Below are 57,671 nucleotides of genomic sequence, written 5' to 3'. Positions count from 1 at the left end.
TATTTGGACATCGTTTTATTTGAACCGCTGGGCTTGCCTTGAAGGCATAATGGTTAGTTCCGGAATGCTGACATGCTCAGGCTGCTCCAATGCATAAAGTGCTGCCTCTGCAACATCATCGGGATGTAACGGCAGAACTTTCGAAGCAAACGCCCTTATTTCATCCTCGGAATACCCGGCCACCTGAGAAAATTCCGTTGCCACCGCCCCGGGCAGAATCGTCGTAACGCGAATCCCCTGATCGATTGTCTCCAAACGTAATGCAGACGCTATGGCGTTAACGCCGTATTTGGTAGCGCTGTATGGACCTCCTCCGGCAATCACTTCCTTGCCTGCAATGGAGGAGATGATGATGACATCTCCCTTACCCTGACCCAGCATTGGCGGAAGCCCGCAGTGCAGCGTCAACATTAGACCGTGTACATTCGTCTTGTACAGCTCCTCCCATCTTTCCAGATCCACTTCTACCAATGGACTTCGATACCCGAATCCGGCATTGGCAACTATAATATCGAGACGGCCCCAGCGGTTAATCGTTTCATTGACCACATGCTGTACTTCTTCAGCCTTTTGAATATCAGCAGGTACCGCCATAACCTCGTATAATCCCTCTTTATGCAATTCCTGAACCAGCTCATCCAATCGATCCTGCCGGCGTGCCACTACAGTCACATGGGCGCCACGTTTTACCAGTTTCCTGGCGATCGATGCCCCGATTCCGCTGCTGGCGCCTGTCACCAAGGCCACTTTACCGGTCAGACTCTCCTTCTCATTCCAAGATAGCTCCAAATCATCCAGATTCATTTTGCACCCTCCCAGATTCCAATCTTATTTTGTTAAAAGCACACGATGAACACCCTTGCTGCCTCCAGGTGCCGTTCCAATATATAAATAACCATTATGGCTTGCAGCCGTAGTTACACCATACAGTTTGCCTTCCGGATCATGCCAGCTTCCGATTAGCTCTCCCTGCGGACTGAACTCCGCAGCAAGCCCATGCTTCGCCGGTGCACTTGCGCCGTTAAGCAGCGACTGCGGCACTTTAGCCATGGTACTGGCCAGCCAAGGGTTGCTATGCATCTGATCTACAAAAGAAAGGCGAGTCGTGAAGATACCGACCCAGAAATGACCTTGGTCATCACGCGTAATGTTGTCTGGAAAGCCTGCGAGATTGTCTGCGAAAATATCCGATGTACCCTTCTTCGGTCCTTTGATCCAGTATCTGGTCAACTGATAATGATACGATTCTGCCACAAGCACAAAATCTTCATCCGCAGACAAGGCAACCCCGTTTGCAAAATAGAGACCTTCTAACAGAACGGTCGTCTTCTTGGTCATTGGATCGTACTTCAGCAAACGTCCATGCGGCTTGTTCTCGGCCATTTCTTTGAAGGTCACTCTACCATAATTAGAAGTATCGGAGAAATAAATGGAGCCGTCCTTGGCAATATCAAGCTCATTAGCTAAATAGATCGGCTTGCCGTCCACTTGATCGGCCAATACCTCTATGCTCCCGGATGGGTTTATAGACAGCAGTCCCCTCTGGACATCCGTAACGATCAAATCGCCTTTGGCATCGAATATAAGTCCATTAGGCGTTCCTTGGGTGTCTGCAAACAGTTGTGCTTTTTGCGGATTGCCCTCTGCATCGAAAGGAACCCTGTAAATTTTCCCGTCTGAATCTCCTGTATATAGCTGGCCTTCTTTATCGAATGTAATGAATTCCGGGAATTGAGGGGCATCAGTAACTAGCTGAGCCGAACTGAGTTTGTTGTTCTGTTGCCACGGACCCGCTTCCTCAAAAGAGGGAGCCGTCGGTGCGGACCATTTTAACGGTTTGACCGGTGAAGGATAAAGTAAGAAAACGAGTAATCCTACAACGAGCACCGCGAGCAGTGATAGAACCCATCTGGATATCCTAGCACGCAGTGAGCGTTTAGGACGATTCACACCTTCAGTAAGTTTAACGGAGTTAACTGGTTTATTGGGCATTAGAGTGCCTCCTGTATCATTTTTGAGTGATTTTAGATTTGGACTACGATTTTACCAAAATATTGCTTTCCTTCAGCCAAGAGCGCGAATGCTTCTGCAATTCGCTCTAGAGGGAATACACGGTCGATGACGGGATGTAAACGATGATGGGCAATCGCCCGATTCATCTTTTCAAAGTGATCCCGGTTGCCGACTTGACTGCCGCGAACTGTTGCGGCTTTGTGCAAGATGCTGGAGACATCGTATTCCGGAATGGTCAAGCCTGATAAGAACCCGACCATACTCACCGTCCCTCCAGTACGAAGTGCATTTATGGATTTCCCCATCGTTGCCGCACCTCCAACATCCAGAACATGGTCGACGCCGCCAGTCAGCTCTAATACTGCCTTATCCCAATCAGGAACCTCCGAATAGTTGATTGTTTGCCATGCGCCAAGAGTTTTTGCCCGTTCCAGCTTATCGTTGCTGCTCGACGTGATGATGACTCGTGCTCCGGTCATAAGCGAGAATTGAAGCCCGAAGATGGAGACACCGCCTGTTCCTTGCAGCAGCACAGTATCACCCGCCTGCAAACCACCGTATTCGATTAGCATGCTCCATGCGGTTAATGCCGCGATCGGCAAAGTGGAGGCCTCCTCATAAGTGAGGTGATCGGGAATAGCGACGACTCCGTCTTCATGAAGAACAACATACTCGGCCGCTACTCCATTCAACGGACCTCCCAGACTTTCTTCTAACACCCCTGGTCTTGGGCTGCCGCTAATGAAGCGCTGTTGAAAATTACCTGCTACTCGTTGTCCGGCCTGAAATCTAGTTACTCCTGGGCCAATGGCTACAATTTCTCCCGCTCCGTCTGATAATGGAATGAAGGGGAATTTGACTTGGATCGGCATTAATCCGCCGAGGACCACTAAATCCCGATAATTGAGAGAAGCTGCCCTCATGCGGATTAGCACCTCCTTAGGGCCTGGCACTGGTTTGCCAAGTTCCGCCATGGTTAATTCCTCAAAGCCGAAGCCGTTTGTCAGTTGTATAGCTTTCATTGTATTGTCCTCCCTGTAAGATCAGATTGATTACCCGGATTCTTATTATTGCTGCTGTATCCTTCACGCAGACGAAGCATGCTTCCAACAAGCCGAAGACTTTGCTTTGGTGTAATAAAACGTGATAACTGCGCCCCCAGATAATTCTGTACACGCGAATTGCTCTCGAATACCGGAAGAAGTTCCCGTGACGAGCGCCTATTCCCCCTTATTTGTCATAGTGGTGCTCTCCTTTTTGATACTATGTTATAATATAGAAACACCGTTACCATTACTCGAAAGTAATTCTTGTTTTTTCAATGTTAAGTACCGTGTATTCACGGTAACAGTGTTTCCTTTAGGTATCATTGTATCCACTCCATTTCAGAAAGTCAATATGATCTTTGAGCTCCATCGTTTATTGACAAGTGAAGGAAGGACAACTGTATACAATTCCTGGTGACGAAAGTTGAAAACCTACCGAGAAGGTCGCATGCAAAATACTGAAAATCTCCACAAGCTCGACGAGGAAGCATGCGCCGTACTGTAAACGCCATGAGGCAATGATTAACCATGATCAGCAACGCGCAAGAACAAGGACTAATTCACACCGAATCCGATGTCCCTATATTCTGGAATTCGCTCCACGGCGTCATTTTGAAAGATGGAGGCTGTTTTTAAGCCAAGCTGTTGTAATGTTCATGGTACTACTACTGTGAATTTCCGGTTGCGTAAACGGTACGAAGTTATTTTTTACAGTACAGTGATTACAGACTACTGCTTGAGGAGCATCCCGATGTTTTCGACTATCAGCAGACGCTAAATGATGAAATGCTGATTGTAGTCACTAACTTCTCTGCACAAGAGCAGACCGTCGTCTTGGATGCCGCCTTCAAAGCCGATCCTTCTGGTGACTAATTATCCTTCCTCAGAGCGAACCCGAAACAATCTGAAGACAGGACAAAGACCGCCTTATGGATTACATGCTTTCCATCACAAGGCGGTCTGTAGGTTCCCAGAACCCGTTGCAGTATCTTCTAATTATCTACAATTGCGTTTGACAGTCTCGTTCATGTCAGCGATTGGAACACCGTCCCGTTCGCGGAATGTCCACACCAAGCGCTCACGTCGACCTGTGTAAAAAACGAGGGCATCCCAACCAGCCATTCATGGCTTTAGGAACTCCCCCCATTACTTTTAATAATCGGTGCTAATTGTTATATCATGGTAGGTCGAAAATAACTTTTGCATACCCGTTAACTTTTCCATTGCCCGCTGATAGGCATCACTCCCTAAAAGAATTCGCAAAGGAACATCACCACGATTCACCAGATCATATATTACCTTGGCAGCTTTGTTAGGGTCTCCCGGCTGGTGTCCAGATAATTCTCTAAGGTTTTTGATATTTTCACCTGCCGTTGCTTGATATGCTTCAATAATATTTTCATTTTCAGTTGCAGATCTGCTTGCAAAATCCGTGTTAAAATCCCCTGGTTCTACCAAGGAAATATTAATTCCTAGAGGCTTAACTTCTTGACTTAAACTTTCGGAAAAGCCTTCTAAAGCGAACTTAGTGGCATGATAGTATCCGAAACCTGCAAATGCACGTAAACCGCCTAGAGAAGATATATTTAAAATAGTTCCGCTCTTTTGCTCTCTCATAATTGGTAGCACATGATCTATCATGTGCTTGACTCCCCAGAAATTAACAGCAAACATATTTTCAATTTGCTCATCATCAGCATTTTCAACAGGTGAGAAGTAGGCATAACCTGCGTTATTAACAAGAACATCAATTCCGCCAAACTTTTGCTTGGTTGCTTCAACAACACTTTTAATGTGCTGACTGTTTGTGACGTCTAAGGGTAAAACCAAAAGATTGTCATTCTCCTGAGCGCCAGGCAGGTAAAGTTCTATGTCTAGCGGATTACGCGATGTTGCTACTACTTTGCACTTTTTAGCTATTAGCTCTAAAACTATGGCTTTCCCTAGTCCAGTCGAAGCTCCCGTAACAAACCATACCTTATTTTCCACCAATCATTATCCTTTCTCTATCAAGCATTTATAAGTTATGATAAATATACAACCTGAGAGTTACTCTCAGTCAAGAGAAAGGAAGCATATCATGTACACCATTAATGAGGTAGCAAATTTCACAGGGTTATCTCCCCATACTGTAAGGTTCTATGCTAAAAAAGAGCTATTTCCAAATATAATCAGAAATCATCAGAATGTACGTCTTTTTTCCTCAAAGGACGTGGAATATGTTGAAATCGTCAAAGCACTGCGCATGACAGGTATGTCGCTTGAGAATATCAAACAATACATCGATTTATGCGAACAGGGTTCAGATACCGTGGAAGAACGCTATAACATCATAAGAGATCAACAATTATTGGCAGAAGATTACCTTCAAGAAGTCACACAACAAATTATGTTGCTACGAAAAAAAGTTAATTATTATCAACAAGCTATTAAAGAGGGTGAAGAAAATATAATTTGGAATCCTCACATATGAAAGTTGAAAGACACAAGTGGTATGAAAAATGGATTGTCCCAACTGTTCATTAAACAAACGTTTTGTGAAATAATGAACGTTCTATTCTAAGAAGAAATGAACCAGTGGTTTTAAACAGATCTGTGTTCCCCGCTTCTGCTTCATCCTCCCGCTTCCCGAAACAGCAAAGAAACGGCATTTCTGCCGTTTCTTTAGGATGGACTCTCAGGGGCTCGAACCCTGGACAAATAGATTAAGAGTCTACTGCTCTACCAACTGAGCTAAGAGTCCATATGAAATTTGGTGGAGCCAAGGGGGATCGAACCCCTGACCTCATCGCTGCCAGCGATGCGCTCTCCCAGCTGAGCTATGGCCCCATGTGGCTGATTTAGAACTACAACTATGTATTCTAAAATCCGGACTGAGCTGTTAGCTCCCATCGCTTCGTCATGTTTAAGTTCCGTAGGCGACTTCTATATAATATAAAAAATCGCCTTCGGTGTCAACACTTTTTCAAAAAAAGTTTTTGGGGGTGCAAATTGCTTCTACAACCCCTCAAACTCCTCGGTGTTTTTAGAGAGCAGTCCCTTCAGTTCCTTCATGAACATGTTGATATCCTTGAACTGGCGGTACACGGAGGCGAAGCGGACGTAAGCGACCTCATCGACAGGGTAGAGCTGCTCCATGACCAGCTCGCCAATCTGGCGGCTCTCCACTTCGGCTAAGGCGATGCCACGCAATGACTTCTCCACCTCGGAGACAATAGACTCCAGACGCTCTACGGAGACGGGACGTTTCTCGCAGGCACGGATAAGGCCGCGCAGGATTTTGTCGCGGCTGAATTCTTCGCGGCTGCCGTCTTTTTTGATCACGATCAGCGGAGTTTCTTCAATCATCTCAAAGGTTGTAAACCGCTTGCTGCAGCGCTCACATTCCCGCCTGCGCCGGATGGACTTATTCTCGTTGGCCGGACGCGAGTCAAGCACTTTCGTATTCGTGTGATCGCAGTAAGGGCATTTCATAAGCCTCAAGTCACTTCCTTTTGTATTAATGGTCGCTTTCCGGTCCGGCAATACGCCGGCTACCAGTAGCTCTTTTTTCCAGAAAACACCGTTTATTTGTTGTTATGAATATGCCATGTCCAGCACATAATACTGTTACCAACCGATAGGAGGTGAACAGCAATGAGCCAAAACAACAGCTCCAATAACCTGGTAGCTCCAAATTCACGCGGTGCCTTGGAACAACTGAAATATGAAGTTGCCCAAGAACTAGGTATCACGCTCTCCCCAGATGGATACCAAGGCAATAAAACTTCTTACGAAAACGGTTCGATCGGTGGTTACATCACTAAACGTCTTGTAACCCTGGCTGAGCAATCACTGGCAGGTCAATACAAATAACCTGTCCCCATAAGCTTGCCTAAAGAAGTATTAAACGGCCCTCAAGGCTGTTTAATGCTTCTTTTTCGTACAAATACAGTCTCAGTCTTCTCCCTTAGAACTCGCTGTAAATCTCCGTGTACTGGTCGTAGTAATAAATGACTCGCTGCACATAATGCCGGGTCTCGCCAAACGGGATATCCTTCACGGAAGCCGCTGTACCGTCCCAATTGCCTTTTTCCAGCCAGCTCTTCACTTTCCCGGGGCCTGCGTTATAGGCTGCGATCACAGCGGTACGGTTGCCATCAAACTGGCGGGAAAGTGATGACAAATACCAGGTTCCAAGCTCAATGTTGGCCGATGGCTCCCTCTTCAATTGTTGAAGCGAGACATCCGGAAGCTTGGCCTTTTCAAGCGCCCACTTCGCCGTATCCGGCATCAGCTGCATGAGTCCCAATGCGCCTTTTTTGGACTCCCGGCCGGTCTTATAGTTCGTTTCCACCCGGATGATGGCTGCCACAAGGAACGGGTCCATATCGTAGGTACTACTGTGCTCACGAATTTCTGCTTTATAATAAATCGGATAAAACCAGGACATCCAGTTGGTACTTAAGAACAGGATTGCAGTGAATCCAACGAATAACAGGAGCAGCACTCTTTTTTTACGCAGCCATTTCATCATAGGCCCAGCCTGTCCCACAATACGGCAACCTGCTGCTCAGTTTGGGCAAGAGTACCGCTGTTGTCGATGATGTAGTCCGCTCTGCGGCGCTTCAGTTCAATATCCAGCTGGGCATCCAGTCTTCCTTGGGCCTGCTCCAGAGACAGCCCGTTGCGCTCCATCAGCCGGTCCAACTGGACCTCCCGGGGAACATAGACGACCACAATTTGCGCGAAAAGGTTGTCTAGCTCCGATTCATACAGCAGAGGGATATCTACAATAGTTAATCGCTGCGGGTCTTCTTGTTCCATTGTGTTCATACGTTTTTTGATTTCCTGGCGAATCGCCGGATGCGTCAACTGATTCAGTACCTGCAGGGCTTTCGGATCATGAAAAACGATCTCCCCCAGCTTGGTGCGGTTCAGTGTTCCATCCGGCAGCAAGATTCCTTCCCCAAAATGCAGCACAGCTGCAGCCAGCACCGGATGTCCCGGGAGCATGACTTCTCTGGCGATGGCATCAGCGTCCACGAGTCTTGCTCCCTTTTCCACAAACAGTGCGGACACGGTGCTTTTTCCGGAAGCAATGCCTCCGGTTAAGCCCATAATCATGTACTCACCTCATAATAGCTTCATTATTCCCATTGCAATTAACATTAACGCAGGCAGTACAGCAGCATGCTTCATCCAGTAACGACCAGACAGCTTAAGGCCTGTTCTCATGCCCAGCAGCAGAAAGGTTCCGCTGAACAGGGCGATCATAAGCGAGGTGGATACCGGACTGAATCCCAGCAGTGCAGCCCCGAGACCCGCTCCGAAAGCATCCAGCGACAGTGCTATTCCGAGCAGCATCGCTTCCATGGAGGAAATGCTCCCGGAGGCATCCATATCGGCCGAAGACGGCGTACGGAGAATCTGGATGACCACCCCGAGATGGCGGAGCTCCAGTGAAAAGACTGCCAACTTCTGCGCATCTTTTTCGATCTCACTCACACAATCCGCAGTTGTATCTGCAAGGTCAGCAGTTGCAGCCTTCCCCATGGAAGCCACACCCGGCAGCAGTACCGCTCCTGTCTCCCGCCCTCCCGGACTGTGCTCCTTCTCCTTCTGGATCAACATCTGGACGAGGGACCAGCAGCCCATCAGGACCAGAATAATTGCGCCGATGCTTGAAGCGGCCTGCGGTGAAATCACCTTCGCCAGCAGCACACCGACCTGCATAGAGACACAAATGACTACCCCCGAGCAAAGCGAGATAATCATAATGGAGAGCAGCGGTATTTTCATTTTGCGGAGTCCATATGTAATGCCTACACCAAAACCGTCCAAGCTCAGGGCAAAAGCCAGCAGCAGCAATGAAAACAAGGGGCTGAGCACCCGCAATCCCTCCCGTGAAGAACCGGCAGCCCGTGCGGAACGTTCCGCGGGCTCCGTTCGCTTTATTGAGCATTCTTCACACAGTATATGGGCGGGACAGACAGTCGGTGCCTTACTTTTGCAGCAGCATGAACAGCAGAGGTGTATAATGCCTGTAAATCATCTCTTGCTCTAGTGCAATGCCCTACTTAACTGCCGCAGCCAAAAGGCTGGCAGCTTGGGCAAATATGAGTGCCCCGGCCGCCTACAACACTCTTCTCGATAAGAGTGCCGCAGGTCGCGCAGGGCTGGTCCTTACGTCCGTAAATGAGCAATTGCTGCTGGTAGCTGCCGCTTTCTCCCTGGCCGTTGACATACGACTTCACAGAGGAGCCTCCGGCATTCACCGCCTCAGTCAGCGTTGCCACAATCGCATGATGCAGCTTGTTCAACTGCTCTTCCGTAAGCGCCTTCGCGCTCACCTCAGGGTGAATTCCGGCGCGGTGCAGCGCCTCATCTACATAAATATTACCGATGCCGACCACATATTCCTGATTCAGCAGCAGCGGCTTGATTTTGGTGTTTCTGCCGGAGACAATTTCCTTGAACCTCTCCACTGTAAAGGAAGGATCAAGCGGCTCCTGCCCCAGCTTACTCAGCGGCTTAAGGAGAAGATCCTCACCCGGCTGGAACAAATGCATGGTACCAAATTGACGCACATCCGTGTAACGCAGCTCGGTGCCGTCGGTGAAATGGAAGATGACATGTGTATGCTTGTCCAGCGGCTCATCACCCCGGAAAAGACCGTACCGGCCCTCCATCCGCAGATGGGAGACCATTACCAAACCGTCAAATACAAAACGCAGAAACTTGCCTCTGCGCTCCACATGAACCACGCTATGGCCTGCCAGCATATGGGCAAAAGCCTGAGTATCGTCCGGACGCTGGATAATCCGCGGCAACCGGACGGTGACATTCTGTATCTGCTTGCCTTTAATTAATTCATTAAGTGTTCTCTTGACTGTTTCTACTTCCGGCAATTCCGGCATAATAGCTCACCTCTCCTCCATTATACCGGAATTGCCGGGGCTGCGGGGAGTCTATTTCGCCTCATACCAGTTACTTCCATAACTTACCTCTGCCTTCAGCGGCACAGAGAGCGTGAGCGCGCCGGCCATAACCTCGGGCAGCAGTTCCTTCATCAGCTCAAGCTCATCTTCCGGCACCTCGAAGACAAGTTCATCGTGCACCTGCAGCAGCATGCGGCTCTTCAGCCCGCGCTCATACAGCGCCTTATCCATATGGACCATGGCCAGCTTGATAATGTCCGCAGCCGTCCCTTGAATTGGGGTATTCATCGCCGTACGTTCGGCAAAGGAGCGCAGATTAAAGTTCTTCGCATTGATCTCCGGCAGATAGCGGCGGCGTTCCAGCAGCGTGGTTACATAACCCTGCTTGCGGGCATCAAGCACGATATCGTCCATGTAGCGGCGTACACCCTCATATACTTCAAAGTACTGCTCAATAAAATGTGATGCTTCCTTGCGGGAAATCCCCAGGTTCTGCGACAGTCCGTAGTCACTGATGCCGTACACAATGCCGAAGTTAACCGCCTTGGCGGACCGGCGCATGTTGCTGTCGACCTGGTCGGCCGTGACTCCGAACACATCCATCGCTGTCTTGGTGTGAATATCCATATCATGCAGAAAAGCTTCCTTCATCCGCTCGTCACCGGAAATATGTGCCAGCACGCGGAGTTCGATCTGCGAGTAATCTGCCGCCAGAATGGACCAGCCCGGTTCGGACGGTACAAAGACCTTGCGGATCTTGCGGCCTTCCTCCAGCCGGATCGGAATGTTCTGCAGGTTCGGAAATTGGCTGCTAAGCCTTCCAGTTGCGGCAATGGTCTGCCGGTAAAAGGTATGCACCTTGCCGGTCACCTCGGAGACTTCCTTGAGCAGCCCCTCAACATAGGTGGACTGGAGCTTGGCGATCGAGCGGTATTGCAGGATCAGACGCACCACATCATGATATGGGGCCAGTTTCTCCAGCACCTCGGCATCGGTGGAATATCCTGTTTTGGTCTTCTTGACGACAGGCAGGCCCAGCTTCACAAACAGAATTTCCCCGAGCTGCTTAGGCGAATTGAGGTTGAACTCGGTTCCGCATATCTCGTAGATTTCAGCAACCAGCTTGGAAATCTGGGCTTCGAATTCTTTCCCCAGCTCTTTAAGATCTTCTTTATTGACGGCAATTCCCTGTTTTTCCATATCGGCAAGAATGCGCGACAGCGGCATCTCGAGATCTTCGAACAGTCCGGTCATTGCTGTCTCGGTCAGCTCCTGCTGCTGCTTCTCGACGATACCAAGCACGGTAGCGCTTTTGCGCGCCACATGATTGCCGAGGATTTCAAGCTCCGGTATTTTATATTTGGCGCCTTTGCCGAACACCTCTTCATCTGGTGATAAGCGGGGCAGGCCGTATTTGGCGGTAAGATCATTCAAGTTCTGATTCGCTTCTGTCGGGTCCAGCAGATAAGCAGCAAGCTGCACATCATTGGCTGCTCCTGCAAAAGGAATCCCCTGCCAATGCAGCGCCAGATCGGCGCGGTGCAGATCGTAACCGCTCTTCGGTGCCTTGCTGTCTCCCAGCCAGGCCCGCAGCGGAGCTGCGGCATGGCTCTGCAGCAGTGCAAACGGCACGAAGTAATGCCGCTCCGGCGAAGACAACCCAAGGCCAATCACTTCTGCACGGTGCGGGTTCTCACCGTTTGATTCCACATGCAGCGCGGAAATACCCGGGAGAGCGGAGATCAAGTCCTCCAGTTCACTTTCACCGACGATGGTAATATCCAGGACGGCAGCTTCAACCGCTTCTACAGCTCCATCACTGCTGGACGAATAAGCGCTCAGCGACAGACGCTCAAGCAGGGATTTGAATTCCAGCTTGGCGAGTGCCGGGCCGGCAGTATCCCCTTTAATTCCGGCGAACTCCATATCCTCCCAGGCATGCTCCAGCGGAACCTCGCGGTAAATCGTCGCCAGCTTCTTGCTCATCACGGCACTGTCCGCATGTTCCTCCAGCTTCTCTTTCATCTTGCCCTTCAGCTCGCCGGTTCCGGCCAACACACCTTCGACCGAACCGAACTGGTGCAGCAGCTTAAGTGCAGTCTTCTCGCCTACGCCAGGCACTCCGGGGATGTTATCACTGGCATCGCCCATCAGCCCCTTAAGGTCAATGATCTGCTCCGGCGTCAGATCGTATTTCTCGCGGATTTGCTGCGGTCCGTACAGCTCGACTTCTGTAACTCCCTTACGGACCAGTGCCACCGTCGTATACTCCGAGGCCAGCTGCAGCATGTCCTTGTCCCCGGACACGATCATTACCTGGCGTCCGGCTTCATCAGCCTCACGCGAGATGCTGCCGATAATATCGTCAGCTTCGTAACCGGAAATCTCAAACTGCGGCACCCCCATATCACGCAGCAGGTCCTTCAGCATCGGAAACTGCTCGGAGAGCTCCGGCGGTGTCTTTTGACGGCCGCCCTTATAATCTTCATACCCTTCATGCCGGAATGTAATCTTCCCGGCATCGAATGCAACGATCAGATGACTAGGCTTATGCTCCTCTATTAGACGCAGCAGCATCGTCGTAAATCCGTATACCGCATTTGTCTGCTGCCCCGCCGTATTCGTCAGCGGCGGCATGGCGAAAAATGCGCGATAAATGATGTTATTTCCATCGATTAGTATCAACTTGTCCACTATAGCACCTCGCCTTTATCTTGCTTACTCCCTACATAGTAACATATGCCCCGCTCAAAAAAGAACCAGGACATCTGAAATGAACTGCGGATTCTAACGGTAAAGCAAGTTCCTGCCCGCTAATTAGCGGAAGCGCCGTATTAATGTATTTAATGTAGGATTTCCATTCTTCCCCTTGCTAAAACCGCTTAGCTTCTAAATAAAAATGAAAAAAAGCAGCAAGCCTCCAGTACAGGAGCTTGCTGCTTAGTAGGTACACGCGAATTTCATCCGGGGCTGATGTACAAGGTCAGCCAGCACCGGATATATCGTGCCATCGTTATTGATTCAGATCCGGGCGCTTGCCTGTTACGAGATATACCACGCTTTCGCCGATGTTGGTGGCGTGATCGGCAATCCGCTCGATATAGCGGCCAACCAGCGTCAACAGCATCGCCTGATTCAGCGATTCCGGCTTTTCGACCATATAAGTGTACAGCTCATTAATCGTTGCGCTGTACAAATGATCGACCTGGTCATCATCCTGAGCCATCTTGTATGCCAGATCGGTGTTCTCATCCAGATAGGATTGAATCGCCTCGTCGATCATGACGGCCACAATTTCAGCCATCCGCGGGATATCCACCAGCGGTTTGATCAATTGCTGGCCCTGAATGCGCAGCGTAACCTTCGCTACATCCAGTGCCAAATCGCCCATACGCTCCAGATCGCTGGATATTTTGAACGCAACAATAATTCGGCGCAGGTCCTTGGCTACGGGCTGCTGGGTGATAATCAGCCGCGAACCGATTTCCATTATTCTGTCTTCCATGGCATTCAGCCGTAAATCGGCTTTGACGATTTCTTGTGCACGTACGATGTCAAGAGTCTGCAAAGCTACAATTGCACCTTCCAGAGCATCCGTTACATGCTCGCCCATCTGCTGCAGCAGACTGCGCAGCTCTTCCAGATCTTTATCGAATTCTTTTCTGCGAATCATAATAAAAGCGTTCCTCCTCAAAACGTATGGTCTGCTAGTCAGTTCCAAGAAACGGGTCCCTGCGGGGGATTAGCCGAAGCGGCCGGATATATAGTCTTCTGTGCGGGAGTCCTTTGGATTGGAGAACAACAGTTCCGTATCTGCAGCTTCTACAATTACACCATTCAGGAAAAACACGGTTTTGCCCGAAACCCGGGCCGCCTGATGCATATTATGTGTGACCATAACAATGGTGTACTTATCGCGCAGCTCCTGCACCAGTTCCTCAATCTTCAGTGTGGATACCGGGTCAAGCGCGGAGGTTGCCTCATCCATCAGCAGAATATCCGGTTGTACCGCAAGCGCTCTGGCAATGCAAAGACGCTGCTGCTGTCCACCGGACAGGCTAAGTGCAGATTTCTTCAGAAAATCCTTAACTTCCTCCCAAAGCGCGGATTGCCGCAGACTTTGTTCTACGAGTTCGTCCAGCTCCGCTTTGGCGCGGACACCATGGAGACGGGGGCCGTAGGCCACATTGTCGTAGATCGACTTGGGAAATGGATTAGGCTGCTGGAATACCATGCCGACCTGCTTTCGCAGGCTCTCCACCTCAACCTCGTCGCTGTAAATATTTTTGCCGCTGATGTTCACTTTACCTTCAATACGTGTTCCGGGAATCATGTCGTTCATACGGTTTAGTGTGCGCAGTAGTGTAGATTTACCACAGCCGGAGGGACCGATAAAAGCTGTCACCTGTTTCTCCGGAATCTGCAGATCCACAGCCTTCAGTGCATGAAAAGACTCATAGTAGAGATCAAGTTTCTCTATGTCAATGATGGATTTCATTAGTTTTTGCGTCTCCTTCTCATCATCTTCGTTCCCCATGATAAGCTTTCAGTGTAAATACAGTTGAAGAGAATTGTTAACGCAGTGTAAAATCGGTGGCGATCGTCCCATGTTCACGAAATGCCGATGAGCTTATTATTTCAATTCTTTGTGTATTTTAAAAAAAGAACACCGTCATTTCAAATGACAGGCGCTCTTTTCTTGCTAACTACCAGTTTGTAACCTACACCGCGAATCGAATCAATATGGACCGATTCCGGATCAAGCTCCAGTTTCTTGCGCAGTGAGCTGACGTGGACATCCACCGTCCGCTGTCCGCCGATATAATCAAAGCCCCATACGGCATTCATCAAATCGTCGCGCGTCAGCACCACACCCGGCTTGCGAGCTAGATACAGCAGCACTTCAAATTCCTTCGGCCGCAGATTAATACTGACTCCGCCCAGAGAAACCTCATACCGTTCAGGGTAAATTTCCAGCTGTCCCAGAATAATCGTCGATGCCGATACAACAGCTTCCGGCTGGACTTCTTCGGCAAGTCCGGAGATCCGCCGGAGTACTGCGCTGACCCGGGCAAGCAATTCCGATACACCAAAAGGTTTGGTTATATAATCATCAGCACCGGATTTCAGGCCGCGGACTACATCCTCTTCGGCATTTTTGGCAGTCAGCACGATAACAGGCGTACGGATGCCTTGTCCGCGCAGTTTATCAAGAATATCAATCCCGTTCATTCCCGGAAGCATGAGGTCCAGTACGATCAGGTCAAAAGGTTCTCTAGTCGCACGGTCATATCCTGCCGTTCCATGATCCTCCACCGTCACTTCATAACCTTCCTGCGTCAAATTATAGGACAGCAGCCGTGCCAGCGTCGGTTCGTCTTCAATGACAAGCAATCGTTGTGCCATAGGTTCCCCCGTCTTCATATGTTTTTAAATTTACAAATCAGTTCGCAAGCCCATCATATCACCGGAATGTTAACTCGGTGTAAAATCTCAAAGACTTCTGAATTATTAAAAAGAATTCAATTCCATAGTAAACCTTGAAGGCCTCACTAGCAAATTTGAAAACGCACTTCCGGGAGTGTGTCCAGCTGTAAACGGGGCCTCATCCTATTCTGCCTGCTCCTGCAGCAACGGCAATTCCAGAATAAACGAGCTGCCGATGCCGAGATCACTCTCCACCGTAATCGACCCGCGATGCAGCTCCACCAGATGCTTCACGATTGACAATCCGAGGCCGGTTCCGCCGGAGCTTCTCGATCTTGCCTTATCCACCCGGTAAAAGCGTTCAAAAATCCGCGGCAAATCCTTGCGGGGAATGCCCATGCCGGTATCGCTGACGGTAAAGACAACCGTTTCCGTGCCGTCTGCCTTATGGCCGTTGACGACGGTTACTTTCACACTTCCCCCATCATGCGTGTAATTGATTGCATTGGAGAGCAGATTCATAAAGATCTGGCGCAGCTTGTCTTCGTCACCCTCCACGAACAGCTCATTCGGCACATTTGCACTGAGGCTGATTTTTTTCTTCTCTGCCACTTTGCTGAGCGTCCCCAGTACGGAATCAAAAAATTCAATTAAATGGACAGGAGAGCATTCGAGCTGCACGCGCTTTGATTCGATTTTGGACAATTCCAGAATATCTCCGATTAACCGGTTCAACCGTTCATTCTCATCATAAATAATCTGCAGGAAAGAACGTGCCGTCTTCTCATCCGTAACGCCGCCTCCAAGCAGGGTCTCGGCAAACCCTTTTACCGCAGCAACAGGTGTCTTCAGCTCATGTGAGACGTTGGCCACGAACTCACTGCGCATCTTCTCCAGACGGCGGATTTCCGTCACCTCCTGCAGCAGGAACAGCATGCCCCGGTAAGAGCCATCCTGCATCATCGGCACACCGTCAAGCCGGACGATCCGCTCAGCCGGGTTATAAATGCTCCGCTCCTCGTGGATCGCCTCCTTACGGGTAACTCCCTCGTCAATCAATCGGGTAAGCTCATAATGATGCTTAATTTCCTTGTAGGAATAACCGGCCATTTCACTGTTCTTCACATCCAGCAGATGTTCCGATGCCCGGTTCAGCAGCGCGATCTCGCCCTCCGCATTGATCATCACAATGCCGCCGGTCATATTATCCAGCACGCTCTGCAGCAAATCCTCGTTATCACGGATCGTCTTCAGCTGGGTCTGCAGGCTGTCAGCCATCGCATTGATTGCTGTAGCAAGCTGACCGATCTCATCCTTGCGCTTCATCGGCACCCGGGCATCATAATCCAGGTCGGTAATACGCCGGGCCACCCGCGTAATCTGCTCCAGCGGAGAGGTCATGCTTGAAGCCACCTTATAGCTCACCAGGGTTGCTGCAATAAACAGCAGAACCAGCCCCCCTGCCATAATCAGCCAAGCCCGGCTGAGTCCTTCCGTCACAGCGTTCAGCTCCATGGAGAGCCGGATATAACCGTCGAACCCCTGATCAGAGACCACAGCTCCGGCTACATACAGCATTTGCCGGTCGAGTGTATCACTGTAACGGATCGCCCGTCCGATTCCTTCCTTGGCGGCCAGCACTTCCTCCTCGCGGGTGGAGTGATTATCCATTTGCAGCGGATCCTTCTCCGAATCGCCGATAACCTTGCCGTCCTTGGTAATGAAGGTGATCCGGGAATTGGTCAGCTTAGAGATATGCTTGGCCTGGTCCGTATAGAAATTCAATGCGCCGGAGCTGTTCATATCGGTAAACTGAAGTGTTCCGGAGAGCAGTTTTATTTCCCGGGACATGTTTTCCTCCAGGGCCGCAATATGGGAATCCTTAAACAATTGGGCCATGGTAAGTCCGGCACCGATCATGGAAATCCCGATCATAGTCATCAGTATAAAGGTAAGCCGGATACGAAACGGTTTCATGTAAAAATCCTCTTCCTTATCATTATGTCATTGAGAACATCCTACCTCCATTTTCGCTAAAACACCAGTTCTCCAGGCAATTATCAACGCAGTGTAAAAATAGGACAGCATGTGCTGCCAGCAGAGACGTAAAACATTAAGGCTCCACCCGATTTATGGTATTATCATTACAAAACCTGTTAAATTCGAAAGGGAAATCTAATGAAAGTAACGATTTCGGATGTTGCAAAAGCCGCCAATGTTGCCAAGTCCACTGTCTCCAAGGTACTGAACGATTCTCCCAAAATTTCGCAGGACACCAAACGCAGAGTCCGTGAAATTATGAAGCAAATGAACTATACCCCGAGCAGTATCGCCACCGGACTTGCCAGACAAAGCAGTAATACCGTGGGGCTGCTGGTTGACATGTCCAAAGGAAGTGAATTTCTGAATCAATTCTTCTATAACATTATAGGTGGAATAGAGAGCGTGATCGGTCCGCTGAAATATGAGCTGACTCTCTGCAATGTGCAGCATAATGATGAAGAGGGAGATTTCCTGAACAGACTGGTTTACAATCAGCGCGTCGACGGAATTATCGCCAACAATTCAGTGCTGACGGAAGAACTGTCCGCGCAGCTCGATCAGCTTGAATTTCCCTACATCTCCATAGGCGAAAGCAACGATCCGGCCAGCTGGGTCGATTTCGATAATGAAGCCGGCGGCAGAATACTGACACGCCACCTGCTGGAGCAGGGTTACTCCCAGCCCGCTTTCATTGGCGGAGAGCCGCATGAGCGAATCTTCACTTCCCGCTTAAACGGCTATCTTAAGGCTTTGAACCAGGCAGGCGGGTCCGCCCCGGAAAGATTAATTGTGAATGGGCAAGCCGACGAGTATGAAGGCTACCGCGCCGCCATGCAGCTTCTGCAGGGTAGTGACCGGCCCGACTGCATCGTATGTATGACCAATTATGTTGCCTTCGGCGTGCTAAGAGCCGCCCGCGAGCTGGACATCGAAATCCCCGCACAGCTCGGTGTGGCCGCTTTTGATGAATATCCTTTCTCCCGATACACTACACCTCCCCTGACCTCATTGAATATAGATACCTTCAAGCTTGGGGTAACCTCCGGCCAATGGCTGATGGATCTTATCCAGGGCAAAAATACGGGATCACGGCAGCTGCTGCTGGAGCCGGAGCTTATTGCCCGGGAATCCACGTTAAGACATGTTGTCCGGAATTAGCCTAGCCATGAACTGTTCTGAGCTTAAGTTTGCGGAACTTAAAACAAGGAGCGGCCTCCCGGGGAGCCGCTCCTTGTTTATAAACATCCATTTGGAAACCAATTAGTGTGGCACAGATTTAATGGCTGCTATTGATCCTTCCAGCGCTGCACAGTCAGCGTGACTGTCTGCGCTCCGCCTGCCGGTGTCAGTGTCCGGTTGGCGATGTCCGTACCGCCTGAGGCGGTTTCTACGGCCGCCCAGCTTCCGCGGGTCAGCTTATACTGCACAGCAGTTCCTGCAGGCAGGCTGAGCGTAATCGAATATACTCCGTCGCTTCCTTTGGTCAGCTGGTAAGCAGGGTCCGCCGCGTTCCAGCTGTTAAAGGAGCCGGTCAGATACACCGGTCCGCTTGCAGGCGTAGTACCCGGCACACTGACCCGGAACGTCACGCTGTCGGCCTGCGGTTCTCCGGCCGTCAGGCTGCCGTTCACCAGACTCGAGCTACCCGCACCAAAGTGATAATTGTTGCCGCCGTTGCTGTCCCATGTGCCGCTGCCATTATTAAAAGCAGCGGTCAGACCCGCCGCATTGCCCAGCGGAACCTCTAGTACTTTATAACCCGCAAAGGAGGATGACTCCATCTGCACGCCTGGCGTGGTCGTCCAGGTCGTTGAACCGTCCAGCTTGTAATGGATATAGGAATTGCTGAAAGCTGCATTCTTGTAATAGATCGTTGCCGTATTGCCCACAGGTGTCGCTGTTGGTGTCACCGTTGCTGTTGGCGTTGCTGTTGCTGTTGCAGTCGGCGTTGGTGTTGGCGTCACCGTCGGTGTGGCTGTTGGTGTTGCTGTTGGTGTGGCTGTTGGTGTTGCTGTTGGCGTTCCTGTTGGTGTTGCTGTTGGCGTCACTGGTCCGCCGGATTGGATATTTCCGGTCGGCGTATAGGTCCAGGTGCCGGTGCCGAAGAAATAATTGCTGCCACCGTTGCTGTCCCATGTGCCGCTTCCGTTGTTGAAGACAGCCTCAAGCTGGGTGGCAGCGCCGATATTGACCGTTATTTTGTTGTAGCCTGCCACCTCGGCTGCTGGTATGGCTACACCAGGTGCCGTCGTCCAGGTCCCTCCGACCGGACGGTAATGGATATACGGTGTGGCATAGCCCTGCTTATAGTAGATCGTCACATTGTTCCCCGCAGGTGTAACAACAAGAGCGGCTAAGCTGAATCCCGAAAGGTTGGATGCGGCATCAAAAGCTTTTATTGTATAAGAATAGCTGGTATTACCCGCTAACCCGTTATCCGTATAAGAAAGGGTAGTAGTAGTCCCAACCTTGACCCCATTGCGGTAAACCTCATATCCGGCTACCCCAACATTGTCCGTGGACGCTGTCCAGCTTACCAGTACACTGGAAGCATTTTGCACAGTCGCTGTCACATTGGTTGGCACAGACGGAGGTTCGTTTTCTGAAACAGGCTGTGTTTTGGAGTAGACTTTGGCTGTATTTGCGCCCACAGTTACTGTGATTTGCTTGCCCGTTACTCCTCCCGCTTGCACTGTCACTTTGTCAGCCGTATTGAACTGGTTCAGCAGAACCGTTCCAGCAGTCAATGTGCTTTCAGCGCGCAGCGGGATAGTGATGGTCTGCGAACCGTTCGAGGCATTGCTGAATACAGAGATGACCTCCTGGCCGACATTGGCTCCGGTGTCAATGCGGCGCGAGAACGCGTACAGGTTCTGGGCAGACCACATTTCACGCTGGGTGCCGGTGCGCAGGGCCGGGTTATTTTTGCGGATTTCATTCAGCTTGGCGATATGCTTGAAGGTACTCGCGTCTTCATTAAAATAGTTCTGAATCACATTGCCGCCTGCATCCCGCTTCACCATCGACCAGCGGTTCCAGGTATCGGCGATTCCCCCGGTCATAATCTGGCCGTTGCCGTTGCCCTTATTCTGCTCTGTGCCCTGGAAGACCACCGGGGTTCCGCGAACAGTGAAAATAAAGGACAATGCATTTTGCAGCTTCTCGACGTTTCCTCCGGCTTCCGTCAGGAAACGGTTGCGGTCATGATTATCTATAAAGGTGACCATATGGTTGGCATTTCCATTGTAAAGGGAATCGAGCGCCAGCGTGCTTTTGATGTTGGACTCGAAAGACTGACCGTAGGCGAAGCTGTTCAGCACGGAGAAAAATAACGGGAAGTCGAGCATCCCCCATTCTTTGCTGCTGCCTACCCAGCGGGAGACAAATTCGGCATTGCCGTCAAAGTTCTCGCCGAAGGTATTGACGCCAAGCAAATCCTCCAGCTCTCCAATGTCCGTAGGCTTTATCAGCTTGGCTGCATCGACACGGGCGCCATCCGCTCCGGTATAATCAAACCAGCCCTTGATAGAATTGAACACAGCCTGCTTGGCCGCCGGAACATCGAAATCGATATCATCCAGCCCGCCGAGATCATGATTCTCCAGGTAGTCCTGAGCCCACTGATCATATCTTCCGTCGGCCAGCGACCAGTTGATATCCCCGTTATGATGATACCAGGATGTATTATTAAAAGGGGCGGCCGGCTGCAAGGCCGGTATATCATAATACGCCTGACTGCCAAGCATGTAGTCCCCAATATGGTTCGGCACAACATCAATAATCACTTTTATTCCCAGAGCATGGGCACTGTCCACCAGCTCCTTAAGTTTTTCTTTAGTCCCGAAATACGGGTTGGCAGCATTCGGGTTTTTCACGTTGTATCCATGGTAGGCCGTGTTTTTCCCGGTGCCGTTGTTCTCGCGGTTCGTCATTTGTGGTTCAGCGACCGGAGAAATCCAGATTGCCGTATATCCCATGTTATGAATATAGGGAAGCTTGTCGATAACCCCCTGCCAGTCGCCGCCCTTCATGTATCGGAAATCTTCATCCGAGTTCTCCCCGTAACGGATTGCTGCACCGGTGGCATTATTGGATGTATCCCCATCATTAAAGCGGTCAACCATAATCTGATAAATCGTATCATTCTCGGTGACGGTGCCTATGCTTGCTGCTTCAACCTTCGACGGCGGGACCACAAATAAATTCATCGTGATCGAAAGAACAATGGACGTGATTAGAACGGGAATAAGCCATGGTTTACGTTTCATTCTCATCTCCCTCTCATAAAAGCGTTTACATACCTGTGTTAGACTGTAATTGCATTTCCATCACTTGCCTCACTGCAATGCAGTTTGGGAAACCGGTTTCCTCCTAGAAGAAATTACCATGCAAACGCATGCGTTGTCAAGAACTTTAAATTTCTTCGTTTTTTCTCCTTAATTCTTCTGAACATCGGCAAAAAAAGAAGCCTCGCTCCAGAGTGAAAATGAAGGTCGGCTTCTGTTATTGTGGCCTTTATCTCCTGATGACTTATTTGAACACAGGTTCGCAGAACTGGGCCAGCTTGGCTGCAGAATCCTTCTCCACATCAGCATGCAGGCTGTTGCCGTGCGAATCCATCGTTACGATTGCCGCAAAGCCGTCTACCTGCAAATGCCACATCGCCTCAGGGATTCCGAATTCCATAAAGTCAACTGCACTTACCTTCTTGATACATTCGGCATAATATTGCGCGGCTCCGCCGATAGCGTTGAGATATACGCCGCCATGCTCCTGCAGAGCCTTCAGCGTTTTGGGGCCCATTCCGCCTTTGCCGATCACGGCGCGGATGCCGAATTTCTTAATAATATCCCCTTGGTACGGTTCTTCGCGAATGCTTGTAGTCGGCCCTGCCGCTTTTACATGCCAACCTTCCTCATCCTTCAGCATGACCGGACCGCAGTGATAAATGACTGCACCGTTCAGATCAACCGGCGTTTCGTGGTCCATCAGGTATTTATGCAGCGCATCGCGGCCGGTGTGCATTTCCCCGGACAGGATTACCACATCGCCAACCCGCAGGCTGCGGATATCCTCCTCGCTGATCGGCGTCGTCAGCCGGACCTCGCGCGATCCGCCGGCCGTTGCAGGTTGCCCTGCTCCTTCAGCAGCTTCAGCGGCCGGCAAAACAGCCGGAGCCCCTGGAATCGTGGCATCCTCGGGAACGACACCGGACCCGGCAGCTCCTGCGGCATGTACACTTACCGGCTCGGGCGAAGATACTCCAGCATCATCAACGGAAATCCCCGTGCCGCTCTCATACAGCCATTCCCTGATCTTGCCGGTCGCAGGATCAACCAACACGCCCTGGCGGCGAAAGGCCCAGCAATTATAGGCCACCGAGACAAAGAAGCTGGCCGGAAGCCGGTTCATTACTCCCACCTTGCAGCCCAGCAGCGTGACTTCGCCGCCGAAACCCATCGTGCCGATGCCCAGCTTGTTGGCATTCTCCATAATATAATTTTCCAGCTTGCCCAGATCCTCTACCGGGTTGATATCCTCCACCTTACGGAACAGCTGCTTCTTGGCCAGCTCATAGCCTGTCGTGCGGTCTCCTCCGATGCCCACACCGATGAAGCCCGCGCTGCAGCCCTGTCCCTGTGCCTGATAGACGGCATGGAGAATACATTTGCGGATGCCGTCGAGGTCACGGCCAGCTTTGCCCAGTCCTTCCAGCTCTGCCGGAAGGCTGTATTGGATATTCTTGTTCTCGCAGCCGCCGCCCTTCAGGATGAGCCGGACATCTACGCCCTCTTCTTCCCATTGTTCGAAATGGATTACCGGTGTCCCGGCGCCGAGATTGTCTCCGCTGTTTTCACCGGTAAGCGAATCTACCGAATTGGGACGCAGCTTGCCGTTTTGGGTCGCCCGGACAATGGCGCTGTGTATATCTTTTTTCATTTCTATCTGGTTAACGCCTACAGGTGTATGAATAATAAACGTCGGCATCCCCGTATCCTGACAGATCGGTGATACCTGAAGCTCAGCCATTCCGATATTCTGTGCAATCGTGGTCAAAGCAAGTCCCGAGCGGGTCGCCCTGTCTTCCAGCGCGCGCCCCTTCGCTACTGCCCTGCGCACATCGCCCGGCAAATTTGTGGAGGTCTCTACGATCAGATTATAAATGCTGTCTTCAAAATGCTGCATCTTCATTCAGGACTCCTCTCCATCAGTTCCAGGTTGTCTAAACTCTGTTACAATTAGTTATTATAATATCATATTAATCGGCTCATGAAAGGGGTTACTTAAAAATTGAACTACCATTTTTCAGCCTATTTGTATCGTCTTCAATATATTCAGCGCTGGAGCCTGATGCGCAGCACCGCCCCGGAGAACGTGGCGCAGCATTCATTCCAGGTAGCTTTGCTGGCCCATATGCTGTGCTCGATCGGCAACGCTCATTTCGGGCGGTCGCTAAATGCCGACCGTGCTGCCGTGATGGCGCTGTTCCACGACGCCTCCGAGGTATTCACCGGCGATATCGCTACGCCGGTGAAACATAACAACCCGCGGCTGCTGTCCAGCTTCCGCGACATGGAGCGGGTCGCCGCCGAACGTCTGGCGGCGATGATTCCGCCGGAGCTAAGTGCGGTCTACGCGCCGCTCCTGCAGCCGCAGGACAGCCCGCCCGGCTCAGAGGATGCCGGGCTGCTGCGCTATGTCAAAGCAGCGGACGTGCTGGACGCCTACCTGAAATGCGTCTGGGAGGTCGCTGCAGGCAACCGCGAGTTCGCTGCTGCCAAAGAGCAGACCGCGACGAAGCTGCGCGTACTGGAACTGCCGGAGATGGATTATTTCCTGGCCCATATGGCTCCAGGGTTTGAAATGTCGCTGGACGAGCTGTCCGCTGGCATGAGCAGTGAGACCGGGGCGGATTCGGCAGATTGAATGCAGCAATTTGATCGCTTTTTATTAACGCAGCGAGTCCACCTGATGGGGCGGTGTAATCTTTGGTGAATGGAGCGGATCTGTCAGGATATCCCAGTCTTTGAAAACCGGCTGCAGTCCCTTGGCATACAACATTTCTGTAATTTCATGCACTTTGCGGCCATCCGAGATTTCAAACTGCGGGGTTCCGCCTTCAAGGGTATGCCCGCCTACCTCGGTGGATACTCCTGCGGACATTTTAGTGATGCCGAGATGGACCAGATGGTCGCGCAAAGCTGCCGGTTCCCGCGTGGACAATGAAATGCCCGCACGGGGCAAAAACAGTCGGTAAGCCAGTATGATCTGCACCAGCGCACGGTCGGTTACATCACTTGCCGGATTGAATTCTCCGAGATACGGGCGAAAGCGGGGAATCGACAAGCCGATTTCGCACTCCGGGTACTTATCCTGCAAGTATCTCGCATGCAGGGCAGTGGCCAGAGCTTCCTGGCGCCAATCGTACATCCCCAGCAGGGCACCAATATTCACAGATCGAAACCCGGCGCGGCAGCCGCGTTCGGGTGCATCCAGACGGTTGCGGTAGACTCTCTTCGGACCCTTCACATGCAGCTTCCCATAGGTCTCCTGATGGTAGACCTCCTGATACAAGGTAAGACCGTCTACCCCTGCCAGCCTCAGTTCATTGTATTCTTCCGTAGAGAGCGGATTAACCTCAATGCTGACAGAAGAAAAATAGTCACGGAGCACCTTCACGCACTCCCTCACATAAGCGGCCGGACTTTCACTCCGGGATTCGCCAGTCAAAATAAGAATGTGGCGCAGGCCTGTAGCGGCGATGGTTTCTGCTTCCTGCCTGACCTCCTCCAGTGTCAATTTTTTGCGCGGAAAGTCATAAATCGAGCTAAAGCTGCAATAAGTGCAATGATTCACGCAAAAATCGGCCAAATACATCGGCGTAAACAGCTGCATCACATGCCCGAAGTGCGTACGTGTCAATCTTTGCGCTTTCTGCGCCATTTCCTCCAGGTAAGGCTCCGCCGCCGGAGACAGCAGTGCCATCAGCCCGTCTTCGTCCAGATGCTCCAAACGAAGCGCCCGCTTCACATCCACGGCAGTATACTGCTTCCATAATGTCTCGTAAGGAAGCTGCTCCAGCCGGGTCAGCGTATCATAAAAGCTCATGCTCTTTCCTCCCTCCTTCTCTCCATTGGCTAGAACAAAAAGCCGGTCAGCGGCGAAGAGGCCGTTGCCGCCTCCTCCACCGGCCCCAGTCCGGCCAGATAAGCCTTGCGCCCTGCCGATACCGCCTCACGGAATGCCTCCGCCATTAGAAGCGGATCACGCGCAGTAGCAATTGCCGTATTCAGCAGCACGGCGGATGCTCCCATTTCCATCGCCTCAGCAGCCTCGGAAGGTCTGCCAATACCGGCGTCAACAATCACCGGAAGATCCACTTCTGCGATCAGAATCCGCAGCAGCTCCTTGGTCTGCAGGCCGCGGTTCGAGCCGATGGGCGCACCCAGCGGCATAACAGCGGCAGCTCCGGCTGCCTTGAGCCGGATAGCTGCCGAAAGATCGGGGCTCATATACGGCAGTACAACGAAACCCTCTGCAGCCAATATTTCCGTGGCTTTAACCGTCTCCATATTGTCAGGCAGCAAATATTTCTGATCATTAATCACCTCGATCTTCACCCAATTGCCCAGCCCTGCCGCCCTGGCCAGTCTGGCAATACGCACCGCTTCTTCGGCTGTGCGCGCACCAGAGGTATTGGGCAGCAGCGTCATATGGGAGGGAATATGAGTAACAATGTTGTCGTTGCTCTCCGTATCAACCCGGCGCAGAGCCACAGTAATGACCTGTGAACCCGAGCGTGCAATCACTTCGGGAATAAGGGTATTGCGGCTGTATTTTCCGGTTCCGATAAACAGCCTGCTGGATAAAGGAATTCCGCCGATAACGAAAGAATCTTGCATACAATCGCCTCCTGAGATAGTGGCTCCGCTTAAATGCGGTGCTTCTGTTGCTGATACGCTGAGTTTTGATCTTACCTCTTATGTCTTACCTTTAACTCTTGTTTCTTACGTCTTATGTCTTATGTCTTATGTCTTATGTCTTACGTCTTGCGTCTTGCGTCTTGCGTCTTGCGTCTTGCGTCTTACCCCTTACTTCCTACGTCTTACCTCTTACTTCCTACGTCTTACCTCTTACTTCCTACGTCTTACGTCTTACCTCTTGCTTCTTGCCTCTTACTGCTTTCATCCGGCAACACACACCGGCTTCAGCCCCCGCCGACAAAATGGACCAGCTCTACGCGGTCACCTTCGCTCAGCAGCGTATCTTCGTAAACGTCCTTGCCGACGATCTCACCATTCAGCTCCACGATAACCAGTCTCCCGGCCCACTCTGACCGGCTTAGCAGATCAGCTACAGTCCGGCAGCTCTCTTCATAGGCCCCGCCTTTTCCATTCACGATCAAATTCATGCTTGCTCACCTCCTTTAACTGGTGCAGGAGCATTATTCATGGCTTCAGGCTTAGGGTACGGCCTGAACTGCTGATCTGTAGGCTGTAGCGGCGGCCACAGGATCTCCCGCACTGCATATTCCGGACATTACGGCAATTCCGGCAGCACCCGTTGCCAGAACCTTACCGGCATTACCCGGCTCAATTCCGCCTATGGCGATCAGCGGAATGCTGCTGCAGCGGACAGCCGCAGCCAGCTGCTGCAATCCGCGTTCCCGCTGCCCCGGCTTGCAGGCCGAGGGAAACACATGCCCGAACAGGCAGAAGTCCGCTCCCTGCCGGCCGGATTCGGCCGCCTCCTCCGGGGAATGCACCGACCTTCCCAATCGCAGGCCCGGTGCTATGCCGCGTGCTGCGGCAGGCGGCAGGCTGTGCCAAGCCAATTGGACCCCGCCCGTCCCTGCGGCCAGCGCAACGTCTACCCGGTCGTTGATCACCAGCTTGGAAGGCGGAACCCCTGCTATGATCAGCTGCTCCGTCAGAGACATGAGCTCCCGTACAGACATTGCCTTTTCCCGGAGATGGATATAATCCACTATGAAATGCACAGCCGCAGCCAGTTGAACAAACTGCGCCGGATTTTGCTTTCCATCCGAGATCAAATGTATCTCTTTCAACATGTTCACCTTCTCCTGTTCTTTTGCATTACCGGCAAACACAAAAAAGACCACCCCCGTAAAGGAGGCAGTCTGGAATATATACAGGAATACCGGGCCATTCAGCCCCGCTGCAGTTATTCGTTCTCCACTTCCCTACGCTGGTATAAACCAGATCAGGTTCAAAGGGTCCGAACGGGTATGTTCGTCTCAGCCTTGCGGCACCCCTAGTGACAAATCCATATTCAATTACGCTTAACGTTTCATATACTAACATATTATTCCTTGAAGAGCCATCCTTTAAAAGAGGCCTGCATCAAAAAGAGCGGAACCCAAGATTCCGCTCCAGACTCTAATTATGCATAGCAATGGAATCAGCAACCGCATTTAGCCGTTTACGACCTCGCCGCCGTTCACATGCATTACCTGTCCGCTTACATAAGATGAATCGTCGGAAGCCAGATATACATAGGCTGGAGCCAGCTCCTCCGGTTGTCCCGGGCGTTTCATTGGCTGCGTGCCGCCGAATTCACTGACTTTCTTCGCGTCAAAGGTCGACGGAATAAGCGGTGTCCAGATTGGACCCGGCGCTACGGCATTAACCCGGATGCCTTTGTCCGCCAGGTTCATCGACAGAGAACGGGTAAAGCTGAGAATCGCCCCTTTGGTGGACGAATAGTCCAGCAGCTGCGGGCTGCCCCGGTAGGCTGTGATCGAAGTCGTGTTGATGATCGTGGACCCTTTTTTCAGGTGGGGCATGGCTGCCTTGGTCAAATAGAACATCGAAAAAATATTCGTGCGGAATGTCCGCTCTAACTGCTCAGAGGTAATATCCTCAATTTTCTCCTGCGGATGCTGCTCTGCCGCATTATTAATCAGGATGTCCAGCTTGCCGAGTCCTTCCACTGTCTTATTGATCAGATCCTGGCAGAACGCCTCCACGCCGATATCGCCGGCGATCAGAATGCACTTCCTTCCCTCTTGCTCTACCTGGCGTTTAGTCTCTTCGGCATCGGAATGCTCATTGAGGTAGGAAATAACGACATCCGCACCCTCCTTCGCAAAATGAACGGCAACCGCCCGGCCAATACCGCTGTCTCCTCCTGTAATCAGAGCCGCCTTGCCCAGCAGCTTGCCCGCCGCCTTATAGGCTGAGGTCTCGAATTCCGGCAGCGGATTCATTTCACTTTCAATTCCGGGCTGGCGGTCCTGCACCTGCGGAGGTAATGTTTTTTTGGTTTGCGTGTTGTCTGGCATGATCCATTCTCCTTTCGCTGTGTACCTGTTGGTTACTCATCGTTTTAGGGTTGGCTCAGGGTGTCTGGTTTATGCACCTGCAGATCATCTCTTTATTTGCTTTACGTTATGTTACTTACCACACCTTGGGCGCGGTCAAACTAAAATGTCAGTTGTTTTTGCCGGGGAAGGCGATATACTTTACAGAGAAAGCACTAATCCAGCAATGGAGTTGCAGATATATGCAGACTGTGACTGCGGCATGGCTGGGTGGTACCCGATAGACTTGTCCTGAAGTAATGTCTGCACCCAAAAGCCCGCTCTCCATGTCAATCCGGAGGCGGGCTTTCTGTAGTCTTTCTATGAAGGAAGTCTTAAATAATGCTGTTGTACACCATAAAAAACACCATCAGCACCAGCGCCACCATGAGCAGCAGGCTCAAGGTACGGATTTTGCCTGTCTCTGCGGATACGTCACGGTTCTCGCGCATGCCGGCTGCGGCAAGACGCAATGGTTTGCTGATGATGCCGCCGAGTGCAAACATAGCAAGCAGCAGAACAACCACCACGATCATCCACGGTACCGAATATTCACCCTTCGTCATCATATAGCCGCCAGTCAGCAGTTGGATGACCAGACCGTACTGGGCGAAGCGGTTGAAGCCGCCGATAGCGCTAAGCGTTCCTTCTCTCGCAGGGACGCTCAGCTTCTGGACACGCCCGAGAACAAACGGCAGCACCAGATAAAAGCCCAGCGCCAATGTACCGATCATATGTAGAAAAAACAAAAAGTGACCCATAACATACCTCCTCTAATGTTTTCAGTGATTTTAGTTACACTTCAATTATACCTAACCAACAAATAGAAGAAAAGAAAACCCCCATTATAATTTCTAAAATGGGGGCTCCCGCAGGTTACTGCTTAAATCCTAACTACCGAAGTAACGGCACGTACCGAATCTGCCGACTTATCCAAAGCCGCTTTCTCCTCTGCCGTAAGCTCCAGTTCATATACCTTCTCAATGCCGTCCGCACCCAGCAGCGCCGGAATGCCCATGAACAGCCCATCATAACCGTATTCACCTTCAAGCAGGGCGATTACCGGGATAATCCGCTTCTTGTCCTTCAGGATCGCTTCAGTCATCTGGACCAAGGAAGCCGCTGGCGCGTAATAAGCGCTGCCGTTGCCGAGCAGGCTGACAATCTCGCCGCCGCCGGCTCGTGTACGCTGTACAATCTCCGCAATTCGCTCTGCGGAAATCAGCGTATCAATCGGAATGCCGCCTACGCTGGAATAGCGTACGAGCGGTACCATATCATCGCCATGTCCACCCAGCACAAAGCCGCGTACATCTTCAACCGAAACGTTAAGCTCTTGGGCGATAAAAGTACAGTAGCGGGCCGTATCCAGCACACCGGATTGTCCGATTACCCGGTTTTTGGGGAAGCCTAGTGCATTGTAAGCCACATAAGTCATCGCATCTACCGGATTGCTCAATATAATTACGATGGATTCCGGAGCGACACGTTTCACATTTTCGCAGACCGATTTCACAATTCCCGCATTGGTATTCACCAGATCATCGCGGCTCATGCCAGGCTTGCGGGCGATGCCTGCCGTAATAATCACGATATCCGAATCCGCAGCATCCTCATAGCTTGAGGTTCCCGTAATCTGGCTGTCGAACTTCTGCACAGGACCGGCTTCCAGCATGTCAAGCGCCTTGCCTTTGGTCGGGTTCTCGAGCTGCGGAATATCCAGCAGCACCACGTTGCCGAGTTCCTTCTGGGCAAGCATAAGCGCCGTGGTAGCGCCAGTGAAGCCGGCACCCACGACTGTAATTTTATAACGTTTGATGGCCAAGAGATACCCTCCTACAAGACTACAGATTATTGATAATTTCGTCGGCAAACGCGGAGCATTTCAGCTCTGTTGCGCCTTCCATTTGACGGGCAAAATCATAAGTCACTGTTTTGTTGTTAATGGCGGTACTCATTCCTTTGTAGATAAGGTCAGCCGCTTCCTGCCAGCCCAAATGCTCCAGCAGCATTACTCCGGAAAGAATGACCGAACCCGGGTTCACAACGTCCTTATCGGCATATTTCGGAGCCGTACCATGTGTTGCTTCAAAGATAGCATGCCCTGTTAAATAGTTAATGTTCGCTCCCGGAGCGATGCCGATGCCGCCGATTTGAGCAGCAAGCGCGTCGGACAAGTAGTCACCGTTCAAGTTCAGCGTAGCAATCACGTCGAAATCGGTCGGACGGGTCAATACCTGCTGCAGAGCGATGTCGGCAATTGCATCCTTGATGATGATTTTTCCGGCAGCTTCCGCTTCCTTCTGGGCAGCATTGGCCGCAGCTTCACCATCACGTTCCTTGATGACATCATATTGGTTCCAGGTGAATACTTGGTCGCCGAACTCCTGCTCAGCCACTTCGTAACCCCAGTTCTTAAACGCACCTTCGGTAAATTTCATGATATTGCCCTTATGCACAAGCGTTACGCTCTTCCGTCCATGCTTGATCGCATATTCAACTGCAGCGCGCACCAGGCGCTTCGAGCCTTCGGAAGATACTGGCTTGATGCCGATTCCGGAGGTTTCCGGGAAGCGGATTTTGTTCACACCCATTTCCTTCTGCAGGAATTCAATTACTTTCTTGACAGCCTCGGAGCCTTCCTGGTACTCGATACCCGCATAAATGTCTTCTGTATTCTCACGGAAGATAACCATGTCCACCAGCTCCGGATGTTTCACCGGTGAAGGCACTCCATCGAAATAACGCACTGGACGCAAACATACATACAGGTCCAGTTCCTGGCGCAACGCCACATTCAAAGAACGGATTCCGCCGCCGATTGGAGTAGTAAGCGGGCCTTTAATAGCTACAATATATTCACGAATGGCTTCCAGCGTATCATTAGGCAGCCATTCACCATATGTATTGAAGGCCTTTTCGCCGGCAAATACTTCATACCAGGCAATTTTTTTTGCACCGCCGTAAGCTTTGGCTACAGCTTCATCAAGCACCCGTTTAGAGGCTTTCCAAATGTCGCGGCCAGTGCCGTCACCCTCAATAAAAGGAATAATCGGATGATTCGGAACCACCAGTTTGCCGTCTTCAATCGTGATTTGTTCGCCTTCTGTCGGCAGATCGTATTTTTCTAGTTTCAACATTTGTGGGGAATCCTCCTAAAAAGTTTAGTTTGGTTTGGTTAGCACATGCGTACATTCATTCTACTAGAGGGGTGGAGCGGCCCGCAAGGGCCGCCTTTATCTCTCGTCAACGGGAACGTATTTCTGTTCGGACATCCCAGTGTATTCTGCACGCGGGCGGATGATGCGGTTGTCTACATATTGCTCCAGAATATGCGCTGTCCATCCCGAAGCGCGGCTGATGGCAAAAATAGGCGTGAACAGCTCCCGCTCAATACCAAGCTGCGTGTATACCGAAGCCGAGTAGAAATCCACGTTTGGCTTCAGTCCCTTCTGCCCGGTGATCAGCTCCTCAATCTTGACGGACATCTCGTAGAGTGTGGTGTCATTCTTCATGGTGCCCAACTCACGGGACATCTTCATCAGATGTTTGGCACGCGGATCCCCATTCTTATAGACACGGTGTCCGAAGCCCATAATTTTCTCACGGCGCTCCAGCTTCCCGCGTATATAGGGCTCCACTGCATCCAGACTGCCGATCTCCTCCAGCATCTTCATTACGGCCTCATTCGCTCCGCCATGCAGCGGACCCTTAAGGGCACCAATCGCAGACGTCACACCGGAATACATATCGGAGAGCGTAGCCACAGTCACGCGGCTGGCAAATGTGGAGGCATTCAGCTCATGGTCCGCATGCAGCACCAGTGCAGCATCCAGCGCCTTGACGGATACGACATCCGGCTGTTTGCCCCATAGCATATAGAGAAAATTTTCCGCGATGGACAAGCCTTCTTTGGGTGCAATGGGCTCCAGACCTTTGCGGATACGCGCCAGCGCAGCGACTATGGTCGGAATCTGCGCCTGAAGCTTTACTGCCTTGATTTCATTAGCTTCACGGCTCATATCATCCGCCGCTTCATCATAGAGCGCGAGACTTGATACGGCGGAGCGCAGGGCAGCCATCGTGTTCGCTTCTTTGGGATACAGCTTCATTTGTGCAATGACCTGCTCCGGAATCGGTGCAAATGCGCTGAGATCACGTCGCAGAGCTTGCAGCTCAGGCGTAGTAGGCAGATTGCCAAACCACAGCAAATAAGCGGTTTCTTCAAAGGTGGCATTCTCCGCAAGATCGTCAATATCAAATCCGCGGTAAGTGAGGACGCCATCCACAATCGAGCTGATTGAGGAAGTCGTGGCGACGATGCCTTCCAGGCCTTTAGTAGCTGTCATAGTATCTCTCTCCTTTGCGAACAAGGGTTTAAAAGCCATTTCTAACATCGTGAAAACATTTACATTTTAAAGGTTTAAAAACATAAAAAGAAGGGCGATAAGACATCCTTAAAGATTGCAACCAACTTTCAGGGTAGAACCTTTAATAATCATACCGGATTTTGACGGTTATGTGAACAACGTGGAAGCTTTGACACGCATCAAATGATTTTATCGGAGAGATAGAAAAAAACTTCCGATCTTCCTGTTTCATGATTGCGCTTTCAGGTTATAGAGTCTGCCATGTTTTATGCTTTATGACTTTTGATAGTCTGTAAAATCAATCTATGAATATACATAAGACGAGCAGTTATTTTCTTGCGGGAGCAGCAATAGTGGGGGGATGAACGATGGACACGCTAGTGTTAAAAAGAGTGCTGCGCGGCCTTTGGGTTGTTCTCGCCGCTGCGGGGCTGATGTTCGCCATCTATGTATTGCTTCCGCTGCTCTATCCGCTCCTCCTGGCCTGGCTGCTCGCCTATATCATTCATCCGCTGGTGGTGATCCTGAAAGGCTTTAAGCTTCCGGGCTGGCTCGCCGTCTCGCTCTCGCTGCTGTTCTATATCGGAGGTACGGCCCTTGTACTGACTGCGCTGATTACCCGGCTGGTGAAAGAGCTGATTGTGCTGCTGCAGACCTTAGATCTCCATACCGACCAATGGCGCGAGCTGCTGCTGTCACTGGGCCGCAATGCCAGCATTCAGAATATTATTAACCAAATCAACCAGTTTTACCACGACAACCCGGACTATCATGCCACTATCGACAGCAACATCAGCCGGACTACCGAAACCGTGGGCCACGCCATGACCCAACTCATCACCGGTTTTTTTAATATGATTCTGAAGCTGATTTCCGCGCTGCCAAGCATGGGAACCATCCTTATTGTGATCGTGCTGGCCGCCTTTTTCCTCAGCACCGGCTGGGATCACCATAATGCAAAATTAACTTCATTGCTGCCGGCGCCTCTGCTTAGACCGGTCTCCGAGATTTGGAGTGATTTGCGCAAAGCGCTGTCCGGCTATTTGCGGGCCCAGTTAGTGCTGATTTCTGTTACCGGGGTTATCGTCATTATCGGTCTCCTGCTGCTGGGCGTAGACTCCGCCTTTGCCATCGGTCTGACGGTCGGCATCGTTGATTTGGTCCCTTACCTTGGCGTCGGTGTTATATTGCTCCCTTGGGCGCTGTATTCCTATATGACCGGCAACCTGGCTTTGGCCATCGGATTGCTGGTGCTCTATGGGATCATTCTCGTGACCCGCCAGGTGCTTGAGCCCAAGGTGCTCGCCAGCAGCATCGGGCTGGACCCGCTTACCCTGCTGGTTGGCATGTTCGCCGGCCTGCAGCTGTTCGGCATGCTCGGTCTTCTACTGGGTCCTGTTATTCTGGTCATCCTTGACGCCTTCCACCGTGCCGGCGTGTTCCGGGCGCTGCACAGCTATATTGTGAGCGGACGCCTGCATTAGTCCAACTAGGTGTATGAAATACAGCGGGAAATGTAAAGCAGCCCCTTATAACGAAACAGAGCGGAATCCGTCTAAGTAGACAGCTTCCGCTCTGTTTTCGTTTCCTAGGTTCATGCTATTCGTCTGGTACACATAGCAGCGCATAGACAGGTTTCTGTTACCTCCGGTAAAAGGTGAAGGTGCCATTTTTCATTTTCTTCTCAATCCATCTAAGCAGAAAAACCCGGTACAGCGGCCGGGTCAGCGGAAACACCAAAGAAAAGCCGATTAAATCCGTTACAAAGCCGGGCAGAATCAGCAGCAGACCGCCGAAAAAAATGCACAAGCCGTCCAGCATCGTCCGTCCGGGCACTTTGCCTTCCTGCATTTGTATTTTGCTGTCCTGCAGTACCTTTTTGCCTTCGAACCGCATCATGAGCAGTCCGATCACTGAAGTTGCCAGAATGAGCAGCAGCGTTTTGGGCGCTCCAAGATAACCAGCGACATAGATGAACCCGAATAATTCCACGGCCGGGATAATAAACAAGGCAGCCCACAGCCATTTGTTCCTGATCATACTGCTCCCCCTTCTTCTTCCCTGAGCGCCCCGGTTATCGCTTGATACAGCTCCGGCAGCGCCCGGTCCAGCCTTACCGGCTTCCAGTCCTTGTTCAGCCAGACATGACTGGTAGAACCGCTAACCAGAAGCTCACCCGGAAGAGTCTGGGCAGCAGTCAGCGCTGAAAGCGCTCCATGTTCCGCAGAACCTTCGCCGCCACGTTCCCCATCCTTCTCAATCCGGCGCACCTCATATTCATATACAACTCTCAAAGCTGAAAAAACCTTAAGCCGCGCATACACGGCGATAAGATCATCATATCGCGCCGGACTTTTAAATTGCAAATCTGCCGCAGTCACAGGAAGAAGCACTCCCATGTTCTCCAGTGAACGGTAGGCGAAGCCGAGCTCGCGGAACATCTCGGTGCGCCCGCTCTCGAACCAGCTTAAATAATTGGCGTGGTACACCACACCCATTTGATCGGTTTCCTGGTAACGCACGCGGAAAGCCGTGCTGTGCCAGCAGCTGGAAAGCACCCGATTACGTGATTCCATAACTTATGCTCCTTTCTGTATTAACTTGCGGAAGCGGCAGCTATACGCCAATTCCGCCCGAGGACATCGTCTTCGGAACGCTGCTCCTTGAGCTTTTGGCTACATAGAAGAGCAGTACCGCCCCCACGGCAGAACTTATCATGCAAGACACATTCATCAGCCCGACACCGCCCTGACTAAGCAGAAATCCATTCAGCAAATTGCCCAGAATTCCCGCAAAACCGGAAAATACGATATTGAAGACACTTTGGCCTGTTGCCTGCATCTCGGATGAAGTAATCTGCGACACGTATTCAACAGCAGCAATATAAAAGAGCCCGAATGACAGACCGTGCAGCACCTGCACGCCGATCATCACCGAAGGATGGGGAAAGGCCACCTGAATCCCCCAGCGCAGCACATAGATCAGCGCACCCAGCAGCAGCGTGCGCTCCCGTCCCAGCTTACGGATAACTTTTGAGGCATACAGCATGGAGGGGACGTTCGTCACAGAGGCAAGAAAAAGCGCAATTCCGGCATACCCTGTGGAGCCGCCGACAGATTGAAAGGCCACTACAAAATAAGTGCCGAAAGCTGTCATCGTCTGGTTCACCAGGAAGCTGCCGCCCAGAAAGGCCAGGAAGATGCGGTTGCCGAGCAATTTTTTGACCCCTTGAGCCAGCGATTGGCTCATCATATGATTCTCTTCCGCCTGTCTGGGCAAGGTCAAGGCAAAAATAACGGCAACTGAATTTAAGAGCAGGAACGGAAGCCATATCGTAGAGACTGAAAATCTCTCAACATACTGGCCACCGGCATAGGCCCCTACAGCCGCTCCTATGCTCATCATCAGCCGGATGCTGCCATAGGTGGATCCGGCTCTGTTCGCCGCCGCAATGGCGTAAGAATCGGCGATAGGGGCCTGTGTGGACGAGAAGATCGTGGACACCGTGTATACCAGCAGAAGAACAATGAAATATTCCGAACGGTAGAATACGGCCAGCACCGCCGGTACAGCCACACTTAGAATAAGTACAAGGCGCGCCTGGTTATACCTGTCGGAGATAAGACCCCATACAGGCTGAATACATATGGCAATAAGTGTTCCTACCGCCATCATCATACCAATTTGACTGACATCCATTCCGTTATACTTCAGCAACAGCGTCAGATAGGAACCAAACGAGCCGCCGGCAAGTCCCAGGAAGAGATAAAAGCCGCGCAGCTTCAGTAGTTTTTCCATTTGTGCTATATTTCCTCTCCAATCCTTTTTAACAGAATACCCAACCTTTACAAGACTACGCCGCATTAAATAGAGCAGAACCTAATAGAGGCGGTGAACAAGTGAGCACAGTTTATAAATTAAAGCGCGGTCGGCCTTGTCTCACGGACAAAACCAACAAAGGAAGAGCTCAAAGCACAGGCTTCGGCTGGACCTCCAGCAACTGGAGCGGATATGCCATCACAGGTAAAAAAGGAGCCTTCCGGAGAATCTCCGGCGAGTGGGTTGTCCCTTATGTCAAACCCTCTTCCAAAGCTAGCTATTCCTCGGCCTGGATTGGAATCGACGGCTTCAAAAACAGCAATCTGATTCAGACCGGCACCGCACATGAATCTATAAATGGAGTCGTCCGCTACTATCCCTGGTGGGAAATACTGCCGGCAATGGAGACGGTTATACATCTCCCGGTCTCTCCCGGAGACCGCATGCGGGCAACGATCGCCAAGATCAGCCGCGGAAAATGGCGTATAACCCTGCGGAATCTCAGCAAGAACTGGATTTTCCGCACCATACAGCATTACACCGGCCCGGAGTCCTCCGCTGAATGGATCATGGAAGCCCCTCAAGTCGGCGGAACTATAGGCGCGCTAGCCCGGGTAACACCCACAAGGTTCAGCCGCTGCACGATCAACGGCAAAAGCCCTAAGCTCACTCCAGCCGATGGAGGTATTATGGTGCAGAACAAAACCGCAGTTGCCGTCCCTTCAAGCCCCAATTCCGCCGGAGATACTTTTGTAGTTAAACGTGTATATCATAAGGGCTCGCCTCTCGTTAACACAAGAAACCCTATTCTCATACGTTCCTAGTGTTCATTTTGCCCGAAACTCTCAATCCAATATATACATTTGACCCTCGTATATCAAGCAAAAAAAGCAATGGTGGAATCCACCATTGCTTTTTATGAATAGAACGATCTGCGTTATAGAAGACTCCTAAGCTTAGTCAGCTGGAATGGTGTCTACTTTCACAAGGTTTGTAGAACCGGAACGTCCCAGTGGGATACCCGCTGTAATTACAACAAGATCGCCTGCTTTAACCAGACCGGAATCTTTACCGCCTTTAAGGGCAGTTTGCAGCAATTCGTCTGTCGACGTAGCTTCTTTACCGAATACAGGAGTTACGCCCCATACGAGTGCCAATTGACGCATAGTTCTTTCTTGAGTAGTCACGGCAATAATTTGCGATTTAGGACGGTATTTGGAAACCACGCGTGCAGTGTGGCCAGTTACAGTCGAAGAAATGATAGCTTTAGCGTTCAGGTCAAGAGCGGAAATCGCTACGGATTGGCTGATCGCTTCAGTAACCGTTGTTTCTTGAGCAATTTGTTGCTTCATGAAAATTTCACGGTGGTTCAGGGCAGATTCAGCTTTCTCAGCAATGCGGGACATTGTGAGAACGGACTCTACCGGATATTTCCCGGCAGCAGTTTCACCGGACAGCATGATTGCATCTGTTCCGTCGAAGATAGCGTTCGCAACGTCACTTGCTTCAGCGCGGGTAGGACGCGGGTTGCGCTGCATAGAATCCAGCATTTGGGTAGCTGTGATTACCGGTTTGCCGGCAATGTTACATTTTTCGATCATCAGCTTTTGAGCCAAAGGCACATCTTCAGCAGGGATTTCCACACCAAGGTCGCCGCGGGCAACCATCAGGCCGTCGGAAGCTGCCAAAATTTCATCAAGGTTGTCAACACCTTGTTGGTTTTCGATTTTGGAGATGATTTGAATATGGGAAGCATTGTGCTTCTCAAGCAGTGCACGGATTTCCAGAACGTCGCTAGCTTTGCGAACGAAGGAAGCGGCGATAAAATCGATGTCCTGTCCGATCCCAAAAACGATATCGTTGGTGTCTTTTTCCGTAATACCCGGCAGGGAGATGGCAACTCCTGGTACGTTAACGCCTTTCTTGCTCTTGATCGTACCGCCGTTAACAATACGGGTCTTGATTTCTGTGCCTTGAATGTCGACAACGGTAAGTCCGATAAGGCCGTCATCGATCAGGATGGTCGAGCCTACTTGAACATCATTAGGCAGGTCGCTGTAAGTGATGGAGATACGGTTTTGGTCGCCAAGGATCTCTTCCGTAGTCAATGTCAGATACTCGTCCTGAACCAGTTCAATCGGTTCTACTTCCAGCTTGCCTGTGCGAATCTCCGGTCCTTTGGTGTCGAGCAGGATGGCAACAGTTTTGCCCAGTTCTTTAGATGCCTGACGGATCGTCTTGATCCGGTTGCCGTGCTCTTCAAAATCGCCGTGGGAGAAGTTCAGACGGGCCACATTCATACCAGCCAAGATCAATTTTTTGATATTCTCCAACGATTCACTAGCAGGACCGATCGTACATACAATTTTACTTTTCCGCATTAGGTTTTCCTCCGTTTTTTCGTTCTCTCTGTCTCACTTTTTCCAACTACAAAATCTACTATAAGGCTCTCTGTTTGTATAGGAACTTTATCACATGTACCTTTTACTGCGCCCTAATGAATATTACTGCAACTTGGACACAAAATCAATGTTATAGCCTTCTTTTGCTGTAAATTTAAGTCGAATACATGAAGTTTCAGGACAAAATAAAAATAACCCTGCGAATGCCGCAGGATTATTTCAATGGTAATAAATGTTTATTTAGGCCAGTCCATATTTTGGACCTGCTGATAGTACTATATGTCTGAAAGTGCAAATGAAACCGGGAGTTTTACTCCACGTTCTGCACTTCTTCTTCCGGGTTAACGGCTTCCTGCTGGGCTTCGGAAAATTCGCCGATTTTGCGGAATTTGCGGTAGCGGTCTTCTTTAAGTTCCGCAAAATCAAAGCTCGACAGCTCCTGCAAATGGCGCCATATGGCATCCTTGAGCGCAGCGGCAGTAGACTCGTAATCACGGTGTGCGCCGCCCCGCGGTTCAGGAACAATTTCCTCAATCACTTCCATCTCCAGCAGATCGGCGGCTGTGATCTTCATCGCTTCTGCGGCTTGTTCCGCCTTCGAGGCATCCTTCCAGAGTATGGACGCCGCGCCGTTCGGGGAGATCGCTGAATAGATGGCATGCTCCAGCATCAGAACACGGTTACCTACAGCCATCGCCAACGCTCCGCCGCTTCCGCCTTCACCAATGATGATGCAGATAACCGGCACGCCAAGCTGAGACATCTCATACAGGCTGCTGGCAATCGCTTCGGACTGGCCTCTCTCCTCCGCCGTATTGCCAGGGTAAGCCCCTTTGGTATCGACAAAGGTAACGATCGGACGGCCAAACTTCTCCGCCTGCTTCATCAGGCGTATCGCCTTGCGGAAGCCTTCGGGATGCGCGCTGCCGAAGAAACGCAGAATGTTCTCCTTCGTATCCTTGCCACGCTGCTGGCCGATCACGGTAACCGGGACGCCGTTGAGCTTGCCGATTCCGCCTACTACAGCCAGATCGTCGCCGTACAGACGGTCACCGTGCAGCTCAATAAAATCAGTAAAGATCAGCCCTATAAGATCAAGCGAAGTTGGACGTCCATGATGCCGGGCCAGATGCATCTTCTGTGAAGCAGAAATATCGGTATAAATTTCTTCCTCAAGTACGCGGTAACGTTCCTCAAGCCGGGCAATCTCATCGCTGAAATCAATACCCTTCTCTTCACCGAACTGCTTCAGTTCGGCAATCTTCTTACGCATTTCTACCAGAGGCATTTCAAAAGGCAACTCTCCCGCCAACCTATAAGCCCCCTTTCACGTCGTGCAAATCCAAAAGCTTGGTTAGCGTGGACCGTAATTCCTTGCGGTGTACGACCAGATCAAGCTGACCATGCTGAAGGTTGAATTCAGCAGTCTGAAAATCATCCGGAAGCTTCTGCCGGATGGTCTGCTCAATGACGATTCTTCCGGCAAAACCGAATACTGCTCCAGGCTCGGCAATAATAATATCGCCAAGACTGGCAAAACTGGCGGATACTCCGCCCGTTGTCGGGTCTGTTATGACAGAGATATAGAGCCCTCCTGCTTCGCCAAACCGGGCCAGCGCTGCGCTCGTCTTCGCCATCTGCATCAGACTGAGGATACTCTCCTGCATCCGTGCTCCGCCCGAAGTCGAAAAGATCAGCATCGGAAGCTTCTTCTCCGTAGCTTCTTCTACAGCCCGGGTAATCTTCTCTCCTACAACCGAGCCCATACTGCCGGTGAAGAACTCAAAATTCATCACGGCAACAATCACCGGATGACCGCCAATGGTTCCCTGGCCTGTAAGCACGGCTTCAACCTGTCCAGTTTTGGACTGCTGTTGTTCCAGCTTGGAGGCATAGCCCGGAAACTGCAGCGGGTCTACGGATGCCATTTCACTGTCGAACTCGATAAAGCCTTCCGGATCAAGGATCATTGCAATCCGTTCCGACGCGTTTAGCCGCATATGATAACCACACGAAGGGCATACTTTCAGATTCTTCTCCAGCTCCTTGCTGTACTGGATCGTTCCGCATTTGCTGCATTTGCTCATTAAGCCCTCGGGAATCTCCCGTTTGGGGCGTTCGCCTTCTACCGGTCCGCCGCTCCGCTCCAGACGTTCTGAAGGAATAGTCGCGTACTTCCGTTTTTTCTGAAATAAATCTTTGAACAAGGGTCGCACCTCTTCAGCCGTTTATTTGCGCATATAGCAGCTTGCCGCTGTCATGAATGCCATCTTGATGTCTATTCAGGGATGTAAAATTAGATTAAGGACTTCCTGCACTTCCTCCAGTTCTCCCGAAGGAACCAGAATCTCGAACTGCTGCTTGGACATATTGACCGGACGGCACTTTACCATAAATCCTTCTTCCGTAAGCTTGCTCTGAATCATATCCGCCACTCTGGCGGTTGGCGCAATATAGATTACCGTCCACATGCCCTGCAAAGCCTCCCTAATCTCAATTCCCAGCCGTATCCCGTATAATGGAATCATGATAACACAGTTTTCTTTTTTCCCGCAACAGGAGTAAGGCGCAGAAAGCAAGACCAGGGAGCATTATTCACCAAATAATGGGGGTTAATTATTCCGTACCGCTGACATGGGGATACACCTTGGCCCCTTCATGCCGGTGCGCAATTCTGGCGGATGCCGCCGCCGCAATTCCCGCGACAAGATCGTCCAGAAATACATGAATCCCCTGCTCATCATCATTCAGCTTGCCGATAATGCCGAGCTTTATTTTATCCAGATAGCCGAAACCTGTCAGCCCGATCATTCCGTATACACCGGTGATGCCAAGCGCCAGAGTTTCGTCCGCTCCGTAGAGTGATTCATCCGCCTCCATCACCGCCTGCAGAGGCTGCGGCAGCAGGCCTTTTTCAGCCAATTCATCCAGCGCAACGCCTGTCATCAGCGTGTACTGCACCTCTCTTTTACCCAGCACCGATTTAACGCTCGATAAACACTCTTCTTTGGTTAAATCCGGATAATACGCCGACTGCAAAATATATACGATCTCAGCGATGGACGTTAGCGTGACTCCCCTGCGCTCCAGCAGCTCTTTTGCCATTTGATAGGACATGATGTGATTCCCCTTTCCGCACGGGACAGTTCCCTGTGGTTTCCTAATGTATGCGGAAAAAGGCGGAAATGTTCTTATTTTATTCGAACTGTACCTGCTCCAAGCATCCCCTCGATCGCTGCGAACAGCTCCTCAGACGGCTTGATCCGGTAGCCGTCGCTGAGCGCGAGCAGCCTCTGGTCACGCTCGTAGAACAGCAGGGTGGCTGCAGGGCCGGGATGGGTCTGCAGCAGCGCCTGCAGGCGCGAGAGCAGCGCTGGGTTCTCGGAGTCCGGCGTGATCTTGATAAAGACACGCTGGCCGCTCCCCGCTGCGCCGGAACTCCGGCCAGCGGACTCCACAGCGTCTGCGGCTGCAGGACGCTGGCCTGCCGGTCCCGGCGCTGCGGAGCGCGGGGCTTCCTGTCGCGCCGCTGCTTGCGCGGCAGCGGGCCTTGCGGGCGCAGGCGCGGTAACGCCGCCTGCGGTGCTGCGGGCGGCGCCAGGGCCGCCTGCGCCCGCCCGGGAGGCAGACGCACCTCCGGGCGCGCCTGCCGTCTGGGTGCGGCCCGCGGCGGACGCGCGGGCGGCAGCTGCGCTGCGGCGCTGCAGCAGGCTGCGAATCGTGTCGGCGCCAAGCGGCGCGACCTCTTCGGCCAGCAGCTTGAAGCCCTCGTCCTCCTGCTGCACCTTGGCGCGCAGGGCCAAGAGCGCACCCTTCTCGATCAGGCTGCGGCTCCGCTTCCACACCTCAGGAAACAGCACGACCTCGCAGCGCTCGATCTGGTCCTCCCATTCGACAAAAGCCATCGCTTTGCCGGATTTTGTCGTAATTTCCTTGAGCGACACCACCATGCCTGCCGTCACGATCTGGCTCTCATCCTCAGCCTCGCCGAGATCCATCAGCCGCTGCATGCCCGGCTCCTCCAGCAGCTCCGCGCTGTCGTCCAGCGGATGGCCGGACAGATACAGCCCGAGCAGCTCGCGTTCCAGCTCCAGCTGCTGGCCGATGGTAAATTTCGGGATATCCGGATAGCGGATTTCCCAGTTCGGCATTTCTATCAGGTCGTCGAACAGCTGGATCTGCAGCTCGTCACGCTCCTTTCGCCATTTCAGCGCGGCATCGACTGTCTCATCCAGCATCGCAAGCAGCTGCGCCCGGTGGCCTTGCAGACGGTCGAAAGCGCCGGCCTGCAGCAGCGATTCTATCACGCGCTTGTTGCAGACCCGGAGATCAACGCGGCGGCAGAAATCCAGCAGGCTGTCGAACGGCCGCTCCTTGCGGACGGCGATGATGTTCTCCACAGCCAGTGTGCCGACATTCTTGACCGCAGCCAGGCCAAAACGGATATGGCCGCTGCCTTCTCCCGGCACAGGCGTAAACAACACGCCGCTCTCGTTGACATCCGGCGGCAATACGCCGATGCCCGTGCGGCGGCATTCCAGTACATATTCAGCCACCTTGCGGTGTGTACCCATTACTGCTGTCAGCATCGCCGACATAAACTGCACAGGATAATGTGCCTTCAGATAGGCTGTCTGGAAGGCCAGCACGCCGTAAGCTGCGGCATGGGCGCGCGGGAAGCCGTAATCGGCAAACCGCACAATCATATCATAGACAGCGTTGGCATCGGTCTCCAGATAGCCCAGTTTCAAGCTGCCCTCTACGAAGTGACTCCGCTCTTTATCCAGTGTCTCGCGTTTCTTCTTCGACACCGCGCGGCGCAGCAGATCGGCTTCACCGAGCGAGAACCCGGCCATCCGTGAAGCGATTTGCATAATCTGTTCCTGATATACGATGATCCCGTAAGTATCGGCAAGGATCGGCGTCAGGTCGGCATGCGGATACTCCACTTCAATTTCGCCGTGCTTACCGGCAATAAACTTAGGAATAAACTCCATCGGACCCGGGCGGTACAGCGCCACCACGGAGACAATGTCCTCGAACCCTGAAGGCTTCAGATCCTTCAACACGCGTCTTACCCCCGCCGACTCCAATTGAAAGACGCCGGTCGTTTCACCTGCACCAAGCATCTCATAGGTTAGCGGATCATCGTCGGGAATGCTGCGGAAATCGGGTGTACTGCCGCTCATTTCCTTGATCCAGTTCATGCAGCGTTCAATAATCGACAAGGTCCGCAGCCCCAGAAAGTCCATCTTGAGCAGTCCGACACTCTCCAGATGCTCCATGGAGTACTGGGTGAGCGCGGTGCTCTCGTTGCCGGCCTGAAGCGGCACCGCATCGGTCAGCGGACCTTTGGAGATGACGACCCCTGCAGCATGCGTGGAAGCATGCCGGGGCATTCCCTCGACCTTCATCGCCATGTCCAGCAGACCTCTGGTCTTCGGATTGCCTTCATACAGCGCCTTAAGATCAGGGCTGCTCTCCAGCGCCCGGGCAATGCTAATGCCGAGCTGGCCGGGAATCAGCTTCGCAGCCTTGTCCACCTCGTTATAGGGCAGGTTCAGTGCCCGGCCTACGTCACGCACCGCCGCCCGCGCCGCCATCGTTCCGAAGGTGATGATCTGCGCCACATGCTCCTGGCCGTATTTATCAACGACATAAGCGATGACCTCATCGCGCCGCTCGTCGCTGAAGTCGATATCAATATCCGGCATCGTGATCCGCTCGGGATTCAGGAAACGCTCGAAGAGCAGATTGTACTTCAGCGGATCAACATCGGTAATCCGCAGACTGTACGCGGTCAGGCTTCCTGCGGAAGATCCGCGGCCCGGTCCGGTGGCAATGCCCTGCCGGTGGCAATAAGCGATAAAGTCCCAGACGATCAGAAAGTAATCGCTGAAGCCCATGCTCTCAATGACTCCCAGCTCATAGTCAAGCCGGTTCTCGGCTGTTGCCTTTTGCTCCGGCGAAGCCCACAGCGGTGTATCCGCATAACGCTCCTCCAGCCCGCTGCGGCACAGCTCACGCAAGTAAGCTGCCGCATCCAGCCCTTCCGGCAGCGGGGAATATTCCGGCAGAATATGACCCCCGAACGTCAGCTCCAGATTGCATTTCCCGGCAATGGCCTCGGTGTTGAGGATGGCTTCCGGCACATGCGGGAACAGTGCCGCCATTTGCTCGCCGCTTTTGAAAAAGAGCTGGTCTGTCCCGATCTTGAGCCGTTCCTCATCATCCACCGTCTTGCCGGTGCCGATACAGATCAGCACATCCTGTACCTCGGCATCCTCCTTGGCCAGATAGTGCACATCGTTCGTGGCGACCAGCGGAATATCACATTCGGCGGCAAGGGCGATCAGCTTCGGGTTCACCCGCTTTTGCTCCGGAATGCCATGATCCTGCAGCTCCAGATAGAAGTCCCCGCCAAAAATCTCTTTATATCTCAGCGCCGCCCGGCGCGCTTCGTCATCCCGCCCATGCAGCAGATGCTGCGGCACCTCGCCCCCCAGGCAGGCGCTGAGGCAGATGATGCCTTCAGCATGCGCGGCCAGGGATTCCATATCAATGCGGGGCTTGTAATGCTGGCCTTCCAGATGGCCGATCGAGATCAGCTTCATCAAATTTTTGTAGCCGGTTTCATCCTTGGCAAGCAGGATCAGGTGGTAGATCGGCTGATCCTTGCGGCTGCCCCGCTCACGCCGCGAGCCCGCAGTCAAATAAGCTTCACAGCCGATGATCGGCTTAATGCCATTAGCCTTGCAAGCTTTATAGAAGGGGATTGCCCCGTACATCACGCCATGATCGGTCAGCGCCAGCGATTTCATGCCGTATTCGCCGGCCCGGCGCACGAGATCGGTAATGCGCGCCGCCCCGTCCAGTAAACTGTATTCGCTGTGCACATGCAAATGCACGTAAGGGCTCATATCCCCACTTCCCTTCAGTCAACAATCAAAACATAAGATGAAACTATTTTATCATATTAAAGGGGGAACCGCCCATAGAATGGAGTAAGAGCACAAGGACAGGCTGAGCTGACGAACAGGCCTGGTCCGGAAAGGGGCCTTGTATGAACGTGTTTTTGAGCAAAGCCGTCCTAGACTTCTTTATTGCCTGCGGCATCGTACTGGGTGGAGCCATGCTGGGCGGGATCGGTGCGGTAGTCTCCCTGCAGCCGCCTACACAGACTATGCTGGATATCGCGGACCGGATTAAAATCTGGGCGCTTGCCGCCGCTGTCGGCGGAACGATTGACCCGATGCGGGTCATTGAGAGCAACATGCTGGGAGGCAACCTCTCCCCAGCCATCAAGCAAATTCTCTATCTAGTATTTGCCTTCCTGGGCGCTCATATGGGCAGCGAGCTGGTCAAATGGGTGTGCGGCAAGGGGTGATGCCGGAATGAGAATCCCCCCGTTCCACCGCTACCGCCGCTTCTCGCAGATTTCCGCCGTCTTTGTACTCGGTATGGTCGCAGGAGCTGTCGCGTACAACGCTATTTTTCACATGGGGTATAATGTGCTCTGGCTGAACAATCAGGATCTTCGTGTGCAGATCGAGCAATACCGGAAGGATATCCAGACACTCAAAAAATATAACAACACCTCTACCGTCATCCGGGAGATCAAGCTGCGCACAGAGGATAGCAAGGTCAAGGACGGCGCTGCGGCTCTTGACCCAGTAACTACCAAAGAAATTATCAGCAAAATGGTCTCCGACCTTGAACCGATGCGCGGACGCAGCATGTTCGAAATCGACACGGACGGCAAGCTGGCCCGGCTGCTTCTGGACGGTAAAATATACATCGTGCGCGAAAAGGAATATGCGGTTAAAATCCGCACCATGCTCGTCATGGAGGGAGTACTGCAAATCTGGGTGGAAATTAATCCGTATAAGCGCAGCTGAGGCCAATCATGCTACAATAGTGGACAGGTGATATACGGATACATCAGAGGCAAAACTATCATTTTCCACTACGTTGATAAAGGAGCTGCCTATCCATGATTCTGCTCATCAAGTACGTGCTGTTTGTCCTGCTGGTGATTTGTATGACCGGTGCCGCCTTATACAGCTTATCCTCGCGCAGAGCGCCAGATCCGATGGAGAAAGGCCGCAAGCGCGCTATTATGAATGTGCTGCTCGGCGCCATGCTGGTGACGCTGTCGCTGATGTCGATGTTCCTCTTCCGCGGTTCCACGGTCAATGTCATTGTGGAGGCGGTTTTCCTGGTGATCGGCGCCTTCAACATCTTCTCCGGACTGCGCAGCCACGGATACTACAGCCGGAACAGGAATGAAAATCATTTTACCCGCCAGTAGTCTGGCTGCATTACCGGCATCCTCAGCATCCTTAAGTGAAACCGGTGCTATCAGAAGACAACCGCTGTATCGTATATGCGTAAAAGACTATCCCGGCGGGATAGTCTTTTTGGTAGGATAAGAAGGTTCAGCCGTGGTCGATCGACTGCAGCATCAGCACCGCTTTGGCAACTATTGTGTCATTGTGGGAGATCTCAATTTCCAGCTTGCAGGTCCGGCGGCTGATCTCCAGCAGCCTCGGCAAGACGATAACCGAATGCTCAATCTGCACCGGGCGGATAAAATATGTTGACATATTGTCCAGCACGTAGTCGTTCCCGGTAATGTCCTTAGCCGCCTTGAATGCGGAAAGCGTCATCAGCGTGGATAACACACCTTCGGAGATGGTACCCAGATCGGTCGCCATTTGCGGTGTGATGAAGCCGTGGAAGAACAGCTTTCCTTCCTCGTCCCGCTCTTCGGCAAAGCCGTTCCAAATCAAGTGGTCGAAAGTCTCCCCGAGCTGCGGCTGATTGCTGACATCACGCAGGCTCTGCAGTACCTCCCGGCGGGTCAGCGAGCCCACAAGCTTGCGGTTGCGGTCCACGATGGGCAGGAAGTCAATGCCCTCCCACATCATGATTTGCGCCGCCGAGGCCAGCGACGTCTGCAGGGCAGCTGTGACAGGGCTGCGGATCATCGCCTTCTCGATGCTCTGCTCCTCGCTGAACTCCTCTACATCCCTGCGGCCGATGATGCCGATAACCCGGTTCCATTCATCCGTAACCGGGAAACGCAGTTCGCCGCTGGTCTGTGACAACATCCGCAACTCCCCGACGGTGCTTGTGACTTTCAGGGTGTTCAGCCGCGGCTTGTTATCCACGATATCTTCAACCAGCATGATCTTTTTCTTAATCAGCCTGTCAAATATGGCCCGGTTAATCATGGAGGCCACAGTAAACGTATCATGCCTTGAAGAGATCACCGGCAGGTCCAGCTCATCAGCAAGCGCTTTGACCTCACGGCTCGTCCCGAAGCCCCCCGTCACAAGCACGCCTGCACCCTGCTCCAGCGCAAGCGAATGCACATCATCACGGTTACCCACGATCAGCAGGCTGTCAGCATCGATATAACGGATCATAGCATCGACCTTCATCGCGCCGATGACATATTTATGGAGATGCTTATTCAGGCCGTTCACTCCGCCGAGCACATGTCCTTCCACAATATCCACTACATCCCCGAAGGTAAGCTGATCGGAAATATTCCGCGGCTTCTTCTCAACGCGGACAGTACCGATGCGCTCCTTCGTAATGACAATTCCGAGATTCTCGGCCTCTTTCACTGCACGGTAAGCGGTACCTTCACTGACCGCCATCTCCTTAGCCAGCTTACGGACGGAAATTTTGGTGCCAACCTTAAGGCCTTCAATGTGCTGGAGCAGCTGTTCATGTTTTGTAATGTTATCGCCTTGACCCTCCAACTGTTACACCCCCATAGCCCGATCTGTACTATTCTGTACCTATTATACACGGAGGCAACAGTGGAGTACAACAGTAACGGAAGCTTAGATTTGGCTATATCTGTGAACATATTGCTATACCGGAGCAAGTATGAAACACACTGCACCTCAGGCTTAAGCAACTGCACAACAACCCCTGCCCCCACCAAAGCGGCGGATGCAGGGGTTGTCCTGACTGCGGAAGAAATTCGGGAACGGGACTACTTTCGGTGGAATTACATCATCTTTCTGCCACACGGGACTCCTCATTCCATTTGCCCTGCCACTGCTCCAGCTTATGCTTGCGGACAGACTCCAGGCGCTTCTGTTTCTCTTCATCCACACCGATGATAAAATGCAAATGTGACGCTATCACCAGAAAGGCAAAAATGCACCAGACCACACCGAACCCCAGCACCCAGCCAGGCCCGTTCTGAAAGGACAGCTTCGGCAGTGCATAGAGCAGCATAGCCAGTGCCGCCAGCATATACACACCATGCTTGAACTTGTTTCTTTTCTTCATTACAGACAGCTCCTTCTCTCTTAAAAGGTTATTCCATGGAATCTATATCTCTACTCTATGAACATGCAGCCGGAATTATGAGACAAGTTGCAAAAAACTTCCGGGAAGTAATCTACACTATAGCCTGCACCGTTCCGATATGAGATGATGTTAGCATTACAGGGAGGCGATTCTACATTGAATAACGCATTCAATCATACCGAGTACATAATCCGCAAAAAGGTTTTTTCCATTATGGGCGCTAAGCTGCACATCTACAACAGTTCGGAAGAGCTTGTGCTCTATTCGCAAATGAAAGCCTTCAAACTGAAAGAGGACATTGCACTGTTTACGGACGAGAGTATGGAAAAGGAGCTGCTGCGCATTAAAGCCCGCAGTGTAATCGACTTCAGCGCGACCTACGATGTGCATGACTCGGAGACCGGCGAACATATCGGGGCGCTCCGCCGCAAGGGGCTCAAATCGATCCTGAAGGATGAATGGATCATCCTGGATCAGCGGGATACCGAAATCGGGCTAATCAAAGAAAACAGCACACTTATGGCTCTCCTGCGGCGCTTTATCACACTCATTCCGCAAAAATATAACATTGAGCTTGGGAACACCGTCATTCCCGCCTTCCGGCAAAATTTCAACCCCTTCGTTACCAAAATCATCGCCGACTTCTCCGAGGACCGCAGCAGCCAGCTGGACCGCCGTCTCGGCCTGGCTGCCGGGATTCTGCTCTGTGCAGTGGAAGGCAAGCAGGAGTAAGCTTCACCGCTATATATAACCAACAGGAGGGTGTCCTCTAGCCATTAGGCTAGGAGACACCCTCCTGTTGTTCATACATTGCAGCCACCCCTGGCAGCAGTGTGATTAGATACAGAATTATTGACCGCCGTACATTTGCGACAGGCTGTCGGTGATGATTTTGTTCACGTCCTCGATAACGACACTGAGACGGCGTTCCGCATCAAATAGGCGACGGATGCCCAGATTCAGATTCAGCACCTCGAACAGCTTCTCCATCTTCTCCATTTCTTCCTGTGGAGGCATCTCCCCGCTCATCATGCGCTGCTGCAGCTCAATCTGGTTCTGACGGAAGCTGTCGAGCATCCGTTTGCTTTCCGGATCGGCCTCAATTACCTTCATAGCACTGGAAATATCCGAAAACTCCGTACTTTCCTTAATGGCTCTCGCCAGTTCATGCGCCTTGTCAATTACGTTCATTATAATTCCTCCTAAAAGTTTTGTAAGCATCGCTTCCTGATTCAGCTTCGTTCAAAACTCGCTTCGGAAGCATCTGCTTAAGTTTTGTGAGCATCGCTTCCTGATTTGCCTCGTTCAAATCCGGCACGGCTTTTTAAAGAATAGGTCAATCACCAAGGGTCAGATGTCTCCATATGATGAATGATATGTAACCCTTAAGATTCATATTGCCGGCATCATGCTGCCTACTGGAAGGAGATCCACGATGTCCAAATTCAAGATCCCGGTCCACTCGGTCCACTCGGGCATCCTGCAGGAAAACGCTGTAATGCTGGGCGAAAAATCCATGAAAAAGCTCAAAATACCCGCACACGGAACGATCCGGCTCACGTTCGGCTCTTTCCGGCAGGAGGTCACCGTCATTCCGGTTCCCAAAGCCGACAGTCTGCGCGTAAATGAAGCGCTGGCACGGAAACTCGGACTGCGGCAACGGCTCTCACTGAACGCTTCATACAGCTCCGGCAGCCGCACCTTGCGGCTCGGACCGTTGATTGGAGTTCTGGTGAGCCGGGACCATCCGGACCATCCCGAAAGGGTATTCGGCCCGATCACCCTGTTCTGCCGGGAGCTTACCAATGCCTGCCATGCACAAGGCGCCTATGTATATTTCTTTACCCCGGAAGGGCTGGAAACACGCAGCTCCTCCATTGAGGGCTGGGTATACGACGAGGGATGGCGGAAGCTGAGTCTGCCCATTGCCGATGTCATTAACAATCGGCTTACGACTCGAAAGGTGGAGAATAAACCTAGCGTACAGCATTTTTTGGCGGATGTAAAATCCCGCTACGGAACTCATTTCTTCAATGAAAAGTTCCTTGACAAGACAGAGGTGTTCGAAGCACTGGCACAGGATGCCGCCCTGCAGCGGTATTTGCCGGAATCGCATGCCTTAACCGGCTTCGCCGTATTAAAAAGAATGTGCAGCAGCTATCCCAGCGTCTTCCTGAAGCCGGTACGCGGTAGCCTTGGAAAAGGCATTCTCCGCATTTCCAAAGATGAGGGGGGCGGCTACCGGCTGTTATCCACAACACCGCTTGGCACGCGTAAACAAGTCTATCCGACCCTGGCGAAGCTATTTCAATCCATTGCGCCCAAGATGAAAACCACCCGCTACCAGATTCAGCAGGGACTCCCTCTACTAGAGCTTGGACGGCGTCCGGTAGATTTCCGGGCACTTGTGCAGAAGAACGGCACCGGCAAGTGGGGCGTCACCTCTATAGTTGCCCGTACCGCCGGAAGCAACCATTTTGTCTCCAATCTGGCGCGGGGCGGCACGCTCAGCACTGTCCGCGAGGCCATCGGCAAGAGCAGCCTCTCGTCCGGGACCAAAGAAAGCACACAGCTGCAGCTTCCACGGGCAGCCCTGGCGATAGCCAGGGGTGTGGAAACCTATATTCCCGCGCATTTCGGGGAGCTCGGTATTGACCTTGCCCTGGATCAGTCGGGGAAAATCTGGCTGCTGGAGGTCAACTCCAAACCGTCCAAAAACGACAACACGCCCCTCAGTGATGTGAAAATCAGACCGTCCGTCAAACAGATGATTCTATATTGCCGCTACTTGGCCGGGTTATAAGGAGGGCATTATGACAGAGACAGCAATGGGGTTCCTTGGCATCATGACGGGCCGCCGCCGCGGGAATCCTCCCATCGCGGAACCGGAGTTCTGCAGTCAGTTATGCCGGGTAGCCCCGCTGTATGATCTGCAGGTGCTTATCTTTCACCCGGAGGGAGTTGCAAGAGACGGCCAATCCATACGCGGCTATATCTGGAATGACGGACAGTGGCAGCCTACCCTGGCAGCTCCGCCCGACATTCTGTATAACCGTTGTCTATACTCAAGCCTGCAGGAAAAAAGATCCGCCGCTTCCGCCCTGGCTGCCTTATCCCGGTCGCTTCCGTGGTCGCGTGGTTTGCCTGATAAATGGAGCGTCTATGAAATTTTACGGCGCAGCCGCAGAGCTTCAGCATGGCTGCCCGAGACCAGACTTTACACCGGTACCGGTGATTTGGACACGATGCTTGCAGAAAGAGAGGACGGCGTTTTTCTGAAGCCAAGGTCCGGCACCCATGGCAAACGCACAATCCATGCGAAGCGCCTAAGCAATAACGAGGGCGGGCGCATAAGCTTAAGAGGTCGTGATGAGGCAAATGTCCCCTTTGAGAAAGGTTTCCGCACGCTGGACGAAGGTCTGAGCTGGATCCATGACTTTATCGGCCCGCGCCGCTATATTATACAACCTTACCTTCATCTGACCGGCAGCGGAGGACAGCCGTTCGACGTGCGTGTACTCATGCAGAAGAACGGCAGAGGCGTCTGGACGCTTACCGGCATGGCCGTCCGGTTGGGCAGCCGCGGTTCGCTGACCTCGAACCTCCATGGCGGGGGAACAGCGGTTCCCGCCAAGCCCTTCCTGCTTGCAGAATACGGCAAGACGGGAATCGGGCTTATGGAGGAGCTTGCAGCAGCATCGGCTTTACTGCCGCCGCTGCTGGAGGAATCATGCGGCAGGCTGGGAGAACTCGGCCTAGACTACGGTATTGATGAAGGCGGCAGGATCTATCTGCTTGAAGCCAATTCCAAACCAGGGCGCACGGTGTTCCGGTTGACGGGCGACCGCCGGGCTGCTAAGCTCGCCGCCGAGAACCCCCTGCGCTATGCGCGTCATCTGCTGCTGAATTCAGCAGCAAACCGCAAGCCATCTACGCGGCAGTTCCGTTACAAACGGGAGAATGATATCAACGGTTCCTAAGGAGGATTCATAAATGGGTCTCACTTTTTGCAATGTGCATTTCACCAAGCAGCCCCAAAGAGTTGTCTACGTCTCGGGTGAACTGATGAAAAGCCTGAAACTAACCGGCAAGAAAAATATCCGCCTGCGGCTCGGAAAAGATGCCATCCCGGCAACGATCAAACCGATCAAACGTGCCGGCAAGCATCTGTTCCTCGCCACTGGAGTAAAGAGTGCAATCAAGGTCCCCAAATCAGGCGGCGTCTATTTGCGCAACCTGCAGGATGAAGTACAGCTTGGACCGCTGGTCGGTGTATTGTCCGACGGCCCCGGGTCCTCGAGTAGCCCCTTCGGGTCCCGCACCGGCTTTATTAAGCAGCTCCTGCAGGAAGGCAGCAACAGATGTTATATTTTCGCCTTCATGCCGCGTGACATCGACTGGCAGCAGGAGCAGGTGAACGGCTTCTTCCTGAATGCAAACGGCAAATTCGAACGCAAAGTAGTACCGCTTCCGGATGTCGTGTATAACCGTCTGCCCAGCCGCAGAGCCGAGGTGTCCCCCTATATCAACCAGCTGCGTGAACGGTTTGCTCGCAAGAGAATCCCGTATTTCAACTGGAGCTTTTTCAATAAATCAGATATCTACCGGCTGCTGGAAAATGACGGGGCGGCAAACCGCTATGTACCGGAAACGCACAGCAATCCAAATCCGGATAAAATGCGGGAGATGCTCGAACGGCATCACTTTGTCTACTACAAACCTTCCGCAGGCAGTCTTGGCCACGGAATCTACCGGCTCACCTACCTGCCGAAGAAAGGCTACTTCGCCCGGTACCGCAAGAGCGGTAAAAATGTGCTGCTGCGGTTTACCAACTTCGAAAGCCTAATGCGCATGCTGCGCGCCCGCCATGGCCAAAGCCTCAGTAATTATGTAGTGCAGCAGGGCATCCGCCTGATCGAAATTGACTCCTGCCCCATTGATTTCCGCTTCCATATGCATAAGAACGGCAGCAATCAATGGGTGGTTGTAGGCATCGGAGCCAAAAAAGCCGGCAGGGGCAGTGTGACCACCCATTTGAAGAACGGGGGGGCCCTGCTCACACCGCAACAGGCCCTGGGCCGCGTATTCGGCGCCAGAGCGGATGAAGTGCTGCAGCGGGCGAAAACAACCGCCGTCAGGCTGGCCGAGTCGCTGGAGACCCAGCATCACCATCTGCTTGGCGAAATCGGCTTTGACCTTGGAATTGACCAGGATGAAGATATCTGGATGTTCGAGGCTAATGCCAAACCGGGACGCTCGATCTTCCGCCATCCTTCCCTGCGCGCTGAGGGCAAAGCTTCCATTGAGCACATCCTGGAGCATTGTCTCTATCTCAGCAAATTCCGCAGGAGGGATGATCTGTGAACAGCCGAATCCCTGACCCCAGCAAACCCGTAATAGCTATACTAACGACCAGTGACAGAGTAAAGCAATTTCGCGGCAACCGCAATAACTTCCGCGACATTATCCGCACCGGCAGAGAAATGGGCTTTCTTGTGTACGTTGTGACTACGCGTGATTTAAAGCTGGAGGAGCGGACGGTGAACGGCTACGTCCCTTCCCCCAGCGGCAAGCTGTGGTACAGCATTCCTGTCCCGCTGCCGCAAGTCATTTATAACCGGATATCCAATCGTGAAGAAGAAGAAAAAGCACCAGTCGCCCGCAAAATTGCCGAGTGCCTGGGGCATGACCATATCAAGCTCTACAACCCGAGTTTTTTTAATAAATGGGATTTGTTTGAATGGCTGAAGGCATCGCGCGCAACCTCGAAGCATGTGCCCAAAACGAGACGGCTGCGCAGCGCAAACACCCTTATCGCCATGCTGAGTACTCATGACAGTCTCTATCTGAAGCCGGAAAGCGGCAAAGCCGGCAAGGGAATTATGCGGCTAAAATACCGTGAGGATGTAAGCCTGCCCTATAGGCTGCAGATACAGAGCGGCAAAAAGAACGCGACCTACAAAGCGGCCTCCATGGACCGCTTGTGGGCACGGATCAGCAAGGAGAAAAAACAATCCCGTTATATTGTGCAGCAGGCCATTCAGCTCGCAACACACCACGGGCGGCCTTTTGATTTGCGGGTGCTCCTGCAAAAGAATAGCCGGGGAGCCTGGGCAGTGACCGGAGTCGGTGCAAGACTGGCCGGTGCCCGGAGCATAACAACCCATGTGCCGCGCGGCGGCAGTATTGAAGAACCGGCAACCATGCTGGAAGGAACCTTCGGTCCAGAAAGAGCCGCAGCTATTCTCAAGAATGTCCCCACCACCGCGCTGCTGATTGCCCGCCAGATTGAACGGGCCTCCGAAATGTTGCTGGGTGAGATGTCTATGGATCTTGGTGTCGATGAGGCCGGCGACCTGTGGTTCTTCGAGGCCAACTCGCGGCCGATGAAATTCGACGAACCGGCCATCCGCAAGCTGTCCCTGGAGCGGATTTTTCAGTACAGCCAGCATTTGGCCCGCATGAATAAGTAGAAACCTGTAAAGGAAGTGACACGCCATGCAGATATCCTCTATCTATGACAGCAGTCCGGGCCAGTGGAATTCCAGGTTGGCCGGGCTGCTGGAATTTTTGAGGGAGTACGGGGAGCAGCGGATTACGCTTCGTGCATGCAGGATGCTGGCCCGTCTGACTCCGGAGCAGCTTGCCGAGCCGGGCGTCTCCCTGCTTGTCGCCACCGTACGCGGTCAAAGCGGCCGTCAGCTGGCAGGCGTGAGCTTCGTATCCGGCTACGGCAAAGAAGCCTGTCTTGTTGCCGTCCATCCTCTATACCGGAATAGACATACCGGTACAGCCCTGCTGTCCGGGCAGCTGGAGCGGCTCGGCCGCCTGGAATGCAACGTCGCTACCGACAATACGGCAAGCCTGAAGATGTGCTTTAACAGCGGGCTTGCCGCTGTGGCATTGAAGAGCGGACCTACCGGCAAGCCCACGCTGCTGCTGCGGTCGCCCCAGAGCAGAGGCAGCGTGGAAATTTACCCACAAGAAGGTGAGCTCCTGTGCCAGAACCCGTCTTAGGCATCCTTACACTATACCTGAACGACGCCAAACAGCTTGAAGAGAAGAGTGTATACAGGAGGATGATTATTGAAGGCAGCCGCATTGGATTGGATGTCTTTGTGTTTACACGTTTATTATAGACGTAATAAGCGAACTACCTACATGCTCAATTTTTATTGAATATTAGTAAACTTAAGTTCTTATTTAGATTTCTAATAAACCTTTCCACTGAAGGTCAATGTATAAAATGGGTTTCTAAATTAGTATGTATTCTTCAAAAATATGTTCAAGATATGTTCGATAATTTATCACTCAGCTTGAAAAAGTTAAAATTTCTGAATAATAAGCCCCCCTTAGTCACAAGCTATTTTTGGAAAAAATCAAACAAAGAGGTGTAAAATGAATAACATTGGATATTTTGGTATTAATCCCCACACACAATACAGTTTCTTGCCTCAAGGAATGATAGGACAAGCTTATGGAACAAGCAACCTTCCCGCCATTACAGAATCATCAGTATCTCCTCAAATCATCTGGGGAGACCTCGTTAACAGAAATAATTCTACACTTCCCGTCCCTTTCCAAGCTTCTCCTTCGTTTGCTCCACAAGGGGGTTTGGGTGGCATGATTGGCCAAACCATTGGTGAGAACTTGATTCCTTTCCAAGCAGTTCCTTCGTTTGCTCCACAAGGGGGTTTGGGTGGCATGATTGGCAAAACCATTGGTGAGAACTTGATTCCCTTCCAAGCAGTTCCTTCGTTTGCTCCACAAGGGGCTTTGGGTGGCATGATTGGCAAAACCATTGGTCAGAATTTGATTCCCTTCCAAGCAGTTCCTTCGTTTGCTCCACAAGGGGCTTTGGGTGGCATGATTGGCAAAACCATTGGTCAGAACTTGATTCCCTTCCAAGCAGTTCCTTCGTTTGCTCCACAAGGGGCTTTGGGTGGCATGATTGGCAAAACCATTGGTCAGAA

53 protein-coding genes, 2 tRNA genes, 1 pseudogene and 1 riboswitch are annotated in these 57,671 nt (G+C 52.0%); of the genes and pseudogenes, 17 read left to right on the top strand and 39 right to left on the bottom strand.

The window, feature by feature from the left end; translation table 11 throughout:
• Positions 1-15 precede the first annotated feature (15 nt).
• The 4 genes from AC3WT9_RS32280 to AC3WT9_RS32265 form a co-directional block, all read right to left on the bottom strand.
• Positions 16-804 (bottom strand): SDR family oxidoreductase, encoded by a 789-nt coding sequence (locus AC3WT9_RS32280; RefSeq protein WP_341378030.1) that lies wholly within the window; start codon positions 802-804, stop codon positions 16-18.
• A 24-nt stretch (positions 805-828) separates the two neighbouring features.
• Positions 829-1,992, bottom strand: coding sequence for an SMP-30/gluconolactonase/LRE family protein (locus AC3WT9_RS32275; protein ID WP_341091486.1), 1,164 nt, complete (start codon positions 1,990-1,992; stop codon positions 829-831).
• Between the two features lie 32 nt (positions 1,993-2,024).
• Complete coding sequence (locus tag AC3WT9_RS32270) at positions 2,025-3,035, bottom strand: zinc-dependent alcohol dehydrogenase family protein (RefSeq protein ID WP_341091485.1); 1,011 nt, start codon at positions 3,033-3,035, stop codon at positions 2,025-2,027.
• Positions 3,036-4,211: 1,176 nt separating this feature from the next.
• Entirely contained in the window at positions 4,212-5,048 is an 837-nt protein-coding gene (locus tag AC3WT9_RS32265; protein WP_341091484.1) for an oxidoreductase, read from the bottom strand.
• Positions 5,049-5,139: 91 nt separating this feature from the next.
• Between AC3WT9_RS32265 and AC3WT9_RS32260 the strand changes: the two genes are divergently transcribed.
• Positions 5,140-5,532, top strand: a complete 393-nt coding sequence (locus AC3WT9_RS32260; protein ID WP_074107374.1) for a MerR family transcriptional regulator — start codon at positions 5,140-5,142, stop codon at positions 5,530-5,532.
• Between the two features lie 197 nt (positions 5,533-5,729).
• Here AC3WT9_RS32260 and AC3WT9_RS32255 read toward each other — a convergent pair.
• The 3 genes from AC3WT9_RS32255 to nrdR form a co-directional block, all read right to left on the bottom strand.
• Positions 5,730-5,802 (bottom strand) — tRNA-Lys (locus tag AC3WT9_RS32255).
• A gap of 10 nt (positions 5,803-5,812) precedes the next feature.
• Positions 5,813-5,888, bottom strand: a tRNA-Ala gene (locus tag AC3WT9_RS32250).
• A gap of 168 nt (positions 5,889-6,056) precedes the next feature.
• The gene (nrdR, locus tag AC3WT9_RS32245; RefSeq protein ID WP_038599232.1) at positions 6,057-6,533 is read right to left on the bottom strand and encodes a transcriptional regulator NrdR; all 477 of its coding nucleotides are present in this window, start codon (positions 6,531-6,533) and stop codon (positions 6,057-6,059) included.
• 162 nt (positions 6,534-6,695) lie between these two features.
• Here nrdR and AC3WT9_RS32240 point away from each other — a divergent pair, with 162 nt between their 5' ends.
• Positions 6,696-6,914 (top strand): alpha/beta-type small acid-soluble spore protein, encoded by a 219-nt coding sequence (locus AC3WT9_RS32240; RefSeq protein ID WP_038588982.1) that lies wholly within the window; start codon positions 6,696-6,698, stop codon positions 6,912-6,914.
• 94 nt (positions 6,915-7,008) lie between these two features.
• Here AC3WT9_RS32240 and AC3WT9_RS32235 read toward each other — a convergent pair whose 3' ends face one another.
• The 9 genes from AC3WT9_RS32235 to pnpS all read right to left on the bottom strand — a co-directional run bounded on the left by AC3WT9_RS32235 (position 7,009) and on the right by pnpS (position 17,383).
• Positions 7,009-7,572 carry a lytic transglycosylase domain-containing protein gene (locus tag AC3WT9_RS32235; RefSeq protein WP_341380343.1) on the bottom strand — a complete coding sequence of 188 codons (564 nt, stop codon included), beginning with the start codon at positions 7,570-7,572 and terminating at the stop codon, positions 7,009-7,011.
• Positions 7,572-8,165 carry a dephospho-CoA kinase gene (gene coaE / locus AC3WT9_RS32230; RefSeq protein WP_341378028.1) on the bottom strand — a complete coding sequence of 198 codons (594 nt, stop codon included), beginning with the start codon at positions 8,163-8,165 and terminating at the stop codon, positions 7,572-7,574. Before coaE ends, AC3WT9_RS32235 begins: the two co-directional genes overlap by 1 nt.
• Positions 8,166-8,174: 9 nt before the next feature.
• Positions 8,175-8,930, bottom strand: coding sequence for a manganese efflux pump (locus tag AC3WT9_RS32225; protein WP_341378027.1), 756 nt, complete (start codon positions 8,928-8,930; stop codon positions 8,175-8,177).
• 188 nt (positions 8,931-9,118) lie between these two features.
• A complete protein-coding gene (mutM, locus tag AC3WT9_RS32220) occupies positions 9,119-9,958 on the bottom strand; it encodes a DNA-formamidopyrimidine glycosylase (RefSeq protein WP_492408743.1) in 840 nt (279 codons plus the stop codon).
• A 51-nt stretch (positions 9,959-10,009) separates the two neighbouring features.
• Positions 10,010-12,673, bottom strand: a complete 2,664-nt coding sequence (polA, locus tag AC3WT9_RS32215) for a DNA polymerase I (RefSeq protein WP_341091478.1) — start codon at positions 12,671-12,673, stop codon at positions 10,010-10,012.
• A 319-nt stretch (positions 12,674-12,992) separates the two neighbouring features.
• Positions 12,993-13,652 (bottom strand): phosphate signaling complex protein PhoU, encoded by a 660-nt coding sequence (gene phoU, locus AC3WT9_RS32210; protein WP_341091477.1) that lies wholly within the window; start codon positions 13,650-13,652, stop codon positions 12,993-12,995.
• Between the two features lie 69 nt (positions 13,653-13,721).
• On the bottom strand, positions 13,722-14,477 hold the full coding sequence (pstB, locus tag AC3WT9_RS32205) for a phosphate ABC transporter ATP-binding protein PstB (RefSeq protein WP_038588967.1): 756 nt from the start codon (positions 14,475-14,477) through the stop codon (positions 13,722-13,724).
• Positions 14,478-14,656: 179 nt separating this feature from the next.
• Entirely contained in the window at positions 14,657-15,385 is a 729-nt protein-coding gene (locus AC3WT9_RS32200) for a response regulator transcription factor (protein WP_038588964.1), read from the bottom strand.
• Positions 15,386-15,589: 204 nt separating this feature from the next.
• Positions 15,590-17,383, bottom strand: a complete 1,794-nt coding sequence (pnpS, locus tag AC3WT9_RS32195) for a two-component system histidine kinase PnpS (protein WP_341378024.1) — start codon at positions 17,381-17,383, stop codon at positions 15,590-15,592.
• A gap of 201 nt (positions 17,384-17,584) precedes the next feature.
• Here pnpS and AC3WT9_RS32190 point away from each other — a divergent pair, with 201 nt between their 5' ends.
• A complete protein-coding gene (locus tag AC3WT9_RS32190; protein ID WP_341091475.1) occupies positions 17,585-18,607 on the top strand; it encodes a LacI family DNA-binding transcriptional regulator in 1,023 nt (340 codons plus the stop codon).
• Between the two features lie 128 nt (positions 18,608-18,735).
• On the opposite strand, the gene AC3WT9_RS32185 is transcribed toward AC3WT9_RS32190, so the two are convergent.
• Complete coding sequence (locus AC3WT9_RS32185) at positions 18,736-21,717, bottom strand: alpha-amylase family glycosyl hydrolase (protein ID WP_492408739.1); 2,982 nt, start codon at positions 21,715-21,717, stop codon at positions 18,736-18,738.
• 262 nt (positions 21,718-21,979) lie between these two features.
• On the bottom strand, positions 21,980-23,635 hold the full coding sequence (locus AC3WT9_RS32180; RefSeq protein WP_341380342.1) for a fumarate hydratase: 1,656 nt from the start codon (positions 23,633-23,635) through the stop codon (positions 21,980-21,982).
• A gap of 105 nt (positions 23,636-23,740) precedes the next feature.
• Between AC3WT9_RS32180 and yfbR the strand changes: the two genes are divergently transcribed.
• The gene (yfbR, locus tag AC3WT9_RS32175) at positions 23,741-24,376 is read left to right on the top strand and encodes a 5'-deoxynucleotidase (protein WP_341091471.1); all 636 of its coding nucleotides are present in this window, start codon (positions 23,741-23,743) and stop codon (positions 24,374-24,376) included.
• A gap of 24 nt (positions 24,377-24,400) precedes the next feature.
• On the opposite strand, the gene thiH is transcribed toward yfbR, so the two are convergent.
• From thiH to AC3WT9_RS32130, 9 genes are all read right to left on the bottom strand, one after another.
• On the bottom strand, positions 24,401-25,558 hold the full coding sequence (gene thiH, locus AC3WT9_RS32170) for a 2-iminoacetate synthase ThiH (protein WP_341378022.1): 1,158 nt from the start codon (positions 25,556-25,558) through the stop codon (positions 24,401-24,403).
• A gap of 29 nt (positions 25,559-25,587) precedes the next feature.
• Positions 25,588-26,352 (bottom strand): thiazole synthase, encoded by a 765-nt coding sequence (locus AC3WT9_RS32165; protein WP_341091469.1) that lies wholly within the window; start codon positions 26,350-26,352, stop codon positions 25,588-25,590.
• Between the two features lie 305 nt (positions 26,353-26,657).
• A complete protein-coding gene (gene thiS, locus AC3WT9_RS32160) occupies positions 26,658-26,861 on the bottom strand; it encodes a sulfur carrier protein ThiS (RefSeq protein ID WP_341091468.1) in 204 nt (67 codons plus the stop codon).
• A 51-nt stretch (positions 26,862-26,912) separates the two neighbouring features.
• The gene (locus tag AC3WT9_RS32155; RefSeq protein WP_341378021.1) at positions 26,913-27,521 is read right to left on the bottom strand and encodes a thiamine phosphate synthase; all 609 of its coding nucleotides are present in this window, start codon (positions 27,519-27,521) and stop codon (positions 26,913-26,915) included.
• A gap of 112 nt (positions 27,522-27,633) precedes the next feature.
• Positions 27,634-27,736: riboswitch (TPP riboswitch) on the bottom strand.
• Positions 27,737-27,884: 148 nt separating this feature from the next.
• Positions 27,885-28,754 (bottom strand): SDR family oxidoreductase, encoded by an 870-nt coding sequence (locus AC3WT9_RS32150; protein ID WP_076110654.1) that lies wholly within the window; start codon positions 28,752-28,754, stop codon positions 27,885-27,887.
• A gap of 353 nt (positions 28,755-29,107) precedes the next feature.
• Complete coding sequence (locus tag AC3WT9_RS32145) at positions 29,108-29,533, bottom strand: hypothetical protein (protein ID WP_038588945.1); 426 nt, start codon at positions 29,531-29,533, stop codon at positions 29,108-29,110.
• A 122-nt stretch (positions 29,534-29,655) separates the two neighbouring features.
• The gene (gene mdh, locus AC3WT9_RS32140) at positions 29,656-30,597 is read right to left on the bottom strand and encodes a malate dehydrogenase (RefSeq protein ID WP_341091466.1); all 942 of its coding nucleotides are present in this window, start codon (positions 30,595-30,597) and stop codon (positions 29,656-29,658) included.
• Positions 30,598-30,616: 19 nt separating this feature from the next.
• Entirely contained in the window at positions 30,617-31,912 is a 1,296-nt protein-coding gene (gene icd / locus AC3WT9_RS32135) for an NADP-dependent isocitrate dehydrogenase (RefSeq protein WP_341091465.1), read from the bottom strand.
• Between the two features lie 96 nt (positions 31,913-32,008).
• Positions 32,009-33,121: a citrate/2-methylcitrate synthase gene (locus tag AC3WT9_RS32130; RefSeq protein WP_341091464.1), complete on the bottom strand. Its 1,113-nt coding sequence runs from the start codon at positions 33,119-33,121 to the stop codon at positions 32,009-32,011.
• Between the two features lie 389 nt (positions 33,122-33,510).
• Between AC3WT9_RS32130 and ytvI the strand changes: the two genes are divergently transcribed.
• On the top strand, positions 33,511-34,626 hold the full coding sequence (ytvI, locus tag AC3WT9_RS32125; protein ID WP_341378020.1) for a sporulation integral membrane protein YtvI: 1,116 nt from the start codon (positions 33,511-33,513) through the stop codon (positions 34,624-34,626).
• Positions 34,627-34,783: 157 nt separating this feature from the next.
• On the opposite strand, the gene AC3WT9_RS32120 is transcribed toward ytvI, so the two are convergent.
• From AC3WT9_RS32120 to AC3WT9_RS32110, 3 genes are read right to left on the bottom strand one after another with little or no spacing between them, the layout of a single operon-like run.
• A complete protein-coding gene (locus AC3WT9_RS32120; RefSeq protein WP_341091462.1) occupies positions 34,784-35,182 on the bottom strand; it encodes an FxsA family protein in 399 nt (132 codons plus the stop codon).
• Complete coding sequence (locus AC3WT9_RS32115; protein WP_341091461.1) at positions 35,179-35,718, bottom strand: acyl-CoA thioesterase; 540 nt, start codon at positions 35,716-35,718, stop codon at positions 35,179-35,181. The genes AC3WT9_RS32120 and AC3WT9_RS32115 overlap by 4 nt, the downstream gene beginning before the upstream one ends.
• Before the next feature lie 40 nt (positions 35,719-35,758).
• Positions 35,759-36,940 carry an MFS transporter gene (locus AC3WT9_RS32110; protein ID WP_341091460.1) on the bottom strand — a complete coding sequence of 394 codons (1,182 nt, stop codon included), beginning with the start codon at positions 36,938-36,940 and terminating at the stop codon, positions 35,759-35,761.
• Positions 36,941-37,041: 101 nt separating this feature from the next.
• Here AC3WT9_RS32110 and AC3WT9_RS32105 point away from each other — a divergent pair, with 101 nt between their 5' ends.
• Complete coding sequence (locus AC3WT9_RS32105) at positions 37,042-37,785, top strand: G1 family glutamic endopeptidase (RefSeq protein ID WP_341091459.1); 744 nt, start codon at positions 37,042-37,044, stop codon at positions 37,783-37,785.
• 132 nt (positions 37,786-37,917) lie between these two features.
• On the opposite strand, the gene pyk is transcribed toward AC3WT9_RS32105, so the two are convergent.
• From pyk to AC3WT9_RS32075, 6 genes are all read right to left on the bottom strand, one after another.
• Positions 37,918-39,342, bottom strand: coding sequence for a pyruvate kinase (gene pyk, locus AC3WT9_RS32100; protein WP_038588922.1), 1,425 nt, complete (start codon positions 39,340-39,342; stop codon positions 37,918-37,920).
• Between the two features lie 331 nt (positions 39,343-39,673).
• Positions 39,674-40,675, bottom strand: coding sequence for an acetyl-CoA carboxylase carboxyltransferase subunit alpha (locus AC3WT9_RS32095; RefSeq protein ID WP_341091458.1), 1,002 nt, complete (start codon positions 40,673-40,675; stop codon positions 39,674-39,676).
• Position 40,676: 1 nt separating this feature from the next.
• Entirely contained in the window at positions 40,677-41,570 is an 894-nt protein-coding gene (gene accD / locus AC3WT9_RS32090; protein ID WP_076110665.1) for an acetyl-CoA carboxylase, carboxyltransferase subunit beta, read from the bottom strand.
• 75 nt (positions 41,571-41,645) lie between these two features.
• Positions 41,646-41,834 carry a hypothetical protein gene (locus AC3WT9_RS32085; protein WP_038588919.1) on the bottom strand — a complete coding sequence of 63 codons (189 nt, stop codon included), beginning with the start codon at positions 41,832-41,834 and terminating at the stop codon, positions 41,646-41,648.
• 145 nt (positions 41,835-41,979) lie between these two features.
• Positions 41,980-42,480, bottom strand: a complete 501-nt coding sequence (locus tag AC3WT9_RS32080; protein ID WP_341091457.1) for a phosphatidylglycerophosphatase A family protein — start codon at positions 42,478-42,480, stop codon at positions 41,980-41,982.
• Positions 42,481-42,554: 74 nt separating this feature from the next.
• The gene (locus AC3WT9_RS32075) at positions 42,555-46,283 is read right to left on the bottom strand and encodes a DNA polymerase III subunit alpha (RefSeq protein WP_341091456.1); all 3,729 of its coding nucleotides are present in this window, start codon (positions 46,281-46,283) and stop codon (positions 42,555-42,557) included.
• 143 nt (positions 46,284-46,426) lie between these two features.
• On the opposite strand from AC3WT9_RS32075, the gene AC3WT9_RS32070 reads away from it, so the two are divergent.
• The 3 genes from AC3WT9_RS32070 to AC3WT9_RS32060 all read left to right on the top strand — a co-directional run bounded on the left by AC3WT9_RS32070 (position 46,427) and on the right by AC3WT9_RS32060 (position 47,674).
• Positions 46,427-46,750 (top strand): YtrH family sporulation protein, encoded by a 324-nt coding sequence (locus AC3WT9_RS32070; RefSeq protein ID WP_038588909.1) that lies wholly within the window; start codon positions 46,427-46,429, stop codon positions 46,748-46,750.
• 7 nt (positions 46,751-46,757) lie between these two features.
• The gene (locus tag AC3WT9_RS32065; protein ID WP_038588905.1) at positions 46,758-47,261 is read left to right on the top strand and encodes a sporulation membrane protein YtrI; all 504 of its coding nucleotides are present in this window, start codon (positions 46,758-46,760) and stop codon (positions 47,259-47,261) included.
• Positions 47,262-47,356: 95 nt separating this feature from the next.
• Positions 47,357-47,674 (top strand): YtpI family protein, encoded by a 318-nt coding sequence (locus AC3WT9_RS32060; protein WP_341091454.1) that lies wholly within the window; start codon positions 47,357-47,359, stop codon positions 47,672-47,674.
• Between the two features lie 127 nt (positions 47,675-47,801).
• On the opposite strand, the gene AC3WT9_RS32055 is transcribed toward AC3WT9_RS32060, so the two are convergent.
• Together AC3WT9_RS32055 and AC3WT9_RS32050 are read right to left on the bottom strand one after the other, a co-directional pair.
• Positions 47,802-49,136 (bottom strand): DRTGG domain-containing protein, encoded by a 1,335-nt coding sequence (locus tag AC3WT9_RS32055; protein ID WP_341091452.1) that lies wholly within the window; start codon positions 49,134-49,136, stop codon positions 47,802-47,804.
• 259 nt (positions 49,137-49,395) lie between these two features.
• On the bottom strand, positions 49,396-49,677 hold the full coding sequence (locus AC3WT9_RS32050) for a hypothetical protein (RefSeq protein WP_038588896.1): 282 nt from the start codon (positions 49,675-49,677) through the stop codon (positions 49,396-49,398).
• Positions 49,678-49,854: 177 nt separating this feature from the next.
• Between AC3WT9_RS32050 and AC3WT9_RS32045 the strand changes: the two genes are divergently transcribed.
• Complete coding sequence (locus AC3WT9_RS32045; protein WP_341091451.1) at positions 49,855-50,430, top strand: LURP-one-related family protein; 576 nt, start codon at positions 49,855-49,857, stop codon at positions 50,428-50,430.
• A gap of 117 nt (positions 50,431-50,547) precedes the next feature.
• Here AC3WT9_RS32045 and AC3WT9_RS32040 read toward each other — a convergent pair whose 3' ends face one another.
• Entirely contained in the window at positions 50,548-50,889 is a 342-nt protein-coding gene (locus AC3WT9_RS32040; RefSeq protein WP_340899474.1) for a YlbF/YmcA family competence regulator, read from the bottom strand.
• Positions 50,890-51,133: 244 nt separating this feature from the next.
• On the opposite strand from AC3WT9_RS32040, the gene AC3WT9_RS32035 reads away from it, so the two are divergent.
• From AC3WT9_RS32035 to AC3WT9_RS32005, 7 genes and pseudogenes are all read left to right on the top strand, one after another.
• A complete protein-coding gene (locus tag AC3WT9_RS32035; protein WP_341091450.1) occupies positions 51,134-52,501 on the top strand; it encodes a YheC/YheD family endospore coat-associated protein in 1,368 nt (455 codons plus the stop codon).
• A gap of 10 nt (positions 52,502-52,511) precedes the next feature.
• On the top strand, positions 52,512-53,678 hold the full coding sequence (locus AC3WT9_RS32030; protein ID WP_341091449.1) for a YheC/YheD family endospore coat-associated protein: 1,167 nt from the start codon (positions 52,512-52,514) through the stop codon (positions 53,676-53,678).
• 13 nt (positions 53,679-53,691) lie between these two features.
• Positions 53,692-55,062 (top strand): YheC/YheD family endospore coat-associated protein, encoded by a 1,371-nt coding sequence (locus AC3WT9_RS32025; protein WP_492408726.1) that lies wholly within the window; start codon positions 53,692-53,694, stop codon positions 55,060-55,062.
• Positions 55,059-56,171: a YheC/YheD family endospore coat-associated protein gene (locus AC3WT9_RS32020; RefSeq protein ID WP_341378015.1), complete on the top strand. Its 1,113-nt coding sequence runs from the start codon at positions 55,059-55,061 to the stop codon at positions 56,169-56,171. Before AC3WT9_RS32025 ends, AC3WT9_RS32020 begins: the two co-directional genes overlap by 4 nt.
• A 25-nt stretch (positions 56,172-56,196) precedes the next feature.
• On the top strand, positions 56,197-56,715 hold the full coding sequence (locus AC3WT9_RS32015; protein WP_038588879.1) for a GNAT family N-acetyltransferase: 519 nt from the start codon (positions 56,197-56,199) through the stop codon (positions 56,713-56,715).
• Positions 56,697-56,825 (top strand): annotated as a pseudogene (locus AC3WT9_RS32010) (YheC/YheD family protein); the annotation flags it as partial. The gene AC3WT9_RS32015 and the pseudogene AC3WT9_RS32010, both read left to right, overlap by 19 nt.
• 271 nt (positions 56,826-57,096) lie before the next feature.
• Positions 57,097-57,671, top strand: a 575-nt coding sequence (locus tag AC3WT9_RS32005) for a hypothetical protein (protein WP_492408723.1), incomplete at its 3' end; no start/stop codon positions are given.

The sequence above is a fragment of the Paenibacillus sp. EB106-06-01-XG199 genome, from assembly GCF_058791575.1.
This window is presented reverse-complemented; position numbering and strand designations above follow the sequence as displayed.

What these genes read in the sequence shown, in the direction of transcription:
- AC3WT9_RS32115 (WP_341091461.1), bottom strand. Translation starts at nt 35,718, where the DNA reads ATGGAATCACGTAATCGGGTGCTTTCCAGCTGCTGGCACAGCACGGCT.
- mutM (WP_492408743.1), bottom strand. Translation starts at nt 9,958, where the DNA reads ATGCCGGAATTGCCGGAAGTAGAAACAGTCAAGAGAACACTTAATGAA.
- AC3WT9_RS32030 (WP_341091449.1), top strand. Translation starts at nt 52,512, where the DNA reads ATGACAGAGACAGCAATGGGGTTCCTTGGCATCATGACGGGCCGCCGC.
- icd (WP_341091465.1), bottom strand. Translation starts at nt 31,912, where the DNA reads ATGTTGAAACTAGAAAAATACGATCTGCCGACAGAAGGCGAACAAATC.
- AC3WT9_RS32180 (WP_341380342.1), bottom strand. Translation starts at nt 23,635, where the DNA reads ATGCAGCATTTTGAAGACAGCATTTATAATCTGATCGTAGAGACCTCC.
- pyk (WP_038588922.1), bottom strand. Translation starts at nt 39,342, where the DNA reads ATGCGGAAAAGTAAAATTGTATGTACGATCGGTCCTGCTAGTGAATCG.
- AC3WT9_RS32110 (WP_341091460.1), bottom strand. Translation starts at nt 36,940, where the DNA reads ATGGAAAAACTACTGAAGCTGCGCGGCTTTTATCTCTTCCTGGGACTT.
- AC3WT9_RS32145 (WP_038588945.1), bottom strand. Translation starts at nt 29,533, where the DNA reads ATGGGTCACTTTTTGTTTTTTCTACATATGATCGGTACATTGGCGCTG.
- AC3WT9_RS32270 (WP_341091485.1), bottom strand. Translation starts at nt 3,035, where the DNA reads ATGAAAGCTATACAACTGACAAACGGCTTCGGCTTTGAGGAATTAACC.
- AC3WT9_RS32240 (WP_038588982.1), top strand. Translation starts at nt 6,696, where the DNA reads ATGAGCCAAAACAACAGCTCCAATAACCTGGTAGCTCCAAATTCACGC.
- AC3WT9_RS32025 (WP_492408726.1), top strand. Translation starts at nt 53,692, where the DNA reads ATGGGTCTCACTTTTTGCAATGTGCATTTCACCAAGCAGCCCCAAAGA.
- thiH (WP_341378022.1), bottom strand. Translation starts at nt 25,558, where the DNA reads ATGAGCTTTTATGATACGCTGACCCGGCTGGAGCAGCTTCCTTACGAG.
- AC3WT9_RS32035 (WP_341091450.1), top strand. Translation starts at nt 51,134, where the DNA reads ATGTCCAAATTCAAGATCCCGGTCCACTCGGTCCACTCGGGCATCCTG.
- AC3WT9_RS32050 (WP_038588896.1), bottom strand. Translation starts at nt 49,677, where the DNA reads ATGAAGAAAAGAAACAAGTTCAAGCATGGTGTGTATATGCTGGCGGCA.
- phoU (WP_341091477.1), bottom strand. Translation starts at nt 13,652, where the DNA reads ATGATTCGCAGAAAAGAATTCGATAAAGATCTGGAAGAGCTGCGCAGT.
- AC3WT9_RS32070 (WP_038588909.1), top strand. Translation starts at nt 46,427, where the DNA reads ATGAACGTGTTTTTGAGCAAAGCCGTCCTAGACTTCTTTATTGCCTGC.
- AC3WT9_RS32275 (WP_341091486.1), bottom strand. Translation starts at nt 1,992, where the DNA reads ATGCCCAATAAACCAGTTAACTCCGTTAAACTTACTGAAGGTGTGAAT.
- AC3WT9_RS32155 (WP_341378021.1), bottom strand. Translation starts at nt 27,521, where the DNA reads ATGTTGAAAGAGATACATTTGATCTCGGATGGAAAGCAAAATCCGGCG.
- thiS (WP_341091468.1), bottom strand. Translation starts at nt 26,861, where the DNA reads ATGAATTTGATCGTGAATGGAAAAGGCGGGGCCTATGAAGAGAGCTGC.
- ytvI (WP_341378020.1), top strand. Translation starts at nt 33,511, where the DNA reads ATGGACACGCTAGTGTTAAAAAGAGTGCTGCGCGGCCTTTGGGTTGTT.
- AC3WT9_RS32075 (WP_341091456.1), bottom strand. Translation starts at nt 46,283, where the DNA reads ATGAGCCCTTACGTGCATTTGCATGTGCACAGCGAATACAGTTTACTG.
- AC3WT9_RS32165 (WP_341091469.1), bottom strand. Translation starts at nt 26,352, where the DNA reads ATGCAAGATTCTTTCGTTATCGGCGGAATTCCTTTATCCAGCAGGCTG.
- AC3WT9_RS32060 (WP_341091454.1), top strand. Translation starts at nt 47,357, where the DNA reads ATGATTCTGCTCATCAAGTACGTGCTGTTTGTCCTGCTGGTGATTTGT.
- AC3WT9_RS32065 (WP_038588905.1), top strand. Translation starts at nt 46,758, where the DNA reads ATGAGAATCCCCCCGTTCCACCGCTACCGCCGCTTCTCGCAGATTTCC.
- nrdR (WP_038599232.1), bottom strand. Translation starts at nt 6,533, where the DNA reads ATGAAATGCCCTTACTGCGATCACACGAATACGAAAGTGCTTGACTCG.
- AC3WT9_RS32130 (WP_341091464.1), bottom strand. Translation starts at nt 33,121, where the DNA reads ATGACAGCTACTAAAGGCCTGGAAGGCATCGTCGCCACGACTTCCTCA.
- AC3WT9_RS32235 (WP_341380343.1), bottom strand. Translation starts at nt 7,572, where the DNA reads ATGAAATGGCTGCGTAAAAAAAGAGTGCTGCTCCTGTTATTCGTTGGA.
- AC3WT9_RS32040 (WP_340899474.1), bottom strand. Translation starts at nt 50,889, where the DNA reads ATGAACGTAATTGACAAGGCGCATGAACTGGCGAGAGCCATTAAGGAA.
- AC3WT9_RS32280 (WP_341378030.1), bottom strand. Translation starts at nt 804, where the DNA reads ATGAATCTGGATGATTTGGAGCTATCTTGGAATGAGAAGGAGAGTCTG.
- AC3WT9_RS32190 (WP_341091475.1), top strand. Translation starts at nt 17,585, where the DNA reads ATGAAAGTAACGATTTCGGATGTTGCAAAAGCCGCCAATGTTGCCAAG.
- pstB (WP_038588967.1), bottom strand. Translation starts at nt 14,477, where the DNA reads ATGAAATCCATCATTGACATAGAGAAACTTGATCTCTACTATGAGTCT.
- AC3WT9_RS32185 (WP_492408739.1), bottom strand. Translation starts at nt 21,717, where the DNA reads ATGAAACGTAAACCATGGCTTATTCCCGTTCTAATCACGTCCATTGTT.
- AC3WT9_RS32260 (WP_074107374.1), top strand. Translation starts at nt 5,140, where the DNA reads ATGTACACCATTAATGAGGTAGCAAATTTCACAGGGTTATCTCCCCAT.
- AC3WT9_RS32080 (WP_341091457.1), bottom strand. Translation starts at nt 42,480, where the DNA reads ATGTCCTATCAAATGGCAAAAGAGCTGCTGGAGCGCAGGGGAGTCACG.
- AC3WT9_RS32085 (WP_038588919.1), bottom strand. Translation starts at nt 41,834, where the DNA reads ATGTGGACGGTAATCTATATTGCGCCAACCGCCAGAGTGGCGGATATG.
- AC3WT9_RS32015 (WP_038588879.1), top strand. Translation starts at nt 56,197, where the DNA reads ATGCAGATATCCTCTATCTATGACAGCAGTCCGGGCCAGTGGAATTCC.
- AC3WT9_RS32150 (WP_076110654.1), bottom strand. Translation starts at nt 28,754, where the DNA reads ATGCCAGACAACACGCAAACCAAAAAAACATTACCTCCGCAGGTGCAG.
- AC3WT9_RS32120 (WP_341091462.1), bottom strand. Translation starts at nt 35,182, where the DNA reads ATGATCAGGAACAAATGGCTGTGGGCTGCCTTGTTTATTATCCCGGCC.
- AC3WT9_RS32200 (WP_038588964.1), bottom strand. Translation starts at nt 15,385, where the DNA reads ATGGCACAACGATTGCTTGTCATTGAAGACGAACCGACGCTGGCACGG.
- pnpS (WP_341378024.1), bottom strand. Translation starts at nt 17,383, where the DNA reads ATGAAACCGTTTCGTATCCGGCTTACCTTTATACTGATGACTATGATC.
- coaE (WP_341378028.1), bottom strand. Translation starts at nt 8,165, where the DNA reads ATGATTATGGGCTTAACCGGAGGCATTGCTTCCGGAAAAAGCACCGTG.